Source organism: Mucilaginibacter sp. P2_A5, assembly GCF_056404995.1.
This window is the reverse complement of sequence record NZ_JBFUCY010000018.1, coordinates 1-57,541: the sequence shown is the minus strand read 5'-3', so window position 1 is coordinate 57,541 and position 57,541 is coordinate 1. Positions and strand designations below refer to the sequence as shown.

The following is a 57,541-nucleotide window of genomic DNA, read 5'->3' as shown; positions in this document are numbered from 1 at the left end:
GGAAACAGCAAAATCAACTGCCAAAGCTGCCGCAGAAAAGGCACAACACGTAGCCGAAGATGTGGTTGAAGAAGCTAAAGCAAAAGTTAAAACTACAGCCAACAATTGGAACAATACTATACAAAATGCATAATTTTTAGTACTACACACCAAAACAAAAAACCCGGCCAATAATGTGGCCGGGTTTTTTATTTCATATATATTTTTTTATTGTTTATTTAACAACAAATATATTATTACCCTCAGTAGCATCCATAAATACGCCGCCGTCAAGGGTCACAGTCTTAATTACTTTGGAAGTTTTAATACCTACCGAAATCTGTTTTTGATTTTTTTCCCATACGGCGGGCGATTGGTGTTTGGTTTCGGTTGTTCCATCGGCGTAGGTTATCTTCACATCAAACGGGATGGCAAAACCGCCCACGTTTTTAATATCGGCAACATAGCCATCTTTGGCTTTACCAACCTTTTGCAAGTCAAGGTCGATGTAGTAATTGCTAAAAAACCAGTTATTAAAAAACCAATTGAGGTTACTGCCCGATATATTGCTCATGCAGTTGAAGTAATCCCATGGGATAGGGTGTTTGCCGTGCCAGCGGTCCATATAGCCATGCAGCGCCTTTTTAAACAAATCGTCGCCAAGCATATCTTTCAAAGCAAAATAACTTAACGATGGTTTACCATACGAGTTGTTACCATAGCCAGCCCTCAATTCGCTCGACATGGTGATAACAGGTTGATCTTCGCCAGTTGACGCATCATGAATCCAATCGTTTATCCTGAAATTTTTGTAAAGCGCATCGGCCTTTTCGGCGCCAATTTCATCGGTGCCTATTAAACGTTCAAAAGTTGTGGCCCAGCCCTCGTCCATAAAGGCATAGCGGCTTTCGTTAATGCCCATATAAAACGGGAAATAAGTATGGGCAATTTCATGGTCCTGAACAAAGGCAGAAAACTGAATATCGTCTGTATGGCTGTCATTAACCATCATCGGGTATTCCATATCCGCAAAACCCTGGAAAGCGGTCATCTTAGGGAAGGGATAAGGTACGCCCGGCCAGTTGCGTGAAAGCCAGCTTAACGAATGGCGGCCGGCCTGTACAGCATGATGAAAATCCTCTGATTTATCTAAAAACGCGGCCTGCATACTTGCCCTGCGGTGCGTGGCATCATCAACTATGGCGCTTGCAGCATCCCATACATAATGATCGCTGATGCCAACAGCCATATCACTGATGTCGTTTGCTTTCCAGATCCAGCTATTTTGGTCTTTTTGCGCTGTAATGTCCTTTTTGGCAAGGTCGGCGGCAGTTGCCACATGTATTGTCGAATCGCTGGTCATTGACGCTGCAAGGCGTTTAGCGTATTCAGGCTGCAAAACCTGGTTGGGGTTTTGCAATGTGCCTGTTGCCCAAACAATATAGTTTTTTGGAACATTTACCGTGAGCGTGTAATCGTTAAAGTCGTTATAAAACTCCTGCGCATCTAAAAAAGGCAACCTATCCCAACCGTTGTAATCATCATAAACAGCTACACGCGGGTAAAAATAGGCCAGGTAGTAGGAGGTAGAATCAATCATGCCCTCGCGGCCGCTTTCTAACGAGATCTGATAATGCCAGTCGATATCCAGCTTCAGCGAATCATGTGGCATTAAAGGTTTTGTTAAAGATACGGCCATATTGGTTGAGGCGCCCTTACTATTAACTTTTTTAGCCTCGCCATTAACTAAAAACTTATCAAACTGAATGCCGCTGGTCAGGTAATCCTCTCCGGCATCGCCAAACCGCGCAACTCCTGGCTTGTGAATGTTCAGGATCAGCTTCATGTTAAGCCTTTTTAAGGTATCGGGGCTGTTATTTACATAGGTTATCGTTTCTGATCCTTTGATGTTCCTATCTGGCGGTAAGGCAGTGATAGTGATGTTGTAGGTGCCGTGATTTTGCCAGTACTTTTGCCCGGGTTTACCATCGGCCTGTCGCGTTCCCTTTGCAAACGCTTTTTGGATATCGCGCGGCATGTACAAGGATTGAGCCTTTACCTGCGTTAACGCGAAACAAGATAATACGCATAACGCGATTGGTTTAATCAGTTTCATAAATGTAAATAAATTCAGTGTGTCAACTTTTGTAAAGATGCTGTTAACGCTAAATAGTTACAAAATAAATGAAAATTTAATACACCTACTTATTCGTCAGTTTTTCGTAACAAAATTGTAACATCCTTTTAATTGAGATTAAATAGTTTGCTAATACGGGAAATATTTTTTTTATTTGTTCAAGTTATTTTAATAGGGGTATTAAATAACTAATATTTAAGCCATCCGAGCAATCGGGTGGCTTTATTTTTTGAAATAACCCCGTTAGTCCTGATAAGGTGTTCTTTCGAAATAATCATATGTCTTTAAAGCGTTCCGTAAACAACTACCCCATCACCTCCACTATCTGACTTGAATTATGCGGGTTCGACGGGCCTAACATTAACATATCTCAAGGAGGGTAATAACGTCCATAAACCGCTCAAAACAGCTACATCCTAATTTTCATCAAGACAAAATTCACCATTCAAAGATTATTTTATTGAATATTTGTTTTTAGCGGATGGCATTTAGCTACATAGGCGTACACTTGGTTTGTGCAAACAATCAGTCTTTTTGATATCGTTTCAAAACTCTTGTATGGCTGGTTGTCAATTATTGTAAGAAGCCCGCACACCAATCCCCCTACAAGTTATTATTTATAGACAACACTTGTTAAAATAAAGCTGGTTTAGGTTGCGAAAATACTTGTCATTTCTACAAATAAACATTTAGATGGCTGGCGGTTACCGCTCATGTTTTAAAACGATTATAATTGATACAGGGTTAACATTCCAGCCGTATAACCAATACAGCACTAATGGCAGTAATTAATTTTACATTTTATTGTGCCTATATAAGCTAACTTTGCCTGCTGATAAGCATAACTATGAAATATAAATTAGGCGATTTTGTTCGGTTTGTTGACGAAAAAATGGAAGGTTTTGTAACCCGCATTATCGACGATCAAATGATAGGCGTTACCGGAGACGACGAATTTGAGATACCCGTACTGGCCAGCAAGGTAACCACCGTACATGGCTATGAGCCTGCCGGCACAAAAAAGACAGCCATTGCTGATGAAAAGCCTGCTGATTTAGGCGCATTTGAAAAGAAAGGCATCTACGTTGGCGTTATAGCCGATGCCAAAGCACCCTCGGTAGTTCATTTCCATTTGGTTAATACTACCTCATTTCAGTTATTGGCAGCTTTTAGCACCGAAAAACAGCAGGTATTTAAAGGAGAATTTTCAGGCATAATAGCGCCAAAATCGGCAGAAAAAATATACTCGGCGCAACTGGCCGACATGCAATTATGGCCGGCATTTACCTTCCATATCATTTATAATACAAAACAAAATATTGAACCACCAACACCTTTGGTGGTAAAAGAAAAATTTAAGGCTAAGGATTTTTCATCAACCAAAAAGCAGGTGCCTTTATTAAACCAGGCCGGGTGGCTTATAAGACTTGATGAACCGGATTTGATAATTGACGCCCAAAAACTAAAGGAAAGCTTTTTTAAACCTGCCGAAGAAAAGGTGGTATTTGAAAAGCCGGTAAGCGAGGTTGACCTGCATATTGAAAAATTACGCGACGATCACCAGTTTTTACAGGCCAGCGAGATGATTCAGATCCAGCTTGCCCATTTTCATAAAGCACTGGATGCGGCAATAGTGCATCAACTGCCGGATATTACATTTATTCATGGGGCGGGTAACGGCATTTTACGGCACGAACTGCATAAACTATTGGGCAAACACCCCAAAGTACAAACCTTTATGGATGCCCGGAAAGAGAAATTTGGGTATGGTGCCACAAAGGTGATCTTGAAATAAAGTAGTATTAAGTACTAAGTCTTGAGTCAAAAGTCAAAAAGGATAAATTTGACTTTTGACTCAAGACTTAGTACTTAGAACGATGCTTCATTACGCGATTAATATAACAATAGTGATAAAACCAGTAGTAGCATAAATAATATTGCGGCCCTTATTTACTTGAATACATTTTCTTTTACCAGGAACAAAGGCAGCGATCCATGGTCCAACACGCGCGAATGGAAATCCCTGATATTAAACTCCTTGCCTTGTTTTTTCTGTAATTCCTCTTTCCAATGCAGTATTTGTAGCGCGCCGTATTTGTAGGTTACTACCTGGGCCGGCCAGCGACGCATGCGGGCTATTTCGCGTAAGGCAATATCGTCCTGGTTGCGGATATTCTTTTTCCAGAATGCAAGGGCCTGTTCATCCGTCCAGCCATAATAGTTTAGCCCAACATCCAGCGGCACACGTACCGAGCGTACAACGTCCCACTCCCACTTACCCAGTTCGTCATAAGGTGTTTGGTATACGCCCAACTGCTTGCCCAGTTCCTCGGTATAAGCGGCCCAACCCTCGGCAAAGCCCATGTAATAAAAAAGCTGCTGCACGGCAGATGTTTTGGTTTTGCTTTCAACACTGGCCTGGTAGTGGTGCCCCGGCACAGCTTCATGTATAAAAAGCCAATCGTATTGGCGCTTGTTGTACGGCTTGTCAAAAAGGTTATAGTAAAAAGTGTTGTTATCATAATAGCCCGGTGTTTGCGCCAGCTGCCTGCTTTCGCCTGCCTTAATTTTCAAAGGGTTAGGCTGTGTATCGTTAAACAAGTTTGATAAACTGGCATAAATAACAGCCCTGGTATGTTCAAAACTTTGCTGTACCACTTTGGGGTCGCTTTCAAAAAAATCCGCGTCGTTTAAATGTGTATAAAAAGCATCTTCGGATAAACCTGTTTGCCGCCGCACAGTTTCAATATGTTGCTGTACACGGGCCACTTCGGTAAGGCCAAATTTGTAAATCTCGTCTGGCGTTACATCTGCGCTTACCCATCGTTTTAGTAAATAGGCATACCATGCCTTACCGTTGGGGATAGTTATGATGCCTCCTGCCGGTATTTTCTCCGGGCGATGTTTTATCCACTCCTGTTCCAACGCCAGGCGCTCCAGGTTTAGGCCGGTTTCATAAGTAATCAGGTTATAGTCCAGCTTTTGCGATGGAGTCAGCATATCGGCCTTATAATTTAAAAGGCCCTGCTTTGCCCAGGTAAAAAAAGCAAATTGCTTTTGAATGCTTTCTGCCGTACCAATGTGTTCCAGGCCGCTTACATAGCTCAGCTCAAGTTGCGGCAGGTTAAGGGCCTTGTACTCGCTTACAAACTTATCCGAAAAAGCATCTAACTTTTCCTGGGCACCGGCATTAAACAAGCACAGCATAAAAAAGCAAAAACAACATAAACTTATTTTCATTAGCCGGTATTTGAATGATTGTTATATTCGATGATAAATTGGCACCGATGTTACAAAACATGCGCATAATGACGTAAATTGTAGCCACCATGCATAAACTAAGCTTTATTATTTTCCTGCTGATCATCGGCAATAAAACCATTGCCCAGGTAACATATCCTGATGCCACATTGCCCGCCGATACCCCAGGGCTTTTTGCCAGGGGAGTGTTAACAGACGGCCTAAGCAACCGCGATTTTGCGATATCGCCTAAAGGCGACGAAATCTTTTACACTTTACAGCAACCCCGTTTTGTAACCAGCACCATTTTACACCTAATTAAAAAGAATGGCAAATGGGGCAAGCCACAAGTTGCACCGTTTTCGGGCCGGTATAAAGATCTGGAAGCAGCATTCTCTCCGGATGGACAAACGGTTTATTTCTCGTCAGACAGGCCTGCGGTAAGCAATCCCACAAAAAAAGACTTTGATATTTGGCGGGTTAAGCATAAGCCAAATGGCACATGGACCGAACCGGAGAACTTAGGCCCGGTAGTAAATTCGGACAAAAATGAATTTTACCCTAGCATAACCCGCAGCGGCAACCTGTATTTTACTGTAGAGGCCGATTATGGCAAAGGCAGCGAAGATATTGTAATTTGCAAACCCAATATAAATGGCGGGTTTAATAAACCCGAAAGCCTGCCACAGGATATCAATACCAAATACGATGAGTTTAACGCTTTTGTTGATCCCGACGAGCAGTTCATCCTCTTCAGTTCGGATGGCCGGCCGGATAACCTGGGCCGTGGTGATTTGTATATAAGCCGCAAAGATAAAGCCGGTGACTGGCTGCCCGTAAAACATTTGCCGGTACCCATTAATTCCGGCGCTACGGATTACTGCCCATTTGTAAGCTGGGATAAAAAGTACCTGATATTCACCAGTAATCGTTTAAACAAAGCTTTAACAAACAGCAAAACCAAAACTTACCTGCAGTTAAAGCAAATGTTAAGTAGCCCGGGCAATGGCTGGGATGATATTTATTGGTTAAAGTTCAACCACGATTGGTAACGATGGAATGTATGGAGCGAGAGATTTACGAAGAGGCGAGAGACTTACGAAGTTTTAAAAACTTCGTAAGTCTGATTTAGTCGGGTAAGAATAGAACTATTTCTTTTCTTCTGCCCTTTTTAACACGGCGTGATTTTTTGAGCCGTTAATTTCAAGGTCGATAGCAGTTGAATCGCCATAAAATTTGCCTGTATGGGCAATATCCATTCCGCCGGTGCTTACGCTGAATGAAAAAGTGGTACCATCAGTTTTGCCACCGGTTAAAGGCACATCGCCATCGGGTGTTAAAGCCGTGCCCGTTAATTTATCGCCTTCAATTTTAAAATTGTAAAGCAAAGGGTACTCGGTGCCGCCAATGTCAATTTTTCCGGCCCATTTTCCGTTAAGGTCGGCAATGGCAGCAAGGCATACCATAAAACAGCCAACTAATAATGCTGTAGTAAAAAATTTTCTTTTCATAGTTTAATTTTGTTGATATCTAAGATAAGACGTTTTTTAGTTATTTAAGTTACCAGAATATTATAAAAAAATAATGTTCAGTGTTTTAAAGCAAGGCACCTAATTAAATCATCCTGATACGAGTTAACTACGATATTTGGCTTTAACTCCGATATTATGTAAATTTGATTTAACAAAAATCAATTATGGAAACGATAGTAATGTTACCCGAAAATAAAGAGCAGCTAAGTGCCATAAAAGCTTTTGCCAAGGCTATAAATGTAAAATTTAAAACAGAGAAAAACCATTATAATCCGGAGGCCGTATCCAAGGTACGCCAAGGAGAAGAAGATTACGAAAAAGGGAAGGGCGTTAAGATAGCCATCGAAGATCTGTGGAAATAGTTTACATGGTTCAAGCTGTTGAAGACTTGAAATACTGGAAAAAATCAGGAAATAAAGTCGTACAGAAAAAATCCAGCAATTATTAATCTCAATTCAGGAAAACCCATTCGAAGGAATTGTCAAGCCCGAAGCTTTAAAACATGAGCTTTCTGGCAAGTGGTCGAGACGAATTAGTGGAGAACATCGTATCGTCTACGACGTCATAGACGACAAAATTAGGGTGTTTTTTTAAGAGGTCATTATAAAAAGGATAAGTAAATCGTCTGATTAAATTTAGATCTTCTCCCGACACTATATTCAAACATCGAATACCGTCTTATTTTCAAATTTTCAAATCCTCAAATTTTCAAATTCATTCTTCATCCTCACATCCGCATTATTTATTTGCTTAATTTTACCGCCGATGAAAAAAGTGGAAGTATTAAAGCTGATTGATCTGATTGAAGAGATTAAGAAACTGGATGAATTGATTACCCAAAGCCGCAAAACAAAGACTTCTGACTTTGTGCTTAACCAGTATGAAGCTAAAAAATTAAAAATGATTGGTTCTATCATCAATGAACTGGCCAACCCGCCTATCCAGTCGATGGAAAGCTACCTGCTTATTCAAAAGATCCTCAACAAATATTACCCCAACATTGATAACGGCGACCTGCTAAACGACAGCGACATAGCAAAAATCACTGCTGTCATTTAGTTTTGCCAACCTACAAGCCCCAAATAACGGCTAAAGGTTCCTCTCGCTCGCCTTCCTTCCAGAATATGGTTTTGGGGTGAAAATGTTTCCACGAATGCCAGTATTCCTGGTAGGCCTGCACTTTGATAAGCCGCTGTCCTTTTTGCGCCCCAGAAGTACATAAACCATCCCAATCCCAAACAGAGGCTGTTTCCTTGTCGGTTAGCTGACCATTCTTATCCAGGTCAAAATGTAGTGTTTTACCATTAATAGCTGCATTCCATACGTGATAGCTAAGGCTATCCTTCTCAATGCCTATCAGTAACGAATTATTGTTCAGCTCGTCATTCAGGATGCGCTTGCGGAACATGTGCCGCCAGTCGTAAGCCTTAGCCTGGCCGTTTATGATTACCCCTATAACCCAACTTTTACGAATCAGCGAATCCTTGTTTTTCAGGGTGCTATCTTTATCTATATATTGCAGGCGATCGTAATTTTTAAGATCGGCATAATCAGGCGCATACAACTTATCTGGCTGCATAATGAGCGATGTTGGGTGCTTTTGCAGCCAGGCGCCCAGGGTTAATTGCTCATAAGGCAACTCCTGTAAATGCTGACCTTTCAGTTTACCAACCGCGGCTTTGCCGGTAGCCTGGTACCACCAGGTTTTGGTGCTTTCATCCTCAATAATGGCATTATAATGCCTTGCCCCCACCAGCCTGAAATTTTGACGTTTGCCGTTTACAATGGGATTATAAACCCTGCCCGTGCGGCACATGGTGCAATAGGTAACCAAAACAGGCTGCTGCCCCACATTATCCTGTACTTTATGATGATAGCCCAAATAAATAACCGGGTAAGCCTTGGCAACGCCATTGTTTACCACACCTACAACCAAATAATTTAAAGGCACTTTATTGGATAAACCATTGGCAAATTTAGCTGCACCGGTTTCCTTAAACATAGTTTCGGCTTTGTACATATAATCGGTAATGTAAAAGCTGCCCAGGCAAAGCAACAATACCACGGCTTTAACTATTTGACCCCTTTGTGTGTTTTTTGAGTAGAACTTAAACAGGTACCAGGCAATAAAAATTATGCCTATTAAGCGTAACGGGTTTACAATTTTTTCCAGGTAATAACATATTGTAATAGCGTTTAAATCCTGGCTGCCGGGAAAAGGCATCAGCAGGTAGGCGTGTACCAGGCCTGGTACCACCAACAAAATAATCCCTATCCAAAATATCCCTGGCCTGTGTATATATTTCTTCATTTATCTGAACACCTGAAAGTCATGTCAAATTACTTTGGCATAACAAACCGTAGTAAATCCTCATTAAGTTGAAAACTGGTTTTATAATCGACCCTAATTTATCTAAAAAATTAAATAAACAACAACCTATTGCAAAATTATTATTGAGGGGCGGGGTTCGGGTGGCAGGGTTCGGGGTTTAGGTTAAAAAGAACAAATTGAATTTCGGATCTTCGCCCCCGAACCACGTCCCTCGAACCCCGCCACCCGAACGCTTACTTTACTGTTTCTTACCGTTTTCTACGCTTTTTATCTCTTCCTTCCTATCTTTTTTAAAGTCGAAGTTATTAAAATCGGGAGTTTGCGGTAAGTCCATGGTGTAGCTGGTAAGGGTATCAATCTCTATCGTGATATCTTTCGCGTCCAGATCTATCAGGTGGCCGCCGGCTGTTTTATCTATCGACAGAAAATGGAAATGGTAACCGCTGATGTGCGCCCCCTCCATAAATGCAGGAATGCGGAAGCCTACAAGATCACCCTGTAAATTGGAATGCTCAAAAAACTGCTGCTTGTTTAGCATGGCGGCAAGCGGCACGTAAGGTTTTTCGACCGGCGGAAAAGCGCGTGTTTTAACCAGCTTAAATTTACCGCTGATGTGGATGGCATAAATACCGTTCTGGTTGGTTAGCAGGCTATCCAGGTATGCATAAAGCGCTGTTTTATTTAATGCCCCGGTGTGTTTAAAGGTTTTTTTAGCCTTAAAAAAGCAAACTACGGCATAAGGCAGTTTGCCTGTATCGGCAACCAGGGTTGTTTGGCCGGTTGATCTTGTCTGGTAAATTTTTCCGTTTAGCATCAGTAATTCACCGTCGAGCTGGCCGGGGGCGCCGAGGCCGAAATCACCATGTTTTTCCAGTTGTTTGTAAGGATACCAGTTATCATACAGGCCTCCTATAAATCCCGATGCAAAACCGGCGCTGAACAGGTTATCGCGGGTATCGGCGGTTTTTGTTTTTTGCTGGGCGATGACCGGGTTATTGCATAAAGCAAGCAATAATAATAAACAAACAAAAGAAGCGCATTTTTGCATGGCAAGGGTATTTATTGAAGTTTACAAAGCAATTGTTTTTACATTACTTATMCAAGCGGTTAAAATGAATAAGTTTTGTAGCTTTTATGAAAAGGGGTCGCTTTGTTTTGCCGGAACCGAAATTCGTCAGATTAAAGAAATTACAGGATTTTTGAAAAATCAAAACAATCTGATCAATCTGCTTAGAGTCTAAAAACGAGATCTATTCATTGCCGTTGACTTTAGTCAACGGTAAACGAAAGCCCTATTGCTGGCTTTAGCCAAATTATTCAGTGGAATTTGGCTAAAGCCATTCGCCTTTTAGTCATTATTCCGTTGACTAAAGTCAACGGCAATGATTTTTATATGATACATAAAGAATCTAAAACAAATTTAGACAGGTCCTTAGGTTCAGACAAGAATCTGCACATCTGAAATCTGCACATCTGCACATCATCCTACCCCAACCTCACATAATGGCTTAACCGAAGTTGAAGGTATTGTGCTTTTACCAGCAATGTTTTTGTTTGTATAAAGCGCTCAATATCACGGGCGGCGCTCATTAAACCATTTTTATAAACCTGGCTAAAATCAAAATAGTTTAAATCAAACTTCCATTTGTCCTTTAAAAAATCAATAACCTGCTCGTCTTTCTCCAGCAATAGCTGGTAATTAATAACCAGGTAATCATCTGCGGGCAGCTTTTTTAAGGTCTTTAATATCTCTTCGTTATAATTTATCCACACCTTTAAATAGGTTTCGGCGTGCTCTGCATAAAATTTCTCTTCGCGGCGGCTCCTTCGCCAATGTTTCCATGCCATCCGCTGCAGGTAGTTACGGCCCATGTATTTTTTATCAACATGTGCAAACTCCCTGTTTATCAGCGAACTGATAACAGCCTGAAAATCGCGCATGATCACCAGGTATTTGGCCTGGGGCAGTAACTTACTATAGGTATCCAAGAAAAGGCAGGTGCGCGGGTCTTTCCACCCCCATTGCTCATACAATTGTTGTTTTATGTTGATGATGCTTTGCAGTTTGCCTAACTGGTAGGGCGATAATTCAATCTTTTTGGCATCTACCAGGCCCGAAATATGCAGGCTGTTGTTATTCAAAATCTCCTCATGCAGCTTCAAAAACTCAACATCCTCAAAATGCCCGTCAATGTTGCCATTGCCGCCGGCTGCCAGGTTTTCGCCAATCTGCAATCCGCAGCGGCTAAGCCAGTTTGTTATTAACGATGTGCCGGAACGGTGCATCCCGGCTATAATTAAAGTTTGATGTTGCATAGGGTGTCGATTTAGCTTTGATTGATTTTGAAAATACTTAGCAGGCAATAACCTGCCGGTTTAACAAATGATACTCCTGTTGTATAAAAGCCAGCAGCATGCCGGCGCATTCGGTAACATCATGGGTATAGGTGTTGATATACAGGTGGGGCGATGCCGGCGCTTCAAACGGATCATTCACACCTGTTAAATTGCTAACCCGTTCCGGGTGACCTGCCGGTAACTGCGCTTTTTGGTAAAGCCCTTTGGTATCCCTTGCCTTTAAAATGGGTAAAGGGCAATCCACATAAACTACCTTAACATCATCGTAATTGTTAACCAGCTGGCTACGCATAGCCTCATAGGGCATTATAGCGCTAATGACGGTAACAATGCCCTGGTTACTAAACTTGTTGGCTATAAAGCCCAGCCGCCTGATGTTTTCAAACCTATCTTCCTTTGAATATTTAAGATCGGGGAATAGCTGCTGCCTGTATTCGTCGGCATCAATTACCTCTGTTGGGATTTCTATCCGGCTGAGGCTTACTTTAACTTTTTGAGCGAGGGTGGTTTTCCCGGCGCCAGACAGGCCGCAAAGCAGTATGATCATAAAATTAATAGTTTTGGTTAACGTAAAAACAGGCTGATTAAACCTTTAACTTAATTATGTGCTTAACGGCAAATTTTCAGCTTAAATTGTAGTTAACATAGTGTGCATCGACAGAGAGTGGTTTTGTATCGACGAACCTATAAATAACGCAGACCAAAAGTTTTTGTTGAAGGAAATTTTATAAACTTTAAAAATATTTTTATGTTTTTAACTACTAAATAGATAGACATTATAGAATTAATTATATATTTGCAGCTGATAGTTTATAAAAGGGTGCTTTTAATAACTATAACGCAGGCGCTGGCCGGCAGCAAGCGGATGGTTCGATCCCGTCCCCTGCATCTCTTCTCTTCTCATATTTATGTTTTATAATTGGTTAGAATCTGAGCTCCTGCCCATCAGGAGCTCTTTTCTTGTTTTATATTAACTTACAGTCAACATAAAAATAACTTATTAAAATAATTTAAAAAGTTCTTTTTATTGAAAATAAGTTTTATTATGTTTGTACCAGTAATGCACAACTTGTTATTAGATAGAATTCTTTTTAGCCTTATGTCGGTGAGGTTAAAACAGTTTTTGTTAATTGGTTTGATAAATCCTCGTTTCGGCGGGGATTTTTTTTAATACGCTTTTTTTAATTCAACATATATATAACAAAGGTTCTTTAGAAAATTATGGCCCGATTAAATTTATTGGAAGAGACCCGGTACGAGAAGCTGCCGGTAAGCGTTTATGGCAACCAGCAGGAGGCATCTATTGCCGTAGCAGGCAGGATAGCCAAACTGATCCGCGATAAGCAGGCAAAAGGCGAGCAGGCCGTGCTTGGCCTGGCAACCGGTGTTACCCCCATCCGTGTTTATGCCGAACTGGTTCGCTTGCACAAGGAAGAAGGTTTATCATTTAAAGATGTCATCACCTTTAACCTGGACGAGTACTATCCCATGAAGCCCGATGCAGCCCAAAGCTATGTTACTTTCATGTATGAGAACCTTTTCAGCCATGTAGATATCGAACCAGCCAATGTGCACATACCCGATGGTACTTTGGATAAAGAAGACGTAGTAGCCTTCTGTTTGGATTATGAAAAGCAGATTGAAGAATTGGGCGGCCTGGATTTACAAATATTAGGTATCGGCCGTACCGGCCACATCGGTTTCAACGAACCGGGTTCGGCGCCAAATTCGGGCACCCGTTTGGTTACCCTGGATGACCTTACCCGCAGCGATGCCGCCCGCGATTTTGGCGGTAAGGCCAACGTGCCTACCAAGGCCATCACCATGGGTATTGGCACTATTTTTAAAGCTCGCGAAATTATCCTGATGGCCTGGAGCGCCAAGAAGGCCCCTATTGTAAAAAAAGCCGTGGAAGGCGAGATATCCGGCGAAGTACCGGCTACTTACCTTCAGCTATCAGATCATGTGGAGTTTGTACTCGACGAAGCAGCCGCATCAGAGTTAACCCGTTTTGATACCCCATGGCTGGTTAAAGATTGTTCATGGGATGATAACATCCTGAAAAAGAAAGCAGTGATCTGGCTGGCTGATACCATAGGTAAACCAGTATTAAAACTTACCGAAGAAGATTATAACAACCACGGCATGGCGCAATTGGCCGTTGAGCAAGGCCCGGTTTATAACATCAATATTGATATTTTTAACCAGATACAGCATACCATTACCGGCTGGCCGGGTGGCAAACCCAATGCGGACGACTCACAACGGCCAGAAAGGGCTTTGCCGGCAAAAAAACGCTCGGTTATCTTCTCCCCGCACCCGGATGATGATGTGATCTCGATGGGCGGTACGTTTATCCGCCTGGTTGACCAGGGGCATGATGTGCATGTAGCTTACCAGACATCGGGCAATACCGCGGTTTGGGACGATGATGTACTGCGTTACATGGAATTCGCTATCGATTTTACCAACAGTATTGGCGAAGACAGTGCACACCTGACTTCCTTATACGAAGAAATGCGTGCCTTCTTCCCGCAAAAACAACCCAACCAAATTGATACCCGCGAGATCCGCAATGTAAAAGGCTTTATCCGTAAAACAGAAGCAATCTCGGGTGCCCGTTACGCCGGCTTGCAAGACGATCATATCCACTTTATGGCCCTGCCTTTTTATGAAACTGGCAAGATCAAAAAGAACACCGTTGGCGAGGAAGATATCCTGTTAACTATCGAACTGTTACAAAAAATAAAGCCGCACCAGATTTTTGCCGCCGGTGATTTTGCTGATCCTAACGGCACCCACCTGGTTTGCTTTAACATTATTCTTGCCGCGCTCGACCGTTTAAAAGCGACCGAAGAATGGGTAAAAGACTGCTGGCTGTGGATGTACCGCGGTGCATGGCACGAGTTTGAAACCCATGAAATTGAAATGGCCGTGCCGCTTTCGCCGCAGGAGGTAATCCGCAAGCGTAATGCTATTTTCAAACACCAATCGCAAAAAGACAGGCCTGTTTTCCCTGGTGATGATGCGCGCGAGTTTTGGGTGCGTGCAGAAGACAGGACAAGTGATACCGCTAAAAAATACGACAGATTAGGTTTAGCTGAATACGAAGCTATGGAAGCTTTTGTGAGGTATAGGTTTTAGTTTTTTTGTTCATGGATCATAGTTGATGGTTCATGGCTGCAAAGGATATTAAAAGGCGATAGGTGTAAAACTTATCGCCTTTTTAATTTCGGTCTTTATTATTTCAGTTAATCTAATTATATTTGATCATAACGCAATAACCATGAGTGATAAAGACATAGAAATGCTAATTGAATTTGCCAAAATAAAACTGGAAGAGGCAAAGCATATGTCAAAAAAAGAAGCCATTCTTTCCCTTAATAAAGCGGGTATTTTGACCAAAAAGGGCAAATTCATGAAAGTATACAGCAAACTTGAGGAGGCAGAAAGCTAACCGGAGTTTATGTATGATGTAAGGCCAAACATTCTTATCGGGTTTCACGGTTGCGATATAGCTGTCGCCAATAAACTGATCAATCAGCCTGATGAGATCAAAATCAGCACGGAAGATTATGATTGGCTTGGTCACGGCTTGTATTTTTGGGAGAACAATGCAGTGAGAGCGATGGAATGGGCGGAACAGAAAAGGTCAAGGGGAAAGATAAATGCGCCGACAGTTATAGGTGCCGTTATTCAACTTGGTCAATGTTGCGACTTTCTGGATTCCAAATTTATACGGATGATCCAACACTATTATTCGATTATGGAAGAAGAATATAAAAATGCAGGTATGAATCTTCCAGAAAACATTGATCACGCCAAAGACCCCAATAAAGACAAACTACTCCGAATTTTAGACTGCAAAACCATTGAGTTTATGCATAGTAAGATCGAAACCCAGATAGAAGAAGATCTGGTTCACAAAGGTTACAGTGAATTTAAAAAGTTCGACTCTACAAGAGGGGTGTTTACAGAGGGCGGGCCAGCTTTTCCCGGAGCGGGTATTATGGAGAAAAGCCATATACAAATTTGTGCTCGAAATTTTAATTGAATAAAAGGCTTTTTTTACCCCAGAAAAGAAATTGATTTTTAAGCTAATAAAACGCTCACAATGGCCATAATAGAAACTGAAGAGGAATATACTCAGGCTCTTGAACGCTATGAAAAAGTTAAACGTTCAAAAAAAGGCTCTGAGGAGCATAAAGAAAAGCAACTGCTTGTTCTCCTTATTTCAGCGTATGAAAAAGCAAACAGTGATCTGCCCGAAGTAGACCCAATCCAATTAATAAAAATCCGCATGGAGGATTTCGGTTATAAATCTGCAGACCTCGCAAAGGAATATGGTGATAAGGGCACCGTTAGTAAAGTTTTAAACTACAAACAGGCCCTGTCTTTAACCATGATCAGGAAGTTTAGCGAATTACTGCACATTCCTGCTTCGGCATTGATCAAAGAATACCAGCTGGCAGAATAATTTCATCCATATAAAGTACCTTTCTCCGTTTTTTTTACCAATATCTAAATATGATAAGTATTTGGTTATCAACACAAATAGTGTTCCACACCTCATTTTCGATAAAACATAAAACCCTGATTATCAAAACCAAGGCGTTCCAAAGCGCTCCGCATGTTCCGGGCGTTCCGGTGGAACGCTATATAGCGTCCTGCTAACAGTTTACACTTTTACAATCCTATCTTCCCATTAACCATTTCAATAATCCCGGCTTCCAAAGCAATAGCCTGCCGTTCAATCTCGTTGCCACGATAAATGATATCCAACACATAATCTTTATCCTTATAACCCGAGGCGTTGATCTTCACATTCATAAACGCCCCTAAAACAGCGGTACGGGCGCAAAGGGCTGCCACACCGGCATCTGTTACCGAATTGGGGTTGCCAATCTCCACCATCGCCTTAATCACTTCCATACTGTTCAAAGCGGCCTGCATAACCTTAAAAGGGATTTCAATGGCATATTTGGTAGCATCCTGTATAGCCTGATCCCTTGCAGCCTTTTCTTCGTTGGTAGATTTGGGCAGGCTGAAAGACTCCATGATCTTATTAAAAGCCGTAGTATCTAAATCGACCAATGCCAACAATTCATTTTTATATTGCTGCGCCTGCTCGGCCCAATCGCTAAACTCCAGCCAGCGGCTGTCCCAGCCTTTTTTGTGCGAACTGAGGTTGGCAACCATACCAGCCAAAGAAGCGCCTAAAGAGCCCACATAAGCCGAGATAGAACCACCGCCGGGCGCAGGGCTTTCACTGGCCGTTTCGTCGGCAAAATCGGCCAGGCTCATGCTGATGAGTTCACTACCGGCCTTATCTTTCAGTAAATATTCAATAATCCGTTCTTCGGGAACAAACGGACCAAGCTCATCCAGCCCCATCGATTTGATGGCTATCTTGATCAGTTCCTTTTCACTTACCCCAACCGAACGCTGTTGTTTACGCAGAAAATATTTACCGGCATCCAGCATCGCTTTTAAGGGGATCAAACCCACCAGTTCGCTGCCGGTTACCCGGATACCGCGCTCATTGGCTTTGGTGCATACTTCATCGAAAGCCACATGAACCGGTGTAATCTCAATATTGGTCAGGTTCATAGAAATCTGGGCTATGCCATATTCTTCAATGTACCAGCCGATTGCTTTAACCGCTTTTAATGAACCGGGGATTGATTTTGGTTTACCATTGTCGCCGGTTATAATTTTGCCGGTTATCGGGTCGCCCTCACGCAAAGTACGACCGGCCTCGCGCACGTCAAAAGCAATAGCATTTGCCCTCCGGGTTGATGTGGTATTAAGGTTCACATTGTAAGCTACCAGGAAATCGCGGGCACCAATCACGGTTGCCCCCCGCTTAATATCATTTTCGGCCGGGCCGAAATCGGGTGCCCATTCGGGCAGTTTTATCTTCTTAAAAAAGCCTTCGTATTCGCCCGCACGGATCACCGAAAGGTTGCTCCTGCTCTTGTTGGGCTGCGCGTTCTCGTACAAATAAACCGGTACCTGCAACTCCTCACCTACCCGCCTCGCCAGCTGCCGGGCATACTCAGCGGTTTCTTCCATACTGATATTGCTAATGGGTATCAGCGGGCAAACATCCGTTGCGCCCATCCTTGGGTGTTCGCCTTTCTGTTTGCTCATATCAATCAGTTCCCCCGCTTTTTTAATGGCGAGGAACGCCGCTTCAATCACCCGTGAAGGTTCGCCCACAAAAGTTACTACGGTGCGGTTGGTAGCCTTGCCGGGATCGACATTCAGTAACCTTACCCCCTCAACCGATTCCACCTCGTTGGTTATTTGTTTAATGATATCAAGGTTTACACCTTCGCTAAAATTGGGTACGCATTCAATTAGTTTGTTCATTGGTTTGGTTCATTGGTTCTCTGGTTCATTAGTTCATTGGTTATGGCGGCGAGGCTTGCCTCTTTTTAAGTTCCCCTCTTGAGAGGGGGCGGGTTGGGCAGCGTGATAGCAGGGGTGTGTTCGCCTGCGTTCAATTGCCTGCTTTTATAAACACACCCCTCCGCCCCTCTCAAGAGGGGAATCGCACATTCCGCCGCTTTTTAATTTTTCAAGCCTTCCGTCCATACCATTTCAGGTTTCAATTTCCCTTGGTGGTATAATATCTCGCGGTAATCATCACACGGGTAGGCCTGCATATCGGCAAGTTTACCTTTGGCTAAAACACCACGGTCGTTTAGTTTCAGGGCCTGGGCCGCACGGGCTGTCAGGCTGGCAAATACTTCTGCGGCGCTTAACTTTTCTGCGGCCGCCATTACGGCAGCCTGCATCAGCAAGTCACCCATTGGTGCCGAACCGGGGTTCCAGTCGCTGGCTATGGCCAGGCAGGCACCGGCATCCAGCAGCTTTCGGGCGGGAGCGTAAACCATTCCTAAACCTAAGGATGCACCGGGTAAAGTTACAGCTACGGTATCAGAATTAGCCAATAATTTTATTTCATAGTCACCGCTGGCTTCCAGGTGATCAGCCGATGCTGCGCGGGCCTTAATGGCAACCTCACTGCCACCGGTGGTAAACTGATCGGCATGTACGGTTACTTCGAAGCCCATTTGCTTTGCCTTGGCCAGGTAGTTTAAAGCGTCGCTGGTATTGAAGGCACTTTGTTCGATGAAAATATCAACCCGGTTGCTTAGTCCCTTTTGCTTGATAACAGGCAATAAGTTATTTAAAACATGATTAAGATACTCCTGGTGATTGCCATTAAAATCCTTAGGTAATATATGGGCGGCAAGGCAGGTTGATATTAAACTGGCATTCGTTTTATCTGCCGCTGCTTTTATAGCGTTTAACTGTTTTAACTCCCCCTCGGCACTTAAGCCGTAGCCACTTTTTATTTCGATAGTAGTGACGCCTTCGCTTACATGGCGTTGTATGCGTTTCAAAAGCAGGCTGGTGAGCGTCGCCTCGTCCGCAGCGCGGGTTTGGGTAACAGAATCCCAGATGCCTCCGCCGGATTGCGCTATTTCCAAATAAGTTTTACCACCATTGCGCATGGCGTAGTCCTTTGCACGGCTGCCTGCAAAGCAAATGTGGGTATGGCAATCTACAAAACCAGGCAATATTACATGATTGCTGTTGATTTCTTCGATTTGTACCGATGGATAATTTGACCGGAGTTTTTCAAAGTCATCAACTGCAACAATCAGCCCGTCCTCAACCAATACGCCTCCGTTAGGGATGATGTGTAACTGCTCGTCCTTTAGCGCGCCCTTTATTGGCAGCCCTGTTAAAGGAAGGATTTGCGTGAATGGACCGATTAGTTTTTTCATTTAGTTTGTAAATATGTCATTGCGAGCGATAGCGCGGCAATCTCGTCGCCACGCATATCGGATTTGCGTATCGGTCATGCATAGTTATGAGATTGCTTCGTTCCTCGCAATGACATAGTTTGATTTTGTATCTCAAATTTCATGTTGTATTATTGCTTTCGGCTGTATGCCTTAAGCTTTCAGCCCGCTTACCACACCTTCAACCCAAACTTCTCCGCCCACTCTTCAGCCTTATCATATCCGGCATCGGTGTGCCTGAAAATACCCATCGCCGGGTCGTTATATAAAACACGTTTGAGGCAGATAGCGGCGCGTTCGGTGCCATCGGCCAGTACTACCATGCCGGCATGCTGAGAGTACCCCATGCCTACCCCGCCGCCGTGGTGAAACGAGATCCAGGTGGCGCCGCCTGATGCGTTGGCCATCAGGTTGAGCAGCGGCCAGTCTGACACGGCATCTGAGCCATCTTTCATCGATTCGGTTTCGCGATTAGGCGATGCTACCGAGCCACAATCCAGGTGGTCGCGGCCTATCACTATCGGGCCTTTTACTTTACCGGATTTTACCAGCTCATTAAACAGCAACCCGGCTTTCTCCCTGTCGCCCATGCCCAGCCAGCAAATACGGGCAGGCAGTCCCTGGAAGGATATCTTTTCTCTTGCATTGGTCAGCCATTTGGCCAGGGGTTTATCGTCAGGGAACAGTTCCATCAATGCCCTATCAGTAGTATAAATATCCTCCGGATCGCCGGATAAAGCTACCCACCTGAACGGCCCTTTACCCTCGCAAAACAAAGGGCGGATATAAGCCGGTGTAAATCCGGGGAAATTGAATGCATCCGGTTCGCCCCCCTGCCGGGCAAACTCGCGGAGATTGTTGCCGTAATCGAAAGTTATGGCACCGCGGTTTTGTAATTCCAGCATCAGGCCTACATGCCGGGCCATACTTTTTAACGATAGGCGCTTATATTCTACCGGAGCGCTTTTGCGTAAATCCAACGCTTCCGTTAACGACAGACCATTCGGGATATACCCGTTCAAGGGATCATGTGCCGATGTCTGGTCGGTTAAAATATCAGGGATAAAGTTGTCAATCAGCAATCTTTCCAATAGGTCGCCCGCATCGCTTACCAAGCCTACAGACAGGGTTTCTTTTTTGTGGATAGCTTCTTTTACCCAGCCGATGGCTTCTTCGTAAGAGTGGGTCATCCTGTCGATATATTGAGAATCCAACCTTTTTTGTATACGCGTTGCATCCACATCGGCACCTAAAAATACGCCTCCTGCCATGGTTGCCGCCAATGGCTGAGCACCACCCATACCGCCTAAACCGGCGCTTACAATCAGCTTGCCGGCCAAATCGCCATTAAAATGCTGGTTGCCGCACTCTACAAAGGTTTCGTAGGTGCCTTGCAAAATACCTTGTGTACCTATATATATCCAGCTGCCGGCGGTCATCTGGCCGTACATCATCAGGCCTTTGGCGCGCAGATCATTAAAATGCTCCCAGTTGGCCCAGGCGGGAACCAGGTTGCTGTTGGCTATTAAAACACGCGGTGCTTCGGGATGGCTTCGGATAATACCTACCGGCTTGCCCGATTGTACCAGTAAAGAGTGATACTCATCGAGCTCCAGCAACAACTCAATAATTTTCCTGAGCGATTCGGGGTTGCGGGCAGCCTGGCCAATGCCACCGTACACCACCAGCTCGGCAGGGTTTTCGGCAACCTCGTCATCAAGGTTATTGAGGAGCATCCGCAAAGGAGCTTCGGTTTGCCAGCTTTTGGCGTGCAGCTGCATACCACGGGGCGCTTTGTACACCGGGTGGCTGGCGTAGGTATTAATAAATTCCGAACTCGTCATGGCTGAGGGTTATGTGGTGATGAATAGCAGCGTTATCGGCAGTTGCCAAAAAAGAGCCATCGGTAATAATTTGATGTAAACGGTTAATATCATCCGCAAAAACGCGGTCGTTATTTATGAACGGAACATATTGGCGCACACATTCATGCATCGCCTCTACCACCGGTGTTGATTTTAATGGCCTGCGAAAATCCATTGCCTGCGCCGCATAAAGCAACTCGATGGCCTGGATGTATTCGATATTATCTAATACCATGTGCAGCTTGCGCCCGCTGATGGACCCCATGGATACATGATCTTCCTGCCCTAATGAAGTAGGCACGCTATCGGCGCTGGCCGGGAAACACAGGGTTTTATTTTCGGTAACCAAAGCCGCAGTGGTGTATTGCGGTATCATCAGGCCCGAGTTTAAGCCTGCATCACGGGTGAGCAGTTTGGGTAAACCATAACGGCCTTCGCTCATGAGGTAGCAGCGCCTGTCGGCTATATTGCCCAGTTCGGCAGCGGCCACGGTGGCGTAATCTAACGGCAAGGCCAATGGCTGCCCGTGAAAGTTGCCGCCGCTAATGGTATCATCGGCACTAAAAATAACGGGGTTATCGGTAACCGAGTTTAGCTCTATTTCGGTAAGTTCTTTTAAATGCAGCCAGGCGTTACGCGATGCGCCGTGTACCTGCGGCATACAACGTAATGAATAAGGATCTTGCACCCTATCGCAATTAATGTGTGACGAATTGATCTCTGATCCGTTTAATAGTGTAAACAGCCGGTCGGCAACCATTTTAGTGCCTTTAAATGGGCGTAAAGCATGGATACGGGCATCAAAAGGCCTTACCGAGCCCATCAGCCCTTCTAAAGACATGGCGCCAATCAGGTCGGCCCGGTTCAGCGCATCGTCCAAACGCTGAACGGCTTTTATCGCGAAAGCTAATATAAATTGAGTGCCATTGATTAGGGCAAGCCCCTCTTTAGGGCCCAACACCAATGGTTGCAGGTTATGGCTTTGTAACACCTGGCCCGCTGGTTTGCGTTCGCCATTTTCATAAACCTCGCCCAAACCTATCAGCGGCAAAAACAAATGCGATAACGGGGCCAAATCGCCGGATGCGCCTACAGAGCCTTTTTCGGGAACGATGGGCACAATATCGTTGTTGATATGCCAGATGATGCGTGTTAAAGTATCCGGTGCAACGCCCGAGAACCCTTGCGCCAAGGCATGCACTTTGGTTATCAGCATCAGTTTGGCTATCTCCTGCGGGATAGGTTTGCCCACTCCTACGCTATGGCTTTTAAGGATATTGCTTTGCAGCAAACTGGTATCGGCCTCGGATATATGTGTATCGCATAGCGGGCCAAAACCTGTATTAATGCCATAAACCGGCTTTTGCGCATGAACAATTTTTGCAACCTCGCCCCACGACGTACGGATGGCTTCATCGGCATCCGCATTAATTATGCCCCTGGTTTTGCCTGCGGCAATATCGAGGCAAGTGCCGATGGTTAAATGATCTGTGCCGTAGTTGAAAATATTATTCATGACCGGCGATTTTTAAGTTGGATGTTAATTTTTCGCCGATAGCGGCAGACAGGTTGCTTGAGCGGAAAGTATTTTCGACAGCTGTAATAGCCGGCAACAATTGTTTTGATATGGCATCGTTATCTACAAGCTGTACCATGGCCTGGCCTATGGCGTCCCACACCGGCAATATCTGTTTCAGCAACGCGCGGCCGCTATCGGTTAAAGTAACCAGTTGCCTGCGGCCATCATCGGCACAAGTAGCGCTGGTAACCAGGCCGCGGTTTTTTAAATTGGTAATCAGCTGGCTTGCCGCCGGGTGCGAAACTTCTATCTGTTCGCTCAGTTCCTTGATAGAAAGCGCGTCGTTTTTTGATAACAAATAAAATACCGGGAACCAGCTGGCATCAAAATCTATCCCCTCATTTTGGTAAACACGGTTAATCTCGGCCAAAAAAGCTTCGCTTAACCGCCTTAACCTGCTACCCAATACCAAATAACCCAGGCTTTGATATAAATTCATAGTGCAATTTATATAAGTGCTTATATAAATGCAAATGTTTTGGGAAAGAATTTTTTGGAGTTATTAATAAAACCCGAACTGGAAGCCTGGAGCAAGCGTTACTGCTAATTTAGATATGATAATTAAGGTTTGCCGTTATGATATCAAAAGCGGCGCTGCTCAATCGCTCATTTTTAAAAGAATAATGTGCAAATTTTTGTGGATACAGTAAGCTATTAGCAAGATAACGAGTAAGTATAGACTTCTGAAAACTCATTATCGAAATATTTTTGTTGGTAATTCCGGTATATATAAATTCTGAGTGGTCAAAATAAAAAAAGTAGGTGGCTGCATTTTTAAAGCTTTCATTAAAGTTTATTTTAATATTGCCTCCGCTTATCTCCAACCCGCCTTGTTCTATACTGCGAAACGCCACCCGTGCCACAGATTGTTGAGGATTATCTAAAAACAAAACTACTAATGAAGTATAATAACCAGCATCTCGTGCCAAATCTACCAGGTCTTTAAAGCTTGAGTCGTTAAAGACCGTCTCCTTATTCGCGTACGGATAAAACTTGACTTACCAGCAGCGTTACAACCAGCCACAAATACAAACTTAGGTTGCTTCATTGAGAACTTAGCTCCTTGATGACCGTATCTTTTACTTGAACTGGCATGTCATTTTCGTCTACAATAATTTCAACGCTAACCAGATACCGTTCGCCGGTGGGTAATTCCTTGGTGTAGTACTCGCCATCGCCTTCGTATTTTGCATAAAATGGGTTACCAAGTTCAAAGGCGCGTTGCCTTCCCAGTTCGTGAATGTTATCAATGTTAGATAACAATTTTTCCAAAAAAACAGGTCTTTCCATGGGGCATCATTTGATCTTCTAATTACAAATCATATCGAATTTACGCAATGTTTAAGGATATTGGACGAATACATTCATTGAATTTAAAAAATGCCGACCATTTAGGATTCAAAACCATCGCTATATTTCATATCTAAACTATGGTTAACCCAGCTGCGTTATCCTGCCCCTATTCATCTTTGGGTTCCCAAAGCTCAATAATGTTGCCTTCGGGATCCAGCACATGGACGAATTTGCCATAGTCATACTCAGCAATTTCATCAACAATAGTCACGTTTTCTTTTTTTAGCTCGTCAACCAGCGCAGCCAGGTTTTCTACCCGGTAATTAATCATAAAAGGCTTTGTGGAGGGATTGAAATATTTGGTATCCTGCGGAAACGTACACCAGGATGTTGATCCTGTTTTCGAGGGATCATCTGCCTCGCGCCATTCAAAGGTTGTTCCGTATTCACCGGAAGGCAATCCAAGGTTTTTGGCATACCATTCGTTCATACTTTGCGGGTTCTCGCATTTAAAAAATACGCCGCCTATGCCCGTTACTTTTTTCATATTTAAACGTGTTGTAAGATTAAAAAATTGATATAAAACCGGAAGAAAAAGTTATGTATTGCGTTATCAACCAATATATTCAAAGAATATTTATCAATAATTAAATATTTCTTTATGCACAACCTTCCGGGCAATTTCCTTCTATTTTCGGATATTACCAAATCTGTTTTTAAATCTTCAACGCTGCTGGCAATTTTTATTTATCCGCCCACAGCAAAAATACCTGATTGTTAAATAATGTACGGTTGGTCAGCATTGAACCTATCGGTATTGATCCCGAGCCCCACCTTTTTGGTAAGCTTAAAAAGAATTACGATAACGATTTTACTAACCTGATTCCCCAGTCAAATTGCCAGCGGTTCATCAATATAATAACCCGCAAAACCATCTTAAACATCCATTAGCTTTTTATTTACACAACATGCTATTATATAATAATTTACCTAAATTTATACAACCAAACCTATGCTACTATGGAAAAGATACCAGCTCCCGAACCTCTTTCAGAAAACAAGCTCGAGGTTGCCGTAATTAAACCGTTTGACAGCATCGCCCTCGCATTTTCGGGTGGAGGCTTCCGTGCAGCCGCGTTTTCATTAGGTGTACTGTCGTACCTTGATAAGGTAAAATTTGATGATACCGCCGACGAGCTTTTTGGCCTCAGCATGCTGCAAAGGGTTAGCTATATGTCGTCGGCATCGGGCGGCACCATAGCAACCACGCTGTATGCCTTGTATAACGGCAAGGGCAAAAGCTTCGGCGATTTCTATAGCAAACTTTTAACGGCGCTAACCGGCGACGAGCTGTTAAAAAACGCGATGGAAATGCTGGCCGATAAAAAATACTGGAAAACCCGGGAGCTTAAGAGCCGCAATATTATTAACGCGTTTTCGTTGGCTTACGATAAATATTTATTTGATCACGCCGATCTTGAATCGCTTTGTCATGACGGGGCGCCCGGTAAACACTTACAGGAAGTTTGCTTTAACGCCACCGAGTTTTTTACAGGCCAATCCTTTAGGCAGGATATCAAACTGGTGCCCGATGCCGGTAAAGACCCCTATTTTACCTACGGCAATATGGTGATATACCTTAATGAAAAAATAGCGGGCAAACTTAAACTGGGCGATATACTGGCGGCTTCGTCGTGCTTTCCAGCGGGTTTTGAGCCCATAATATTTCCTGATGATTTTACATACCCAGGCCTGTACCCGGCCGAATTGAAAAACGCCCTTACCATGCTGCCGCAAACCGGCGATAAACAGGAAAAGGAATTTATAAGCAAAAAACACTTTGGGCTGATGGATGGCGGCATTACCGACAACCAGGGCCTTCAAAGCATGATGTATGCCGATGGCCGCCGAACCCGGCACGAAACCGACCTGCGGCATTTTGATTTCCTGATGGTTAATGATGTGGGCAGCCATTTTATTACGCCTTACGTAATGCCCGAAATAAAAAAAGGCTGGGAACTGTCCATTAGGGGGCTCATGTTTATAGCCGCCGCTGTTATCGCCGTATTATCGGCAGGTGCCTGGTATGGTATAAAGCACAATTACGCTTTATTAACCGTAGGCTGCTCCTTGCTTATTACCCTGCCATTAATTTTCTTGGTGTTTACGCTCTATTTAAGAAGCCAGCTACTGGGTGCCGCGAACTCGGCATTGATAGTAAACTTTAAAAAGAACTTTACCGAGCGGATAATTACGTTGCTGGTTGGCTATTTTGCAAAAACACCATTAAGCGTTATTAAACAAATGATAATAGCCCGGGCAAACTCGGTGCTGATGCTTAACCTGAGCATATTTTTAAAACGGATAAGGCAACTGCTTTACAATAAATTTTATTTTTCGCCGCAGTGGAAAAACCGGGGCAAGGGCAATCATATTTACGACCTTTCGTTTTCAAACGATATTAACCGTAAAGCCGATAACGGCTACCGGTCGCCAACACCACCAGTACTCAATCCAAGCCGCGATATGCAGATTGTAGCCCAGGTGGCCTTTAATATGGGCACTACATTGTGGTTTGATAAACAATCCACTGAGCAAGAGCATAGCGAGGCCTGTATAATAGCCTGCGGACAATTTACCACCTGCTATAACCTGTTGCAGCATATTACAAGGCTACTGGCTATAAAGCCGGGAGAAGCCCCTTTTGACAGCAAATACCGTAACCGCTTAATAAAATTAGAACAACAAATGCTGGCAGATTACGAGGCCTTTAAAACCAATCCTTTTTTCTATTACAACCAATTGGGATTGGATTTTAAGGTGCCGGGCTTTAAAGAGGTTACGATGAAAGAAATTCCGTTTCCGGATGATTGGAAGATGGATGATATGAAAGCAACCAGCGTTGATTAAGGGAAAAAGCCTGATCAAATGCCGGGCATTCACCTAATACCTAATTTGGCTTTCGCGGCATCCATCAGGTTAACTCCGTCCGAAGCGACAAAAGCAACAATTAGCCTGGTGTTTTTTGACGAATCTATCACATAGCCGATTCCGTTTTCTGTGGCTATGTCTTTGATTATGGCTATTGCTTTGTCCAATATAGGCTTCGTCAATTCTTTCTTTTTTTCTTCTATCTGCACGATGGCGTTATCTTGAAAATCTTGCATTTCTTTTTGAATCATCTGCAACTTTTTACTTTCTACAGCCCGGATAGAATCTGTCATGGTGCGATCAACATAAGCAGGCAAATAACTTGTATAATCATCGTTCATTTTTGTTAAATGATCAATAAATGGTTTTGTAAAAGCATCCATTTGCTTCTTCACATCTTTAGTTTCGGGCATTTGAGCCATTAAAGTATCGAGATCAATGTAGCCTATTTTTACCTGGGCTGTGGCTTTATTGCTTGCCAACGCAATGCATAACAACGTTAATAAGATCAGAAACGGCCTTTTCATATAAAACAAAGATATATTCCATTTCCGCCGCGAGCCGCATTTGATATTGTTAAAATCTGTTAATTCGATCTGAAATAAAATTCGCCCCCTTAATGTAACTTCGCCCCCTTATGATTTTAGAAGTAGAAGAAGAATTTATTGTTGGCGAGGATACATTCCTGGATAGCGTTGTACCTGATTCATCGCACGGCGTTGTTTTTGAAGATGACTTAACAACAGGATATTTTTACGCAATAGGAAAAATGCCGGGCCAGACAATCCTGGATGCCGTACATATTTATAATGTAGCCGACGTAACAGACAAAGCCATACCCTGCAACATCAAAATAGCATGGACCGACGACTGGCAATTAGCCTCGTTATTAATCAATAACTACTGCCACGCCATATTTGATTTTAAAAACAAAGTTGGATATTCCCGCAATGCCTTCCCGCCCAGCAATGGCAAATGGAGAACTGATAATGAACGAACTGTATTGACAGACGAGTTGATAGATAAGTTATTGATGGGGAAATAGTTTGGGCTACTCCCTCATTTTTTTCAATTCCCGCAGCATCATTCCGTAATCCATTCGCCTTACCATGGCGTTTATGGTGCTGGCTATCCGGTTGGCGCGGGTGGCGTCGGTTTTGGCGCTATCTATCCATTTTATAAAATAGCCGCGGTGACTTTCGGCAAGGCTGTAAAAAAAGGACTCGCCTTCGGGTTCGTATTCAAAACATTCCAGCAGGTCGGCCGGGATGGCGAATTTAAAATCGTCGTCGGGTTCAAGCTGCGCGCGCAGCATGGCGCCGCGGCTTTTATGCAGTGCCTTGCAAACATCTTTTTTCAGCGCCATAATAAAGTTGCCCTCGCCCATGGGCATCAGGGCCATGCCGCGCACGCCAAGGTTATCGAGTTTGCCCCTCACCCGGAAAGATTTTTTATTCCCCGGCTTCATTTCCTGGGCAACGTCCGCCGGAATTTCGATATAAGTCCACCCGGTTTTTTCGCCCTGTTCAGCAAATTGCAAAATAATGGTAGTAAAATCGACCATAGCACGGTATATATTATATTTCTGTTGCTAAATATTTAATAAAAAATACCAATTGTTAAATGTTTGTTAAATCGTACAAATCTATTGATTTAGGTGTAACGAATGGAATAGTACCGCTGTCTTATAGATATAAATTAAAAAACAAATAACCTCAAAACAACAACAATATGAAAACCCTAAAATCAATAATCGCAGCAGTAGCTTTAGTAATAGTATGTGGCGCAGCCAAAGCAAACGTAATAGCCGAAGGCGACAACCTGACCCGCAATTTCGCAATTAACACTTACGTAGATGCCATGACCCGCGGCAAAATCCAGGGCCTTGGCGATGTGGTTGACCAATCGGCTAAATTTAATATGTTACGTGGTAAAAACGTATTAAGCTTTACCAAAAACGAAATGATCGAGTCGGTAAAATCAAACAAAAATATCGAGCAAAATTGTACCACTAGCACCACCATTATGGAAAGTAACTCCGACATGGCCGTTGTAAAAGTAGACATGCAGTTTGACGGCTTTGTGCGCACCAACTACGTAACCGTTGCCAATACCGGCAAAGGCTGGAAAATTACCAACGTATACAGCGTTTTTAAATAAAAAAGAGAGTTTTAGTTTAGTGTTTATAATGTAAGTAAGTATAGGCCCCGCCAGGCGGGGCCTTTTTTTTGCACACGAATTTATAAACACGAATTGCACGAATTTATTCGAATTGCACGAATTAAGGTTAATCAGGTTTGCCATTTAACTGGCGGTTCTAAAAAGTTCGCATCAATATACCGCATTCTATTCTATAAAATTCGTATCAATTCATGAAATTCGTATGCAATCCATTCGTGTCAATGCGATCCAATTCGTGCAATTCGTGTGCATTAATTCACCAGCGGCTTCAGCACCTTTTCCCATTTATCATAGCCTTTCGGGTTCAAATGCAGGTAGTCGGCTTTAAACAGGCTGCTATCCGGTTGGGTTGTGCCGGGTTTATAGATGGCCGGTACTAAATCTACATAATGACTCTTAGGCTTATTCTTCAGGTAGGCTTTTATCAAACTATTAGCTTTATACACTTCGGCATAATATTTGGCGCGCGATGGGCTTGGCTTTACCGACATATAATAGACCTCTGTTTTAGGCAGCCTTGCATGAACCATCTCCCACAGCTTAGCAAACTCATCTGCCACAAATTTGGCGGTTTTGCCCGCGGCAATATCATTTTCGCCGGCGTAGATAAATATCTTATGCGGCCGGTAAGGGAACAGGATATAGGGCGTATAATAATCAACCAATTGCTCAATGGTGCTGCCGCCTACGCCGCGTTTAATGATGGGCTTGCCGGCAAAACGCTGCTCCAGGTCGGCCCACAGGCGGATGGACGAACTGCCTATAAACAATATGCCGTCCTTTTTGGGGAAGCTGATGCTATCCTGGTGTTTAAACGCCCGGATCTCGTCATCAAACGGAAACCCTTGCTGCGCAAACAAATTAGCTGTAAAGGCACAACCTATCAGCAATAAAAACAGTTTTAATTTCATGTTTTATGTAGTCAGGCGCTCTTCAAAAAACAAAAAGGGCAACTGGTTTTCTATACCCTGTATTACCCAAACAGGCCCCTGCTGTGCATATAATATAATTTTGATGGGCCTGTTTTGTTTTTTTTCCACTTCGGCCAATACCTGCAGGCACGATCCGCAGGAGGTTACCGGCCGGCTAAGCTCAAACTCGTCGGTTTGGGCAGTTACGGCCATGGCTTCAACCGGGTCGTTGGGGTGGTTGGCGCCCCAGTAAAACAAGGCAACCCGCTCGGCACATAATCCCGAGGGATAGGCTACGTTTTCCTGGTTGCTGCCGTAAATAATTTTGCCGCTTCGCAACCGCAATGCCGCCCCTACCCTAAACTTTGAATATGGCGAATGAGAGTTTTTTAATGCTTCGGCTGCTTCAAGGCACAGCTTATAATCGGTTTTGTCCAATTGTTCAATAGTATCGTATTCGTCGAAAGCTATTTTAATTTCGTGGTTAGTCATGGCCTCACCCTGCCCGCTCCAAAGGAGGGGATTTTCTTTTTAAAGGTTATATAAAAAACTATCCCCCCATTCATTTAAAGAATAGGGGGATACAAGGTAATGAATATTTGTGATATATGTTTTGTTTGAACAGAAAATTGCATTTACGATCAATTCCATCCATCTCCGCAACGTTTGGCTAAATTCTGCCGCTCTGTGAAAGCTTATTGCCTTTTTAAATGAGTTTCGGTGTAAAGTTCAAACGCTTTGCCTGGCTCTGCAATTTCAAACGTTTCTGTAAAATGATGTTCGTCATGAATAATGTAGGTTTCCCGGGCACGGTATCCCGCCGGGATATTCTCAATAGCTTCAGAAACAAAAACGATTGTTTTTTTATCTGCCGATATATGGTCCAGTTTGTACTGGTTAACAAAGCCCTCCGTGTGGAACTGTCTTAGCATAAAAGATTTTTTGCCACCATCATAACTAATGTATCCTATATCTTCATGAACTTCGCCCTTATTTTTATTGACGGCGGCAGGCGGGTACGTCGATCTGTTGTTTACCTGTATGTACCTTTTATTCATTATCCATTGGTAAGTGCGTTCGTACTTCCCGGCGCCTGGTTCCCCTTTACCTTCGCCTTGCCATTTTCCAACAAAATAATTCATGGGCAGCCATAAACTGTCTCTTTTGGAAGTCTGCGCCAGGCCTATTACCGGCACAAAAAACATTATAAATAATAGCTTCTTCATCAACTGGTGGCTTAATTGGGTAAGGCCTTTTTTGCCGAAAAACTGCAAAAAAGGAAGTTTTGTATTGTTTTAAACGGCGTAACATGATCTTCGGTAATGCACCTGATCTTTTGAAAAGCCCCGGCCAGTTTCTCCTGCAGTTTATCTTCCGAATACTGCTGCACCTCCAGCCCGCTGCATTTCATGGGCCCCTGCTCCGAAAACGTGCCGATGGCCATAAACCCGCTTACTGCTTTTTGGGCAACGGCAAGATACTTTTCAACCTGTGCCTCCGGAGTTAAAAAGTGAAATGCGGCCCGGTCATGCCAGATGTCATACTGCCGTTGGGTTTCAAAGCCGGTAATGTCACATACAATCCATTTTACCAGGTTTTCTTTAGGCCCCAGGCGCGCTTTTGCCCGTTCCAGGGCCTGTTCAGATATATCCAGTACAGTAATGTCGCGGTAGCCATTTTCCAGCAAAAAATCTACCAGCCGGCTATCGCCGCCGCCGATATCAATTATACCGGCAGTTTTGGGCAAATTAAAGCTGGCTATAAAATTCAGCGAAGTTTGGGGGACCTCCTGTGTCCAGCTTACTTCATGCGGCTGCTTATTGGTAAAAACAGCCTCCCAATGCAATTTCCGATCAGACATTTTATGATGTTTTGTGAAATTAACAATACTAAAATAAGAAAAGTATTTTGATGATTACCCTGTTGTTGCAAATATCGGAGTTTATCGTTGTGTGTAGGCTTACCGTTTTAAAAAAAGGCGGGGCCGATGGTGAGGATGGTTAGGCAGGCCGCTGGAGCTGAATAGTTGGGATAATTTGCCTGGCACTCTTTTTCCTGCCTCAAATCTAATTATGGCGATGCCTTTGGCCCGGGCTGTGCACTCATACGCGCACAAGGCATTAGGCGCTGGCCGGTATCCGTTTCCATCCCTATCGCGGGGGAAGTTTGTCTGAACTTGGATTAAGCAGATTTATCAGATTACAGGATTTTGCATATTTCAGAGCTAAAACAATCACAAGTCCCCATCGCTATGCCCTTTACACAAGACTTGGGCTGAGTAAGGGATGATTATTAGATTTAAATGGTTTATGAAAGAATTTAAAAATTTGCGAATACTTAATGGAAAAAATGCCAATCGTATATTAAATAAAAAAAAGATGAATCTAATTGAAATTTTAAAGATAGTAGCCGGTATTTCAGATGCCTACTATCAGCGATTATGGCAAAAAATATGTCTACTTAAACTTTAAAACGAAGAAAAAAACTGTCGCAATAATTATTAAACCCCAAAGTGCAATTTTAATACGACTGTTTCGCTTTTCATCTTTGCTTATGTTCTCAATTAGCAAAGACAACTTTAGAATCTCTTTTTTTACAGTAATCAAATCTCGATTTTGACGGGCAAGGATAATTTCTAAATACGATTGATGACTTTTATACAACTCATTATATTTATTCATCGTAAATTCAAGTGCTTCACCCGAACATTCACTAAATGTATGCTCTAATTCTAACAAAGTTATATTATTTGAGATTATTAGTGACAAGTCATCAGTTAAGATTTCGGTTGTACTTTCAATATCAAAGTATAACTCCGCTAAGTTAAATTTTGATGATTCGGCCATTAATTTTTCAACACTGGATTTACCTAAATTTTGTTGAGCATCTAAGTAAATTTTAGCCTTTGGACTTTCAATTTGCATAAGGTGGTTACCAATTGCAAGCTGCCTTTTTATATTGATAATACTTTCTCGAAAGGTGTGGAAAACGTTTTCACCAATATCAATTTTCTTTAAAATTGAAGCTTTTCTTATTTCAAAATTATCTTTTTGTTTTTGAGATAAAAGATTGTAAACGATATTCAAACTTTGTGACAATACTACGGCACTTCCCGTTATAATTGCTGCAGTTCCGTAATCTAACATAATATGAGAATTTAAATCAAATATAAATATTTCCCCTTTTTGGGTACAAGTCTTGGGAAAATGGATTAAGCGAGGTAGCCTTATGATTTTGGAAATATTATGCTTATTCATCACAAGCGCTCTTTCGCTCTGCCATTTATGTAAGCATTGCGCTAAGACCAGTAAATATTAAAAATTCGACGGAACAGCGGTCATATGTGGCTACGAGATTGCCACGCTGTCGCTCGCAATGACAAAGATTTCAATTTCGCTAAATCGTTCCCGTTGTACTATCATCTTAAAGTAAGATCCATGAAGCAAAACCTAAAATAAGCTCACACAATTTGTCAATATATTGGCATAAAACAAAACCATAGGCATATAACGTATAAGCAAAAACAACAATAAGCGTTATGTACAATGGTTAAGGGTTATATTTAAACAGTCGTTGGATACCGTTTGTAATTTTTTTACCTTCGCCAACTTTTTTATATTTTATTTGTTATAATTGCACGTAAGTTCACATATACTTTAAGAACCACCGATATAAAGTATTTGCTTTTATTGCCAGCATTTAACAAAAAGTTTTCACTAAAATTAAATGTGTTCACCATGAACAACACAGATCAATTCAATACAGACTTTTTATTCACAACTCCTACCTATCTGACTGGAGCTGCTACCATTTTTAATATAGCGGGTAATTTTTATGAATATAATGAAAGTTCATCAGATGAAGAGGCGGATTACAAAGCTATAAGTAACGACTTTAACATAATAGGTAATGATTTAAAAAATGCAATTATTGAAGTAACAGAAAAAAAGTAACTTTTAATAATGGCAACTGATAATAAACCTAATCCTAAAAAAGATCCCGAAAATAACCTAAGTATAGTTGACGAGGCATTAGTCAAGTCGAACCCTCAATTATTTGGTGATATACCAAAAGAAAAAAGGGCGGAAATGCTAAGGGCCGTAATTAGCATCACCAAAATCCATAGTGGCCCCTTGCCTCCTTTAGAGTTGATACAAGGGTATGAAGAAATATATCCGGGCAGCGCTAAATTGATATTTGAAATTTTTCAAAAACAATCACAACATAGGATAAAGATGGAAGATACAGTTGTAACTTCTAATCAAAAACAAAGCGGCAGAGGGCAAATATTTGCTTTTATAATAGCGATATTATTTTTAGGTGTTGCTGCCTGGGTTACAATAAGCGGTCATGATGCAGTAGGTGGTTTACTTGGAACCGTTGACTTGCTGGGATTGGTAGCTATTTTTATAACAGGCAAAAGACAACAGGCCACTAACTTACAGCAAAAAAATCCGGATAACACACAATTGCCTGCTGCTAAAAAGACAAACAAGCGATAGTTTAATTTATGCTGTTATTCCCGCCTCCGCTTAACGCAAATCTTGTGTTAAGCAAATGAGCGATGGCTGACTTGTGACTGCTTTAGAACAAAGTTTCTACCTCCATCAATATGCCGCCTTTTTTCCATTAGTTCCCAAAAAAACTCATGACGACTACTACCTGGTAGTTTTTTTTATTTCTACAGCTGGTTTCCTATTCCGGAAAATTTCCTGCTTAATCCTAAAGAAGGCGTAAATCAGCAGGGTTAAACCCAGGATCCAAAACAGGGCATAAAACTTTCTAAGTTTCTCCATTTAATGCAAATATGGGATAGTAAATGTAATATAAGTTTTTGAGCGTTTTGCTAAATCGTTCTTCGAAAAATAAAAAGTTCATTAAACCCCTCCCTGCCTTTGCGCTCAGTTCCACCGCGCCCCTCCCGAGGGAGGAAATTGGGAAAAAGTGGTTTCGGGATACGAAAAGGGTTCGTTTTTCGCAAGTTGTCAGCAGAACAGCTTCGGGTGAAAACGGCCAAAACGATGGTGGGTAGTGCGGCTGCAGGGCATAGGAAGTTTTTGCACGCGCGGGGGATAAAGCGCGCCGGGGCAAAATAATTCCAGCCCAGGTTTTGGCCGTTTTGCAGGGCAAAGGCCCCGAGCGCAAAGAAGCATTTCTGCTGACAGCCATTTTGGTTACTTTTGGGGCTTCAAAAGTAACAAGCCCACCCGCGGCAATTGAGCGAGCCGATGTTGTAGCTTCTACAAAATAATTTCGTAACCCACAAAACATCAGGCATAGTTCAGAGATTGCTTCGTGCCTCGTATTTCCATAGTTTTCGTTCAGCTAAATCGTTCCCCGAAAAGTAAAAAGTTCATTAACCCCTCCCTGCCTTTGCACTCATTTCCACCGCGCCGCTCCCAAGGGAGGGAACTGGAAAAAGTGGTTTCGGGATACGAAAAGGGTTCGTTTTCTCGTAGGTGTCAGCAGAACAGCTTCGGGCGAAAACGGCCAAAACGATGGTGGGTAGTGCGGCTGCAGGGCATAGGAAGTTTTGCCAGAAGGGGCGGCCTGTGCGGGCAAAGCAAAGGGGGCAAATAATTCCAGCCCAGGTTTTGGCAGTCTTGCAGGGCAATGGCCCCGAGCGCAAAGAAGCATTTCTGCTGACTTGAATTTTTGGTTACTTTTGTTTCAAGACAAAAGTAACAGCCCTCCCGCGGCGAATGAGCGGGCCAATGTTGTAGCTTCTACAAAATAATTTCGTAACCACAAAACATCAGGCATAGTTCAGAGATTGGTTCATGCAATGACATAGTTTTTGTTCGGCTAAATCGTTCCCCGAAAAGTAAAAAGTTCATTAACCCCTCCCTGCCTTTGCACTCATTTCCACCGCGCCCCTCCCGAGGGAGGGAACTGGAAAAAGCACTCGTTTTTCTACGGGTATCGGCAGAACTATATGGCCACGAGATTGCCACGCTATCGCTCGCAATGACATAGTTTTTTTGTTGAAATACAAATATAACCATCGTTCAAGCCCCTCTTTCCGGCGCAGCCGAAGAGAGGGTGCCGCGCGTAGCGCTGGCGGGTGAGTCTTCGCCGACATGCGATTGACTACTTTACAATCCCCATTGCATAACGGCTCAGCATAGCCACGAGATTGCCACGCCATCGCTCGCAATGACATTTTTTTTGTCTTGATACTTGATACTAACTACCTGATACTAAAACACTAGCTACTTCATACTATATACGAACTCACATTACTATAATCAATATTAGTTACCACGCTATAATCGGGTAAAAAAGTATTCTCGCTGCTCAGGGCCATGTCCAGCTCAAAACTGGCGGGGTATGGGGTTTTCAGGAGGCTGCCTTTGGGGATATAGGGAAATAGCTCGGCATAAGTTTGAATCTGGCTGTGGTTGATGCGGCGGTAGATGAACATGCGGTGCAAATCGCAGGGCTTGGTGAGGCCGGCGGCGCCTATCATCTGGATGGCACTACCTACCGTAGCTTTGTGAAAATTGGCTACCCGCACCTTTTTATCGTCGACCACCAGGCCGCGCATGAGGCTTTTATCCTGGGTGGCTACGCCGGTTGGGCAGGTATTCATGTTACACTCCAGCGCCTGGATACAGCCCAGCGCAAACATCATACCGCGGGCGCTGTTGCACATATCGGCGCCGATGGCAAAATTCTTCACCAGATCAAACCCGGTAGCTACCTTGCCCGATGCGATGAGCTTGATATGCCTTTTAATATCGAACCCGGTGAGGGCATCGTACACAAAAGCCAAAGCCTCGCGCAGCGGCATACCTACCGAGTTGGAAAACTCCAGCGGCGCTGCCCCAGTACCGCCCTCTCCCCCATCAACGGTAATAAAATCGGGGTAAATGCCGGTTTTCACCATGGCTTTACAAATGGCCAAAAATTCGCTTTTATGGCCTACGCACAGTTTAAAACCGATGGGTTTACCACCGGATAAGTCGCGCAGTTTTTTTATAAAGGTGGTTAGCCCTATCGGATCGGTAAACGCGGTATGGTATGGCGGCGATACTACATCCTGCCCCATCTCTACCAGTCGGATCCGGGCAATTTCGGGCGTTACCTTGGCTGCCGGTAAAATACCCCCATGACCCGGCTTTGCGCCTTGCGAGAGTTTGATCTCGATCATTTTTACCTGGGGCAATGTGGCGCGTTGGGCAAAGGCGTCGTAATCAATAGTACCATCCTTATGGCGGCAGCTAAAATAGCCGGTGCCTATTTGCCAGATGATGTCGCCGCCGGGCTGCAGGTGATGATCGCTCAGGCCGCCTTCGCCGGTATTGTGTGCGAAGTTATCCAATTTGGCGCCCCCGTTAAGGGCCAGTATGGCGTTCTCGCTCAGCGAGCCGAAGCTCATGGCCGAGATGTTGAATACGCTGGCCATATAGGGTTGTTTACAATTGGGACCGCCAACTTTTACCCGTGGGGCCATGTTCAACTTGTGATGATCAATGGCCGCAATGCTGTGGTTAAGCCATTCGTAGCCGTTTTCGTAAACATCAAGCTCGGTACCAAATGGGCGGGTATCATCAACCATTTTGGCGCGCTGGTACACTACGCTGCGGTTTTGGCGGTTGAAGGGTGTACCGTTGGTATCACTCTCTACAAAGTACTGGTATATTTTGGGGCGCAGGTCCTCCATCAAAAATCGCAGGTGGCCAAACACCGGGAAGTTGCGCACGATGCTGTGCCGTTTTTGCACCAGGTCGTAAAAACCAACGGCATAAATAGGCACCATGATCACGAACGACCACGCGGCGGGTTTCCAGATGATAGTCCACCCGGCAAGGGCGGCAAATATGATAAAGAATGAAACTATGAAAAGCTTTCTCATTGGGTTGTTAAATTGATATAAAACTGGTGTTATATTATATAAAAGTAGATTTTAATTTAAACAATGGCGCAATTGTATGGTTAAACCTGTAATTCAACGTCGGCAAATTGTCATTCAATGTCTGCGAATTGTAAATTAGCAATAATAGATGTTTAAACATCTATTATTGTATTATCTTTGTATCAACAAAAAAAACAAATATCATGTCAACACAAACAGCAACAAAATGGGTTATCGACCCAATGCATTCCGAAGTACAATTTAAAGTAAAACACTTAGTTATATCAACCGTGAGCGGCTTTTTCAAAAGCTTTGCAGGCGAATTAGTTACCGATGGCGATGACTTTGAAAATGCCGAGATCGACTTTACGTTAGATATCGACAGCATCGACACCAACCAGACACAACGCGACGAGCATTTGAAATCGGCTGAGTTTTTTGATGCAGCAACCTATCCAAAAATCAGCTTCAAATCAACTTCATTCACCAAAACAGGTGATGACGAATATGCCTTAAAAGGCGATTTAACTATCAAAGATGTAACCAAACCAGTTTCGTTAGATGTAGAATTTGGCGGTTCGGCTGCTGATTTTTATGGCAATACCAAAGCCGGTTTCGAAATCAGCGGTAAAATTAACCGTAAAGAATTTGGCCTTACCTGGGATGGCGTTACCGAAGCCGGTTCAATTGTAGTAGGCGAAGACATCAAACTGTTAATTAACGTTCAGTTTGCCAAACAAGCTTAATTGTTTGAATGCTGTTGCTGTGTTTTAATAATTAAAATGCCGCTGTTGTTAAGTATACGTAACAACACGGCATTATTGAAAACAGCAAAGCAATACAAACTTTAAATAAAAAGCCATCCCCAAAAAGGATGGCTTTTTTTGTGTTTAATGCGCCTTTTTTAATTCCCCTCTCGAGAGGGGGCGGGGTGGAAAGTGCAGTGGCAGGGGTGTGTTAACCAGCGTTCATCCGCGCCTCTAAAGAGCAATATCGTCACAAATTACCCAAAATCCACAAAACACCAACCACCTGATTATCAACACAAATAGTGTTCCACACCCCATTTTTATTAAAACACAAAACCCTGATTATCAATACCAAGGCGTTCCAGAGCGCTCCGCATGTTCCGGTCGTTCCGGCGGAACGCTTTTACTGATTTATTTGCTCCCTGTTGTATCCCGCTCCACCAGTTCCATCCCGCATTTGGAGCAAACGCCCGGCTTGTCGAAACTCAAATCGGGGTGCATGGTGCAGGTGTATTTACTCTTCGTTTTTACTACGGTTTTAGTATCGGGGCTGCTGCACGAGGTAATGCTGCCTAAACCAAATGCGGCCAGTGCCAATATGATGATTAATTTTTTCATGGTTGTTTGTTGTTTATAAATGATGCAAAGCCAAACAAAGATACCACCAGCACGCCTAAGGCAGCAAGCATACTCACGATGTCGCGAATATTTTTGCCGGCCCAGGTCATGCCGAAATATTTATGCAGGAAGATAAAGGATAAGCCCTCGGCCCTGTCTATACCCGTTACTTTGGTGGCCAGTTTGGATGTGGCGGTTTCGATGTACCAGTTATCGCCGTTGGGATAGCTCACCCGCTCAACGGGTAAGCGCTTGTTAATGAAGCCATATTCGTTATCAAACTGCCTCAGCTGGTGCACCGTAACCCGGCCGTAAAACTTCCCGGCGTCTAACCGGGGCTGATAATAGGTACTCAGGAAGCGGGCATAATCCTCGTCGGCATTAAGCTGCTCCTTGCCGGTTATGGTATTAAAATAGGCTATCTCCTTTTGATCATCAGTTACCTGGTAATAGGTATTGCCGCCGAAGCTAACCAGCCCCACCTTGCGCATCAGGCTATCGGCGCAGGGCAATGTTAAATTGGATACTGCTAACTGCTCTCGTTTAATCACCTGCCCGTAATCAGCCTTTACAGGCCCATTGTCGTGCAATTTCACCACCAGATGGAATGCGCCGCTGATAACAAAAGTGAACATCACAAAAGATACAATGAGCCCAATTTGCCTATGAGAGCGATGCAGGAAGCGCTTGTCCTCCACTCCTTTGGCCTTCCGGTTTTGGGTAATGGTTTTAAACTTTTTCCACATCAACCCATAAACCGTTAACCCACTGACAAGCGCGAACAGCATGATACCCATGATGGTGAGTAACACCACGTTACGAAAAGTATCACCACCCCATCGGGCCAAAAACTGCCAGGTATGAAACTCCTCAAACAAGGATAAAAACGCCTTGCGGGTGTTGTTATTAAATGTAGCCATGCGGCTTTGCCCGGTCTCTACATAAACGTCCATCCCGTCGGGCCTGTCGAAAGACACTTTCAGCACGGGGAGCAAATGGTTGATAGCCTGGTACTCACTATCAAAACCACGCTGAAGGCTAATCTGGATGGCCGATGTGCTATCCTGCGTAAAATAGCGGGCAAGGTATTCGGCATAGTCACTGTCGCCATGTGGCAGCAGCACACCATCTGTTGCCGAATAGTAATTGTACACACTATCTACCCCAAGTACCTGGTAAAAGGTGCCTTTTTTAAAGTTAATGAGGTTGAAATTGCGCAGCGCTGTAATATGGTTGCGGTCCAGCACCTGCTGAATAGTAAGCACCGGCTTCATTTTGCTTTGCGGCAAAGGTTTAAAGATCTCCCGCGCAATTGATGGCCTGAACCAATTGGACATGAACGGGTGCGACAATCCGCTCAACGTCCAGAAGATAACCGGGACGAGGGCTGTTAAACCCAGCACCCGGTGCCATTTATAAAAGTTACTTTTTACTGCTGCTGATGCCATTGATCAATACTTTGAAAATGAATAACTGATACCCAGGGTATAAGTACGCGGCGCGGCGGCATTATAGGTATCGCCATACCGGTTGCTGGTTACCGTAGTGGCGTACAGTTTATCGGTTAAATTTAATATATTAAACCAGATGCTGGCCCCTTTTAATACACTGCTTTTAACATCGTAACCTAAACGCAGGTTGTAAATGTTATAGCCGCTATAAGTTTTGGTATTAGCCGGGTTGGTATAGTACTGGTTAATGTGCTGCCACTCACCTGCTATCCTGAAACCCTGCAGATAGGCGGGCTTGTAGGTAAGTTCGGAATTGGCCATCCAGGCAGGCGCGTTACCCATCCGATTGCCATCGTATTTAATAACCGTATTGGCGCCGGTACTGTAATCGATGCCTGGCTCGCTGTAATTTACGTAAGTATGCCTGGCATTGGTACCGCTAAACCTGAAAGTTAGTTCCTTTACCGGTGCGAATGTCAGGGAATATTCGATGCCCCGGTGGCGGGTAGCGCCCGCGTTTTGGTTTTGGGTGGTATTATCGGGCATTAACTGGCTGATGATTTCGTTACGGCCCTCCAGGTCAAACAGGCTTGCCTCAAAATATAGCTTCTTATCAAACGCTGAAAACCAGCCGCCTAACTCATAATTATCAAACGTGGCTTGCTTTAAGGGAGTTAGCTGTCTGGAACTATACAAATCGCCGGTTTCCGGTGGCTGGAAACCTACGCTATAATTGGCATAAAAACCTTTGTTGCTGCCCAGATCATACGTCACCCCCAATTTAGGAGCCACAATGTTAAAGTTATTGGTTTCCTGCTGTTTGTATTTGGTGCTGCCAACAGGCAGGTTATTGCTAAAATCGTAATGCACCCTGTCGTACCGCAAACCTGCTACAATACGCATGGCCTCGATGGGCTTTATTTCATATTGCATATAAGCTGCGGTATTGAATAATTTGATACGGTAATCATCGATGTATTTGCCGGTGTTTGTAAAGCCGGTGTAGTAGTTATTCTGCACATCCTTATCAATATCAAGATATTGAGCATAGTACGAACTCGGGCTATCATCAACATAAACCCCTCCTATGAACCTGGAGTGTAGAAAATTAAAATTAACCCTATGCTGCGCCAGCAATCCATAACTTTGAAAACGCTGATCATTCACCTGTCCGTTACTGGTCAGGTAGTTGCCGGCATTATCCCTAACGTCGGAGATAAAATAGCTTGGCAGTTGGGCAGTTGAATTATGGCGAAAGAACAAAGTGACAAATGTACTATTCTTCTCATTCCACTGATGATCCAGCCGCGCACTTGCCCTGAAAGACTCAACCTTACGGTAGGTAAAACGCTGGTTAGCACCATAACTCCTGTTGTAAAAGTGAGTGCTGTCCAAACTGCCGGGCGTTTGGGTGTTTAGATAATTGTAAGCTGCAGAAGTTGTTAATCGTGTACCCGCATTAAAATCATACGTGGTTTTAAAGTTGGCCGAGTACCTATCAAAATCAGAATAATCCTGCCAGCTATCTTTTTGGTGACCGATGTACCCGCCCACATACAGGCCAAATTTACCTTGCGTAAAGCCACCATCTGCATCAACCCGGTGGTAGTGGTAGTTATCACCACGGATGGAAACATTGCCTGCATAGCCCGATGGCGGTCCCTGGGTGACGAAATTTACCGCCCCGCCAATAGCGTTACTGCCATAAAGCGATGATGCAGGACCTTTAATCACTTCAATATCCTTTACGCCCGACATGTTGATCTCATACAGCGAGTTATGGTTAAAAATACCTGTAGGGCGTATCGGCAAACCATCTTCCATGTACAAATAAAGTGCATTGTAAGTAATGGGCTGGCGGATGGCCATGGTATGTTGCTCGTTCCCCAGGTCGACCATATAAACGCCGGCTACTTTATTGAGCAGTTGGTATAGGGCAGTTGCCCTGGTATCTTTTATTTGGGTAGAGTTTATTTTACTGATGGCAATAGGCGCATCCTGCCTGGCCTGGCCCTCGCGGCTGGCGGTTACTACCACAGGCGCCAGATCTAAAGTTGAGGGGGACAAAGCAACGTCGAGCTTATTTTTAGTAACGCTAACTACTTGTGTAGTATAGCCTACCATGGTTATCTTGATTTCGAAAGTTCCGGGCGACGTAATAACATACTGGCCTTTGGCATCTGTAGCGCCCAGCTTCTCGCCGCTGGTATTGGCAACAACGGCGCCAGCCATGGCTTCGTGGGTATTGGCATCGGTTACGATAACCTGGATATTGACCTGACTGTAAGCCAGGTTGTTGAGTATTAAAAACAATATAGATAGAATGAAAAATCTCTTCATGTATTAGCTATGGGGAGTTACCTCCGGTGGATAAATAAATTGTATCCGGATGAGTGATTTTAATTATGTCATTGCGAGCGTAGCGCGGCAACCTCGTCCCAAGCAAATCGAATGGGTAAGGCTACGAGGTTGCTTCGTCGTTCCTCCTCGCAATGACAATGCAGGAGAATATAACAACGCTTGCTCAAAAGCTCGCAGCAAGCCATATCAATCAAAAAACATCCGGAAAAAAATGAGTGGGATTTATCCTAACTGCGGGGGCTGGAAGATCACTGCGGCCGGGGTAGGTGGCAGACAGTCATCATACGGGGTATCAATTACTTGCAACAGGCTGGAGTGGAATTTAACATCAGTGTTACTGACAACAAACACTTCCTGGAAGAGGCTTTTTTGCGACTGCCTTTCGTCGCTGGCCTGCTTGTCCTCAGCCTGTTTTATCTTTTTCATGAAGTAGCATTTGCCATCGCAATGCATCCAGGGCCTGGCCCGGTTTTCGCAAAGTTTGGTGGCAATGTAATTCCGGTTCAGCTCAAATCCAGCGTATGCAAAAAAACGCGAGAAGTTGATTGCTACCAGCGAAAAGATCAATAAATAGGCTGTTACACGTTGCAGCATAATGCGGCAAAGGTAAACCCAATCCGGTTAACAAACAACCAGGGTATTCTATTTTTGCAGAGAAACAGGTAGGTCCGGATACAAACACTATTAACTATCTATATAACAACAATTTAAGTGTCAGGATAAATATCGTTTCAATATCAAAATTATTCATCGTCGTCATCATCACCTACCAGTCTGGCGCAACGCTTATTGGCTTCTTCAAGGTCGAAGGCATTTATATCCCATTTACCGCCTTCGGGTATGCCCATCCATTCCAGCATTTCTTCGTGGTCGTTATGGCTGGGGTCGTTCGTAATATCTACCATGCGGTAGTAACCGTACACGCCACCGCAGTCTTCGGGCGGGCAGGCACCCTCGCCACCAAGACAATATGGGGCAAACACCGGCTCTCCGGTTGTTTTTTCCAGCAAAATCTCATGCTTCCAATCATCGCCGAAATCGTAAATGTAGGTATACTTTTGCCTGGCCCGTTTAAATACTTCGCTAATCAGGTAATCTTCACTGTCGCGCTCATCATCGTCATTGCTGTAATGGTCAAGCAGCTGGTAATAAGGCTTCGATCCCCATCCTTTTGCCGAAAACTGGTACAAATGGCTGCCGTCCCAGCCAAATACAGCCTGTATCGCCATATGAAATTCATCAAAACTAATATCTTCCGGCACCAGCAGCCGCCGCCAAACTACAGGGTTGTCCGTATAAGTAAGTGTTATTTTAAACTGGAAAGCTTTCATGGTTTATCGTATTAAAGATGTCAAAAAATCTACAAAAAAAATTAAACCCGGCACAACAACTTTAACATTATCAGAACGTTTTTTTGCAAAAAGGCATAAAAAATTAACAAATCAAGTTTTTGCAGTTCAGATGCCACAGGCCGACATAGGACAAACATAATAACATAAAACTACTTAACCCAAAACACACTATGTTCACCCAGGCTTTTTTGTATCTGGATCAACTAAAAAAGTTGATTGATTTTAACAGAATCATTGTAGCTTTATGCAAGTATTATAACTATGTTGGACTGAGCGAATTTATCAACAATAACCTCTTAAACAAAAACATCACATCCTATTAAAATACCCACAACCACCCACCTAAACCCAATGATAGAAAATTTCAAAGATAACTTTTTAGTGATGAGCTTGCTTCGATATGGATTTCATATCACCGTTTTCCTGGTTTTTTACTTCATCGTCGACCGTTCGTATTTCCCTGTACAGCAGTATTTTGTGCAATCGTTATCCAGCCTCCGGTACGACACCCCAATATCAGTGTCACAGTATGTCTTTAACGCTTTATTGTTTTTTTCGATATTATGTTACTGGGCCGATTACAGGATCATCCGGCAATGTATGCTCAAAGAATATAAGATTCTATATCTTTTAGTTTTGGATGCGTTTTGTTTATTGCTGGCTACATTGGTTATGGTTTGTTTTAACAATCTTGTTTACAACCGGAAGCAAATCGTTGATGCGTTATCTCTGAATAGCATTCCAACCGTTTTGGTGTTGATATATCTTAAGAATTGGATTTTTATCAGGATGCATAGTAAAAAGGCCGGGGCTATCCCAAATATCAGCAAATAGAGGGCGTTATTTGAATTGGTCCAATCCGTACATACACTCGCACACCAACCCCGGGATACTATTCTCCGGGTATTGCCGCCAAACTATCTGGCGCACCTTTTCCCCGGCTGTTTGCAACATCAAAAATCCCGCCACCCGCACCCCGGCATTTAAAATGCTCATTTGTTTCATAAGCGAACGCAACTGTACGCTTATGAACGTTTAAGGCTGCAACTATACACACAAGCACCTGAATTTAAGTTAGTTATAAAACTGGCATGATTTTGTTACCCCACAGATTCAATTACATTGTGGCTATGCTGAAAAACTATTTTAAAACCGCCTGGCGAAATTTGTTTCGCAACAAGTTCTATTCGTTAATTAACATAACCGGCCTTACTGCCGGGCTGGCCATTGGCATATTGATATTGCTTTGGGTGCAGGACGAGTTAAGTTTTGATAGCTTTCACAGCAATGCCGATAACATTTACCGTGTAGAACTTTTTGGCGGCACCGGTGCCAGTAAACAAATCTGGCAAACCACAGTAGCGCCCATCGGCCCATTGGCCAAACAGGAGCTCACCGATGTACAGGAGCAGGTACGCACCATCCCCAACTGGTTTTTCTCGTTATATAAATACAAGGAAAAAGCTTTTGGCGAACAAAACGTAGCCTTTGCCGATCCTTCCCTGTTCAGTGTGTTTGATTTTCCGCTGATTGAAGGCAATACCGCCAGGCCATTCCTTAATGACAACTCGGTTGTCATCACCAAAAAAACCGCGCAAAAATATTTTGGCACCGAGGATGCTTTAGGCAAAGTGATTGTGGCAGAAGGTAAGGAAAACTTTACCGTGAGCGGGGTTATCAACAATTTTCCGCTTAACTCCAGCATCAACTTTGATATGATTATGCCCATGAGTTACCACGTTAAATATATACTGGAACACGGCAAGCAGGATGCCAACACCGATTTTAATAATTATTCTTATCAAACCTATTTTAAATTAAAGCCCGGCGCATCGTTAAAAAAGCTCTCGGCCGATTTGTTTAAGATCCACATTAAGCACCGCGCCGAAGATACCGATGCCGACTACCTGCTGCTGCCCATCAATAAAATGCACCTGTACAATGCCGATGGCACCGACCACGGCATCCAAACAGTACGCATTTTTGTCATCATCGCTTTGGTGATCCTGCTCATAGCCTGTATCAACTACGTCAACCTTTCTACCGCCCGCTCGCTTTTGCGCGCCAAAGAGATCAGCATGCGCAAAATTATAGGGGCTGCCAAAGTGCAGCTGTTCATGCAGTTCCTGGTCGAGACCGCCCTGCTGTTCTCCATCGCCACACTATTTGCCTTGTTCGCCATATACCTGCTGATGCCGGTATTTAACCAGCTTGCCGGCAAACAACTGGTACTTAACCTGCTCAATCCGCATATCTGGCTCATTATCGGCATAACTGTAATAGCAACCCTGGCTTTATCCAGTATTTACCCGGCCATGCTGTTATCGTCTTTCGAGCCTTTAAAAGCCCTGAAGGGAAAAATAAACGGCAGCATTGGCGATGCCCTGTTCCGCAAAATATTAGTGGTGGTACAGTTTACGTTTTCGGTAGTGCTTATTGTAAGCACTTTGGTTATTACCCAGCAATTAAAATACATCCAATCAAAAAACCTGGGGTACGATAAAAGCCATGTTTTTGGGGTTTGGATGCGCGATGCGTCAGGGCATTACGATGCCGTGCGGGCCGAGCTTTTAAAGCAGCCCGGTGTAGAAGGTGTAACCCGTGCTACCGGCAGCATCATCAGCAGCGAGAATATCTCGGGCGATAACTCCTGGGATGGTAAAGCGCCGGGGCAAACCTTTATCCTGCACCCCATGGGTATCGATAAGGATTTCATCTCATTTTTTAAGCTAAAAATGCAGCAAGGCAACACTTTCAGCGGTGCTGTAGCCGATTCGACCCACTTTATCCTCAATGAAGCAGCCGTAAAACAGATCGGCCTTAAAAACCCCATCGGCAAGCGCTTCCGTTTCCAACGAACCAACGGCACCATCATTGGCGTAGTAAAAGATTTCCATTTTGCCAGCATGCGCGAAAAAATTGCACCGGCGATATTTTTCTACAGACCTGCCGTTTATCAAACCTTATATATAAAAACTAACACCCAAAATGCCGCTGCAGCTATAGCGGCGGCCGGCGACCAGTTTAAACAATACAATGGCGAATTCCCTTTTAGCTATAACTTCCTGGACGATATATTCAACGACCTTTACCAGGGCGAACAGCGCGAAGGCACCCTGTTTAACTATTTTGCAGGCATGGCCATATTAATATCCTGCCTGGGCCTGCTGGGCCTTGCCGCCTACACAGCCCAGGTGCGCACCCGCGAAATTGGTGTACGCAAAGTATTGGGCGCATCAGTTGCCGGCGTAATAGCCCTGCTGGCTAAAGATTTCATCAAGCTGGTACTCATAGCCATCGTAGTAGCCTTCCCGCTGGCCTGGTATGCCATGAGCAACTGGCTCGATGCCTTTGCCTACCGCATCCCTATCCACTGGACGGTTTTTGTATTGGCCGCGTTTATAGCTATCGTTATCGCTTTTGTTACTATCAGTTTCCAATCCATCAAAGCAGCGCTGGCAAACCCGGTGAAGAGTTTGAGGAGCGAATAAGGAGACTAAATAATGACAAGTTGCCCAACCACAGATCGAATAGCTTCACTGCCGGTTCACACGTGCTATGAGGCGATCTTATCATTTTTTAACAAGCGTTATTTGCGTTCCGGCGCTTGTTGAGGTAATCAATAAATGATAATTAATTTGATCGGCCCTGCTGCGCATATTTTTTAAGCCATAGCCGTCGCCGGTACCCGAAAGATCAAACCCTTTTCCATTGTCGCTAATTTCAAGCACGAGACTTTTTTGACGGGTTTTAAACTCGATGTTTATTGCTGTACATCCGGCGTATTTAATACTGTTGTTAACGGCCTCCTTGGCAATAAAGTACAGGTATCGCTTTTCTGTTTTCCGCAATCTATTTTCGGCACAAGCTTCGTCTACATCAATTTTAAGCACTATGTTAATTGCACCTGCTATCGGACACATCAGTTGCCTTAACCTGTTTACCAGGTCGGCTACCGTATCTCTTTCGTCGTCCAAAACCCAAATCAGGTCCCGCAAACCAATTATTGCAGTTTCAAGGTTTATATTTATGTTATCCAGGTATTCGGTTTTTCCGGGTTTTATAATGGCAAGGTGAGTAAAAACTTTTATGCTGTTTAACGAACTTCCAATGTCATCATGCAGGTCTCCGGCAATACTGGCACGTATTTTATGTTCTTTCATTATTTGCCTTAACCTAAGGCGGTACAATGCGTAGGCCAAAAGCATTATGGTTGCCGCTATAAGAGCTTTAAACCACCAGGTTTGGTACCATTTTGGCAAAAACACAAGGCTTATTTCGGTTGGGGCGCTCCAATAATTATCTTCATTGGCGGCCTTTACCTGAATGGTATATTTGCCTGGCAGCAATCCTATAAGGTTAATAAAATTCCGGTTGCCGGTATTTATCCAATTTTCGCCCTGTTGTTTAATGCGATAGGCAAAAACAGTACGGCCCGGGTTAGAATAATTTATACCTGTAAAATACAGCGATGTTTGAAGCACATTACTGGGTATGGTAAGGGTTTTTAAGTTGATGTTGGCGGTATCGGCGCGGTGGCTGCTTGTCTCGACGGATACGCGGCTTATGTATACCCGAGGCGCAATTGTATTAGTGGTAAATTTAGATGGGGTGATAATTGTAAACCCTTTAACGCCTCCGGCATAAATAATCCCATTTTTCATAAACCCGCACGCTTCCTCAAAGCTATTTGAATGAAGGCCGTCTTGCTGGTAATAAGTTTGAAACTTACGTGTGTTTAAATTTAAAACCGAAATGCCGTTATTTGACGTTACCACCAGCGTTGAATCGCCAACAGTAAAAATTTTGTAAACACCGGCATTGCTTAACCCGTCTTTAGTCGCGTAAATTTTCTTTATCTTGTAGTCGGGGCCTAATTGCATTATACCCGTTCCGTAAGCCGCTATCCAATAATCGTTCCTGGCTTCACAAATATCAAAGTATATGTTATAGGCCTGTTTGTTTTGCGAATCGTAGAAGCTTAAAAACTTAGATTTAGACAGGTCGGGATTAAAAACGGTTATCTTTTTATCCGACAAAACCCATACATTATTTTTTTTATCGTGGTAAACCGTATTTACAATGTTTGCCGCGAGTGCTGGTTTTGAAGTTATATTAATTTCCCTGACGGTTCGTTTTTTATAGTTCCAAATCAATATCCCTTTATCATTTTCGGTTCCCATTAAATCCAACGAATCGTTAAGATATAAATGGCTGTTGATAGCGTAATTTGAAAATCTCTTAAATTCGGGGTAAGCACTTGTTACAGTCAACCACTTTTTTTGGGTATAAATATTAATGCCTGCGGGATAGCTTGCCTGCAACCTACCAAAAGGGTCGGTATAATTGTGCTGAAACGATTTAATTTTATTTAGTTGCGCAAACTGGCCGGTGCCTGTTTGCACCTCAACAAAACCATTTCTTAAACCAGCGTAAACTTTCCCCTTTTGCGGCGATGAAAGGCTTAAAACATGTTCCAACTTTAAACCAGACGTGTCATCATTATAAAAAGATTTAAAGGGTGTTTGATTATATTTAATAAACGCCAAACCGTCCTGGCACCCCAACCATAAATTGCTTTGCAGGTCAGAGAACGAACAGAAAACCGCATTTAACCATTCACTTTTTTCGGCCCCGGCCTGATCTTCCATTTTTGTAAAGCCAGTTAACCCGTCATTGAACCGATAAAGCCCAGTGTGACCTGCTATATAAATGTCGCCATTTTTGTTTTTTGACACGTATTGTACATTTTCCGTATTTAATACAGGCAGCATTTTAACCGGCACTTTATTTATGGCTATGCTGTAATTGCCGTTGTAGCTTACCTGCCTTAAACCCACGCTGGTGGCAAAAAGATAGGAACGCTTTTTAAATGGCACCGAGCTCCAATAAATTACATCGGTGTTTGTTTGTTTTATAGCCAGCCCCGCGTTAGGGATAAGCTTTATAAGCTTTTTGCTCTTCCCGTCAAAAATTTTAATTCCAATACCTGTAACGCATACCCAAATATTATGGTTATCGTCGGCAAAAATGGTACGTACCTCGTTCGATGTGTTTTTACCCGCATTGTTGGGTATTACAATGCTTTTCCGGGTTTTGGTATTGTACACCCGCAACCCGGTAAATGTGCCTATCCAAATTTCATCACCCAACATGGCCATTGTAACATTCCATTCCTCGTTTACTTGGTTTCTGGATGAAAACCCTTGTTCAACGTTTGAGGTGATGGTGTTAATACGATCTATTCCCTGGTCTGTAAGTACCCATAAAAAGTTACCGCCCCGGTCTTCTATTAATGCCCTGATGTCGGTTCCGGAAAGCCGCCTGTTTAGACTGAAATTTTTGTTGTAGCTGATAAATGATTGCCCGTCAAAACGGTTTAGTCCGTCTTGCGTGGCTATCCACATGTACCCGAATTTATCCTGAATAATTTCTCTGATATTATAGCTGCTAAGTCCTTGGTTTTGTGTATATTTAGTGAGTGTATTGGTTTCTGCCTGCTGGGCGGCGGCGGCCATATTTATTAATAAACCTAAAACCACAAAAAGTATGATTATCCCAACCCCCAAAAAATGGAATGTTATTTTCCTGGTATATGCCCGGTTATCGTCTATAACCGACGACCTTGATAAAATCATTACTAAAAATAATACAAATTTTCCCCCTCCGCAAGGCGTTACGCCATCATTGCAAATTGAAGAGGAATTAACCTATTTATTTAACGATATAATTGATGCCGGCGAATCAAACGATGTAAGTGTATTTGTTATTTATAACAGGGTTGATATTGACAACCATCGCGACAGGACGGTATTATATCAATTGCAAAATCAAGGTGGGGCAAGTTTAGTACTGCAAAGCATTGACGCAGTTGAAAACAGCAATATTACTAAACCTGAGATCATTATCTCGTTATTTAAAGAAACCGACAAAATAAGCCCAACTGAGCATCATATGCTGTTTACGTGGGACCATGGGTCGATATTTGGAATAGCCCAGGGCGATAACACGGAGGCTGCGTTGGATGCCGATCCCAGGGAGTACCAGGTAATATCAAAAAGCGTGGGTGGTATTGAAAAATTTGTAACGCTAAAGGGAAACCAGGCCTATGACAGATCATGGGACGATACAAATAAACAGCGGGCCCCTTTTATTGCTGATGTATGCAACAGTATGGCAAGGCTACCTTCAAACAGTCTTGTGAATGAGATTTTGACTAACGAAGAACTGGCACAGGCAATTACCGAAGGGTTTGATAGTGATAAAGTAGATGTTTTAGTGATGATGAATTGCTGTATGATGAACGTAAACACTATTTACGCATTGTACAAAAAAAGTGCTGTAAACTATATGGTTGCGCCCCAAGCTGAAATAAATTTCCCGACCTATAACTACTATCAAATTTTGAAGGAAATGTATACCCATCCCGAAATACAGCCGTTCCTGCTTTCAAGGTATGTTATTCAAACAATAGCACACAACAGATATTACCCCAGAGATTTCAATTTCATTTACAACACAAACTTCTGGTCAATTTTATGTGTGGATGTTCAACAATTTGCAAGTGTTATTTACTTGATAGAGGAATTGATAACGGAATTAACAAATTTGCTTTTTACCAGCAAAATTACAAAAATCATTGCTAATTTAAATTCATGCTATCGGTTTGACTCATACCGTGTAGGGCTATCTGATTATATGATAGATCTCAGGACGTTCCTTTTTCTCTGTAAAAACATATCGACTAAATTATACGAATTGCATTGTGCACTTGAGCAGCATTTAAACCTATTGATAGTGGATTCATTTATTGGGCCATCCTTATTCCCGATAAATAACCCTACCGGTGATTTCAAAGACAATTTGAAACCATCGGGCATATGCATCTTTTTCCCCCGGACAAAAGAAGACATACGCGCCGATATTTTTCAATCATTTATTGCAGAAAATGCATCGTCAAGATCATCTTTCTTTTCGGATATAAAATGGTTAAAGTTCATTTGTACGTTTATCAGCCTCATCAATTAGATCAAGAAGCGACTTACCGGCATGATTGGTTTTAGATGCGACAACTTTAACTTTAATATTTAGGTATATATGCGCCATATCTGTAGCTGTAAAATACATTTCCGGTGTGCTAAGCGCCTCAAACATATTAGTATTTGCATCCGACTCTTTAATAAAAATAGTATTGGGATCTTTTACTGTACCTGCGGGGTCATCTATATAGATGCCGCTTAAATTCGTTGAAACTAAAAGATTGTGAAAAACATTGTGGGGGTCGGTAGTATCCAATTTTAGGGTCACTGTGGTGCCGTCAGATTTTATCATACTCCCGTTTTCTTTGAAAAAATTTCTTGCCATAATTTTTGATTTTTAGTATAGGTTTAATTTATTATTAAGTGTAAGCGCGATTAATAAAATGCAGCATCAAATATTGTGATGTTGTTGCCGCACCATTAAGTGTTAATGTAAATTGAATTTATTATTGGGCTTTAAAATAGTTTTACCTGTTGCTCCTGCGGTTAATATATAAGAACATTTTGAGCAGTTTTCACTGTGATAATTACTTAGGTTACAGGCCTTATTATGAGATAAATATAATATTAAGTATCATCAAATTAAAATTTATTTGGTATTCATTCAAAAACGCCAATTGTTGCTTTTTTTAATATAAAACTTATAGTAAGTTTAAACAAAATCCCCTATCACAAAATGGCGAATATCGCTTTAGTTGAAGACCATGTTTTATTACGCCGTGGCCTTGCCGTACTTATTAAAGAACTTGGAAACACTATCTGTTTTGAGGCCGATAACGGCAAAGATTGCATAGCCATGCTGGCCGCCAGCCAAAAACCAGATATTATTTTAATGGACATTAACATGCCTGTTATGGACGGGTACGAAGCCGCGTTATTTATTAAGAACACCTATCCGGCAGTAAAAGTAATCGCATTGTCAATGTACGATGATGAAACTGCCATTATCCGGATGTTAAAGAACGGCGCCAGGGGTTATATATTAAAAAATTGCGACCCTATGCAGTTAACCGATGCCATCCTGGCTGTTATGAACAAAGGCTACTACCATTCAGATCTTGTTTCTTCGAGATTAATTCACGCCATTAATAATTATGACGATGATAAAAGCGGGCTAAAAAAAGTATTCTCGCTAAGTGCCCGCGAGGTGGACTTTTTAAAATTAGCCGCTACCGAACTTACCTATAAGGAAATGGCTTCAAAAATGAATGTCAGTTTCCGTACGGTCGACGGCTATCGCGAGGCCTTGTTTTTAAAACTGAATATTAAAAGCCGCGTGGGCCTTGTAATTTATGCTATTAAAAACGGCATCGTAATTTTATAGTTTTAAGCTACAACTCTTTATAGCAGTTAGGCAATACGACCTCCCCCTCTTGAATATTGATATAATCCCCTATATCAATATCACATTCGGGTTGATGCCGGCTTTTTCTCGCCGGTGCCAAAAAACAGGTTAAATCCAGGTGTAAATACGGCTTTTGCCCCGCCCTGCTTGCTTAGGCCCAAACTAAAATCGACCCACATGCCGCCAAAAAAAGTTGTTTCGATACCCAGGCTGGCTTTGTAAGTAAATTTTTGACCTGTTTGCCACAGGCTATTAGCTTCAACAAAACCTTTAACATCGTTTGAGCCATAATATGCCCGCGACCCAATGTTGAGGCTTTTTACACCGAGGCGGGAATTCACCGTATCCCTTAGCTGGCCGGTTACACCTATAAGTAACTGGCCTTTATCTTTGAACAACGGAAACCCTGCGGTAGTCCACAAACCAAGTTTTGATGCAGGTTTTATATTGCGCAGTAATGAGTCTTTTGAATTGAACAGCGCCGCGATGCCGATATCCCAAATGGTTTTGTTCCATGAAGATTTTTTTATTTCATCTCTTGCTTCACTTACACTATTCTCATTAAATAGCTTTTTAATGTAGTTAGCTACTTCGTGTTTCAAAACGATATCCTTGGAATTTTTGGATGTATCCATATAAGCACTTGTTACTTTTACCAGCCAAGCTTCATAGCCAATTGCTTTACCTTTAATAGTGTCAGGCCTACTATGCTGTAGCGAAACCGTTCTTATCGCCAATGCGTACGCATCCGTTCCCTCCCTTCCAAATGCATCTAATTTGGCGAGTAGTTTAGTATTTAACCTAAGATCCTGATAATCCAAAATACGAAACTTTAAACCTATCCCTATGGCATAACTTTTATCCGCATTTACTTTGGTTCCTAATGAGAGCGCAGACGTATACCAAAATCGATTTTTAATAAAACTATTTAAGCTAACATCGGGCTTAAATAAACTCGGCGATATTTCAACCGCCAAATTTTGCGGAATTGTTCCCCCATTGCTCACAAAATAGTTTCCAACTGAAAATGCAATATCTCTCACCGATGTGGGTTTCATGATATTACTCGGGCTTGTTCCCAATATCTTAAAGGCAGGAGATTCAGGTACTGCATAATTTAAGCTACCCCAGCCGGCTTCATAATCTTCTCCCCATTTGTTTCGAAGGATATCAGCATTCCTTACGGTATCTTTCTGTGCAAAAGCTGAGCCTGAAAACAAAAGAAAGATCGAAATAATTGTAAAATATTTTTTCATGATCATTAGGATTAAACAAATACAGCTGTGGTTAAATCATTTACAAGACTGCCTGTTGAGTTTCCGGCAAATACTTGTACTGCCAGGCAACTAACGCCATTTTGCTTTACAGTGGCTGTAGCATGAAATTTACCTGTGCCACCCGCCGGATCAATTTCTCCCCAGGCAATGTTCAGGCACTTTCCAACCAGGTCGCCACCTTTGCCCAGGTCAAATTCTGTGGTACCATCCCATTGTCCTTTACCTGTTAAAAATTGGTCGCCGGATTGGCAGTCTACAACTTCAAAATTGTAAAAAAACATGTCGGTGGATTGAAATTCAAAAACCAGGATGGCATCATCACCGGGAGATGCGATTTTAATTTGAGTACTCATGATAGTAAGGGTTAAGGTGAATTATATATCGTTAATTTTACCGTGATTATTTAGTTAATAAGGCTATTTTAGGTTAAGAGCGTTTAGCTGCGCCTGTTTTTTTAGCGTTTCCCGCTGGCTCTTTTGGGTATTTACATCTTTTACGGCGCTCACATAGCCTAATAAGTTAGTCCAAAATGCCGATCCGCCACTTGCCATAAGCGCAATAATAACGACATAGATGCCGGTATCATAAGTCCCTATTTTGAACACACCAAAAAAACTGTTGTCACCATTTGAATACTTTGCTGTTACCCAGGCTATAAGAAATGAGACAACCATAACCACCGAACGGCGAATTTTTTCGGCCCTGTCATTTACCGGCGGTACGGTAGGGGTTGGCTCCTGCAACCAGGAAATGTTTGTTTTAATAATGGTAACCAGCCGTTCGCTGGCTAAGCTAACCGCGAGAATAACCGAGATTAGCTTGGTGATAACTGAGATGTCCATGATAATGATTTTTGCTTGATCCAAATTTGGCAAATACATTAAGCTTAGCACATGGGTTATTTCCCCTATTTAATCCGGTTTTTTTCCCGGTATAACCGGGTTTTTTTTTGATGAGTGGAAAATTTTAATTTTAAATAGGGAAGAGTTATATTTTGTAAGCTTTGCTGCCGTTAATGGACATACGCGTGGGCAGCAACTAATGCGTTGCGCGCGCTAAACGCTATCCAGCAATCTTTAAGTGCGGATGCATCAAGTTTCAGCTACCGCAAGCGTTTTTCGGCGCCGCCTCCAGCCTTGTGCGCCCGCTGATAGATAAACGCCATGCTAAGTAATAAATATACAACACCCGGATGTTTAATTTCATCCGGGTGTTTTTGTATACCGGCAGTTCGCGTTAAGGATTGCAGTGAAAAGCCCACAGCGCGGGCTGTCCGGGGCGGCAAAGGCAAGGCGAGGACTTGCAACGAAAAGCCTGACCGCCGCTTCTACCAGCGGGGGGAACGCCCGGGAGGAGAGTCAAGAAATTAGAGTCAAGAATCAAGACCTTTATAACCCTCCCAACAATCACTTCATCACCGACAGCACCTGCGAGACGGGCAAATAGCTGGCAAACAGTTTATGGATTAAATTGCTAAAGAAAATCATCGTTTTTTTTAAAAGCCTGAAGTACGTCATCGGTATTTAAAACGGTGGCAAACTCGTTGTTAATTTGTGCCAGTGCGGTTAAATGGATGGTTTCGGCATCGTAGTGTTCGCCTTTGATGCCGGTTTTGGCAAAGGCGGCAGTAGCATCGGCCACTACAAAGGTGTGGTAGCCAAAGTTGCCGGCCATGCGGGCCGTGGTAGATACGCAATGTTCGGTAGTAAGCCCCACTATAACCACGGTATCGATGCCCGCGGCATCCAACTGTTGTTGCAAATTGGTGCCGATAAAGGAGCTGTTTACCGATTTTTTGATCACCGCCTCGCCGGGCAAAGGCTTTACAATTTCTTTGTGGGCGTTGCCGGGGTTACCTTCGGCCAGCAGCGAGTTGGGGTTAACCGAGCAATGCTGGATGTGGAACAACGGCAGGTTATTTGTCCGCCAGTAATCAAGCAGTTTGCGGGCATTGGCTTCGGCATCCGGGTTATTGCGCTGGCCTCCCCAGTAAGGGATATTATCAAAACCCTGCTGTATATCAACAAGTATTAATGCAGGGTTGGTGTTCTGTAGTGTTTCCATACCCCAAAATTGCAGCATTGGGATCAAGCCGTATTTCTGGGGGAAGATCAGTTTAAGCATATATTTTAGCGAGCCTGAAGAGGAAAAAGGTAGTATCTCTAACACCTCTTGAAGTAGCCCTGAATGCTTTGATCTTGGCGTTGAATGATTCTGCTGAGGCATTGGTACTTCTGTTGTTAAAGAAGTTCAGGATCGATTCATAATGCGTTTGTACAGACCTTGCCACCGTTTTAAAAGCATCTATTCCCGACTCTTCCACATCGTTATAC

General features: G+C 43.2%; 57 protein-coding genes (1 of these 57 cut by a window edge). 21 read left to right on the top strand and 36 right to left on the bottom strand.

Features of this window, described 5'->3' with window-relative positions:
• Positions 1-133 carry the end of a YtxH domain-containing protein gene (locus AC1DXF_RS17085; protein ID WP_477449937.1) on the top strand. Its footprint begins 266 nt before the window's first position, so 133 of the gene's 399 nt are visible here — the last part of the coding sequence; its start codon lies beyond the left edge, outside the window; the stop codon is at positions 131-133.
• A gap of 81 nt (positions 134-214) precedes the next feature.
• Here AC1DXF_RS17085 and AC1DXF_RS17080 read toward each other — a convergent pair whose 3' ends face one another.
• Positions 215-2,095 (bottom strand): M1 family metallopeptidase, encoded by a 1,881-nt coding sequence (locus tag AC1DXF_RS17080; RefSeq protein ID WP_477449936.1) that lies wholly within the window; start codon positions 2,093-2,095, stop codon positions 215-217.
• A gap of 868 nt (positions 2,096-2,963) precedes the next feature.
• Here AC1DXF_RS17080 and AC1DXF_RS17075 point away from each other — a divergent pair.
• Entirely contained in the window at positions 2,964-3,911 is a 948-nt protein-coding gene (locus AC1DXF_RS17075) for a Smr/MutS family protein (RefSeq protein ID WP_477449935.1), read from the top strand.
• Between the two features lie 155 nt (positions 3,912-4,066).
• Here AC1DXF_RS17075 and AC1DXF_RS17070 read toward each other — a convergent pair whose 3' ends face one another.
• Positions 4,067-5,356 (bottom strand): DUF885 domain-containing protein, encoded by a 1,290-nt coding sequence (locus tag AC1DXF_RS17070; protein ID WP_477449934.1) that lies wholly within the window; start codon positions 5,354-5,356, stop codon positions 4,067-4,069.
• A gap of 89 nt (positions 5,357-5,445) precedes the next feature.
• On the opposite strand from AC1DXF_RS17070, the gene AC1DXF_RS17065 reads away from it, so the two are divergent.
• On the top strand, positions 5,446-6,408 hold the full coding sequence (locus AC1DXF_RS17065; RefSeq protein WP_477449933.1) for a hypothetical protein: 963 nt from the start codon (positions 5,446-5,448) through the stop codon (positions 6,406-6,408).
• A gap of 96 nt (positions 6,409-6,504) precedes the next feature.
• Here the strand turns inward: AC1DXF_RS17065 and AC1DXF_RS17060 are convergent, their stop codons facing one another.
• The gene (locus tag AC1DXF_RS17060) at positions 6,505-6,867 is read right to left on the bottom strand and encodes a hypothetical protein (RefSeq protein WP_477449932.1); all 363 of its coding nucleotides are present in this window, start codon (positions 6,865-6,867) and stop codon (positions 6,505-6,507) included.
• Positions 6,868-7,052: 185 nt separating this feature from the next.
• On the opposite strand from AC1DXF_RS17060, the gene AC1DXF_RS17055 reads away from it, so the two are divergent.
• From AC1DXF_RS17055 to AC1DXF_RS17045, 3 genes are all read left to right on the top strand, one after another.
• Positions 7,053-7,250: a DUF2683 family protein gene (locus tag AC1DXF_RS17055; protein ID WP_477449931.1), complete on the top strand. Its 198-nt coding sequence runs from the start codon at positions 7,053-7,055 to the stop codon at positions 7,248-7,250.
• A 70-nt stretch (positions 7,251-7,320) separates the two neighbouring features.
• Positions 7,321-7,482 carry a Txe/YoeB family addiction module toxin gene (locus AC1DXF_RS17050; RefSeq protein ID WP_477450012.1) on the top strand — a complete coding sequence of 54 codons (162 nt, stop codon included), beginning with the start codon at positions 7,321-7,323 and terminating at the stop codon, positions 7,480-7,482.
• Positions 7,483-7,653: 171 nt separating this feature from the next.
• Positions 7,654-7,947: a hypothetical protein gene (locus tag AC1DXF_RS17045; RefSeq protein ID WP_477449930.1), complete on the top strand. Its 294-nt coding sequence runs from the start codon at positions 7,654-7,656 to the stop codon at positions 7,945-7,947.
• 10 nt (positions 7,948-7,957) lie between these two features.
• On the opposite strand, the gene AC1DXF_RS17040 is transcribed toward AC1DXF_RS17045, so the two are convergent.
• The 4 genes from AC1DXF_RS17040 to cysC form a co-directional block, all read right to left on the bottom strand.
• Positions 7,958-9,199, bottom strand: coding sequence for a DUF3179 domain-containing (seleno)protein (locus AC1DXF_RS17040; RefSeq protein WP_477449929.1), 1,242 nt, complete (start codon positions 9,197-9,199; stop codon positions 7,958-7,960).
• 259 nt (positions 9,200-9,458) lie between these two features.
• Entirely contained in the window at positions 9,459-10,268 is an 810-nt protein-coding gene (gene budA, locus AC1DXF_RS17035) for an acetolactate decarboxylase (RefSeq protein WP_477449927.1), read from the bottom strand.
• Between the two features lie 437 nt (positions 10,269-10,705).
• Positions 10,706-11,536 (bottom strand): sulfotransferase, encoded by an 831-nt coding sequence (locus tag AC1DXF_RS17030; RefSeq protein ID WP_477449926.1) that lies wholly within the window; start codon positions 11,534-11,536, stop codon positions 10,706-10,708.
• Between the two features lie 37 nt (positions 11,537-11,573).
• Positions 11,574-12,125, bottom strand: a complete 552-nt coding sequence (cysC, locus tag AC1DXF_RS17025) for an adenylyl-sulfate kinase (protein WP_477449925.1) — start codon at positions 12,123-12,125, stop codon at positions 11,574-11,576.
• A gap of 674 nt (positions 12,126-12,799) precedes the next feature.
• Between cysC and nagB the strand changes: the two genes are divergently transcribed.
• From nagB to AC1DXF_RS17005, 4 genes are all read left to right on the top strand, one after another.
• Positions 12,800-14,722, top strand: a complete 1,923-nt coding sequence (nagB, locus tag AC1DXF_RS17020; protein ID WP_477449924.1) for a glucosamine-6-phosphate deaminase — start codon at positions 12,800-12,802, stop codon at positions 14,720-14,722.
• 142 nt (positions 14,723-14,864) lie between these two features.
• Positions 14,865-15,035, top strand: a complete 171-nt coding sequence (locus AC1DXF_RS17015) for a hypothetical protein (RefSeq protein WP_477449923.1) — start codon at positions 14,865-14,867, stop codon at positions 15,033-15,035.
• A 9-nt stretch (positions 15,036-15,044) separates the two neighbouring features.
• Entirely contained in the window at positions 15,045-15,632 is a 588-nt protein-coding gene (locus AC1DXF_RS17010; protein ID WP_477449922.1) for a hypothetical protein, read from the top strand.
• A gap of 60 nt (positions 15,633-15,692) precedes the next feature.
• A complete protein-coding gene (locus tag AC1DXF_RS17005; protein ID WP_477449921.1) occupies positions 15,693-16,055 on the top strand; it encodes a helix-turn-helix domain-containing protein in 363 nt (120 codons plus the stop codon).
• 209 nt (positions 16,056-16,264) lie between these two features.
• Here AC1DXF_RS17005 and ftcD read toward each other — a convergent pair whose 3' ends face one another.
• The 8 genes from ftcD to AC1DXF_RS16965 form a co-directional block, all read right to left on the bottom strand.
• Positions 16,265-17,953: a glutamate formimidoyltransferase gene (gene ftcD, locus AC1DXF_RS17000; protein ID WP_477449920.1), complete on the bottom strand. Its 1,689-nt coding sequence runs from the start codon at positions 17,951-17,953 to the stop codon at positions 16,265-16,267.
• Positions 17,954-18,153: 200 nt separating this feature from the next.
• Positions 18,154-19,380, bottom strand: a complete 1,227-nt coding sequence (gene hutI, locus AC1DXF_RS16995) for an imidazolonepropionase (RefSeq protein WP_477449919.1) — start codon at positions 19,378-19,380, stop codon at positions 18,154-18,156.
• Positions 19,381-19,568: 188 nt separating this feature from the next.
• The gene (hutU, locus tag AC1DXF_RS16990; protein ID WP_477449918.1) at positions 19,569-21,242 is read right to left on the bottom strand and encodes a urocanate hydratase; all 1,674 of its coding nucleotides are present in this window, start codon (positions 21,240-21,242) and stop codon (positions 19,569-19,571) included.
• Positions 21,220-22,779 carry a histidine ammonia-lyase gene (gene hutH / locus AC1DXF_RS16985; protein ID WP_477449917.1) on the bottom strand — a complete coding sequence of 520 codons (1,560 nt, stop codon included), beginning with the start codon at positions 22,777-22,779 and terminating at the stop codon, positions 21,220-21,222. The genes hutU and hutH overlap by 23 nt, the downstream gene beginning before the upstream one ends.
• Positions 22,772-23,281 carry a MarR family winged helix-turn-helix transcriptional regulator gene (locus tag AC1DXF_RS16980; protein WP_477449916.1) on the bottom strand — a complete coding sequence of 170 codons (510 nt, stop codon included), beginning with the start codon at positions 23,279-23,281 and terminating at the stop codon, positions 22,772-22,774. The genes hutH and AC1DXF_RS16980 overlap by 8 nt, the downstream gene beginning before the upstream one ends.
• A gap of 109 nt (positions 23,282-23,390) precedes the next feature.
• The gene (locus AC1DXF_RS16975; protein ID WP_477449915.1) at positions 23,391-23,771 is read right to left on the bottom strand and encodes a hypothetical protein; all 381 of its coding nucleotides are present in this window, start codon (positions 23,769-23,771) and stop codon (positions 23,391-23,393) included.
• Positions 23,772-23,886: 115 nt separating this feature from the next.
• The gene (locus AC1DXF_RS16970; RefSeq protein WP_477449914.1) at positions 23,887-24,132 is read right to left on the bottom strand and encodes a hypothetical protein; all 246 of its coding nucleotides are present in this window, start codon (positions 24,130-24,132) and stop codon (positions 23,887-23,889) included.
• 169 nt (positions 24,133-24,301) lie between these two features.
• Positions 24,302-24,682, bottom strand: a complete 381-nt coding sequence (locus AC1DXF_RS16965; protein ID WP_477449913.1) for a VOC family protein — start codon at positions 24,680-24,682, stop codon at positions 24,302-24,304.
• A 473-nt stretch (positions 24,683-25,155) separates the two neighbouring features.
• On the opposite strand from AC1DXF_RS16965, the gene AC1DXF_RS16960 reads away from it, so the two are divergent.
• On the top strand, positions 25,156-27,045 hold the full coding sequence (locus AC1DXF_RS16960) for a patatin-like phospholipase family protein (protein WP_477449912.1): 1,890 nt from the start codon (positions 25,156-25,158) through the stop codon (positions 27,043-27,045).
• 29 nt (positions 27,046-27,074) lie between these two features.
• Here the strand turns inward: AC1DXF_RS16960 and AC1DXF_RS16955 are convergent, their stop codons facing one another.
• On the bottom strand, positions 27,075-27,593 hold the full coding sequence (locus AC1DXF_RS16955; RefSeq protein WP_477449911.1) for an OmpH/Skp family outer membrane protein: 519 nt from the start codon (positions 27,591-27,593) through the stop codon (positions 27,075-27,077).
• A 110-nt stretch (positions 27,594-27,703) separates the two neighbouring features.
• On the opposite strand from AC1DXF_RS16955, the gene AC1DXF_RS16950 reads away from it, so the two are divergent.
• The gene (locus tag AC1DXF_RS16950) at positions 27,704-28,111 is read left to right on the top strand and encodes a DUF2251 domain-containing protein (protein ID WP_477449910.1); all 408 of its coding nucleotides are present in this window, start codon (positions 27,704-27,706) and stop codon (positions 28,109-28,111) included.
• Positions 28,112-28,117: 6 nt separating this feature from the next.
• Here the strand turns inward: AC1DXF_RS16950 and AC1DXF_RS16945 are convergent, their stop codons facing one another.
• Positions 28,118-28,630 (bottom strand): YdeI/OmpD-associated family protein, encoded by a 513-nt coding sequence (locus AC1DXF_RS16945; protein WP_477449909.1) that lies wholly within the window; start codon positions 28,628-28,630, stop codon positions 28,118-28,120.
• A gap of 167 nt (positions 28,631-28,797) precedes the next feature.
• Here AC1DXF_RS16945 and AC1DXF_RS16940 point away from each other — a divergent pair, with 167 nt between their 5' ends.
• Positions 28,798-29,226: a nuclear transport factor 2 family protein gene (locus tag AC1DXF_RS16940; RefSeq protein ID WP_477449908.1), complete on the top strand. Its 429-nt coding sequence runs from the start codon at positions 28,798-28,800 to the stop codon at positions 29,224-29,226.
• 272 nt (positions 29,227-29,498) lie between these two features.
• Here the strand turns inward: AC1DXF_RS16940 and AC1DXF_RS16935 are convergent, their stop codons facing one another.
• The 4 genes from AC1DXF_RS16935 to AC1DXF_RS16920 form a co-directional block, all read right to left on the bottom strand.
• Positions 29,499-30,158 (bottom strand): GDSL-type esterase/lipase family protein, encoded by a 660-nt coding sequence (locus AC1DXF_RS16935; protein WP_477449907.1) that lies wholly within the window; start codon positions 30,156-30,158, stop codon positions 29,499-29,501.
• A 3-nt stretch (positions 30,159-30,161) separates the two neighbouring features.
• Positions 30,162-30,650 carry a cytidine deaminase gene (locus AC1DXF_RS16930; protein ID WP_477449906.1) on the bottom strand — a complete coding sequence of 163 codons (489 nt, stop codon included), beginning with the start codon at positions 30,648-30,650 and terminating at the stop codon, positions 30,162-30,164.
• Positions 30,651-30,853: 203 nt separating this feature from the next.
• Positions 30,854-31,384, bottom strand: a complete 531-nt coding sequence (locus AC1DXF_RS16925; protein WP_477449905.1) for a heme-binding beta-barrel domain-containing protein — start codon at positions 31,382-31,384, stop codon at positions 30,854-30,856.
• A gap of 11 nt (positions 31,385-31,395) precedes the next feature.
• Positions 31,396-32,019: a class I SAM-dependent methyltransferase gene (locus AC1DXF_RS16920; RefSeq protein WP_477449904.1), complete on the bottom strand. Its 624-nt coding sequence runs from the start codon at positions 32,017-32,019 to the stop codon at positions 31,396-31,398.
• Positions 32,020-32,467: 448 nt separating this feature from the next.
• Here AC1DXF_RS16920 and AC1DXF_RS16915 point away from each other — a divergent pair, with 448 nt between their 5' ends.
• Entirely contained in the window at positions 32,468-32,629 is a 162-nt protein-coding gene (locus AC1DXF_RS16915) for a hypothetical protein (protein ID WP_477449903.1), read from the top strand.
• Here AC1DXF_RS16915 and AC1DXF_RS16910 read toward each other — a convergent pair.
• The gene (locus AC1DXF_RS16910) at positions 32,615-33,304 is read right to left on the bottom strand and encodes a hypothetical protein (RefSeq protein WP_477449902.1); all 690 of its coding nucleotides are present in this window, start codon (positions 33,302-33,304) and stop codon (positions 32,615-32,617) included. The genes AC1DXF_RS16915 and AC1DXF_RS16910 overlap by 15 nt on opposite strands.
• 591 nt (positions 33,305-33,895) lie before the next feature.
• On the opposite strand from AC1DXF_RS16910, the gene AC1DXF_RS16905 reads away from it, so the two are divergent.
• Positions 33,896-34,111 (top strand): hypothetical protein, encoded by a 216-nt coding sequence (locus tag AC1DXF_RS16905; RefSeq protein WP_477449901.1) that lies wholly within the window; start codon positions 33,896-33,898, stop codon positions 34,109-34,111.
• Positions 34,112-34,120: 9 nt separating this feature from the next.
• Positions 34,121-34,660 (top strand): DUF2335 domain-containing protein, encoded by a 540-nt coding sequence (locus AC1DXF_RS16900; protein WP_477449900.1) that lies wholly within the window; start codon positions 34,121-34,123, stop codon positions 34,658-34,660.
• A gap of 156 nt (positions 34,661-34,816) precedes the next feature.
• Here AC1DXF_RS16900 and AC1DXF_RS16895 read toward each other — a convergent pair whose 3' ends face one another.
• Complete coding sequence (locus AC1DXF_RS16895) at positions 34,817-34,954, bottom strand: hypothetical protein (protein WP_477449899.1); 138 nt, start codon at positions 34,952-34,954, stop codon at positions 34,817-34,819.
• A 1,421-nt stretch (positions 34,955-36,375) separates the two neighbouring features.
• A complete protein-coding gene (locus tag AC1DXF_RS16890; protein ID WP_477449898.1) occupies positions 36,376-38,016 on the bottom strand; it encodes an FMN-binding glutamate synthase family protein in 1,641 nt (546 codons plus the stop codon).
• A 203-nt stretch (positions 38,017-38,219) separates the two neighbouring features.
• On the opposite strand from AC1DXF_RS16890, the gene AC1DXF_RS16885 reads away from it, so the two are divergent.
• Positions 38,220-38,762 (top strand): YceI family protein, encoded by a 543-nt coding sequence (locus AC1DXF_RS16885; RefSeq protein WP_477449897.1) that lies wholly within the window; start codon positions 38,220-38,222, stop codon positions 38,760-38,762.
• A 414-nt stretch (positions 38,763-39,176) separates the two neighbouring features.
• Here AC1DXF_RS16885 and AC1DXF_RS16880 read toward each other — a convergent pair whose 3' ends face one another.
• The 5 genes from AC1DXF_RS16880 to AC1DXF_RS16860 all read right to left on the bottom strand — a co-directional run bounded on the left by AC1DXF_RS16880 (position 39,177) and on the right by AC1DXF_RS16860 (position 44,526).
• On the bottom strand, positions 39,177-39,383 hold the full coding sequence (locus AC1DXF_RS16880) for a heavy metal-binding domain-containing protein (RefSeq protein WP_477449896.1): 207 nt from the start codon (positions 39,381-39,383) through the stop codon (positions 39,177-39,179).
• Positions 39,380-40,831, bottom strand: coding sequence for a hypothetical protein (locus tag AC1DXF_RS16875; RefSeq protein ID WP_477449895.1), 1,452 nt, complete (start codon positions 40,829-40,831; stop codon positions 39,380-39,382). Before AC1DXF_RS16875 ends, AC1DXF_RS16880 begins: the two co-directional genes overlap by 4 nt.
• Positions 40,832-40,834: 3 nt before the next feature.
• On the bottom strand, positions 40,835-43,174 hold the full coding sequence (locus AC1DXF_RS16870) for a TonB-dependent receptor domain-containing protein (RefSeq protein WP_477449894.1): 2,340 nt from the start codon (positions 43,172-43,174) through the stop codon (positions 40,835-40,837).
• Between the two features lie 243 nt (positions 43,175-43,417).
• Positions 43,418-43,789 carry a hypothetical protein gene (locus tag AC1DXF_RS16865; protein WP_477449893.1) on the bottom strand — a complete coding sequence of 124 codons (372 nt, stop codon included), beginning with the start codon at positions 43,787-43,789 and terminating at the stop codon, positions 43,418-43,420.
• A 149-nt stretch (positions 43,790-43,938) separates the two neighbouring features.
• Entirely contained in the window at positions 43,939-44,526 is a 588-nt protein-coding gene (locus AC1DXF_RS16860; protein WP_477449892.1) for a plasmid pRiA4b ORF-3 family protein, read from the bottom strand.
• Between the two features lie 372 nt (positions 44,527-44,898).
• On the opposite strand from AC1DXF_RS16860, the gene AC1DXF_RS16855 reads away from it, so the two are divergent.
• Complete coding sequence (locus tag AC1DXF_RS16855; RefSeq protein ID WP_477449891.1) at positions 44,899-45,381, top strand: hypothetical protein; 483 nt, start codon at positions 44,899-44,901, stop codon at positions 45,379-45,381.
• Between the two features lie 296 nt (positions 45,382-45,677).
• On the top strand, positions 45,678-48,038 hold the full coding sequence (locus AC1DXF_RS16850) for an ABC transporter permease (RefSeq protein WP_477449890.1): 2,361 nt from the start codon (positions 45,678-45,680) through the stop codon (positions 48,036-48,038).
• Positions 48,039-48,119: 81 nt separating this feature from the next.
• Here AC1DXF_RS16850 and AC1DXF_RS16845 read toward each other — a convergent pair whose 3' ends face one another.
• Positions 48,120-51,065, bottom strand: coding sequence for a sensor histidine kinase (locus AC1DXF_RS16845; protein ID WP_477449889.1), 2,946 nt, complete (start codon positions 51,063-51,065; stop codon positions 48,120-48,122).
• Positions 51,066-51,096: 31 nt separating this feature from the next.
• Here AC1DXF_RS16845 and AC1DXF_RS16840 point away from each other — a divergent pair, with 31 nt between their 5' ends.
• Positions 51,097-52,575, top strand: coding sequence for a clostripain-related cysteine peptidase (locus tag AC1DXF_RS16840; protein ID WP_477449888.1), 1,479 nt, complete (start codon positions 51,097-51,099; stop codon positions 52,573-52,575).
• Here the strand turns inward: AC1DXF_RS16840 and AC1DXF_RS16835 are convergent.
• Entirely contained in the window at positions 52,537-52,911 is a 375-nt protein-coding gene (locus AC1DXF_RS16835; RefSeq protein ID WP_477449887.1) for a hypothetical protein, read from the bottom strand. The two genes, AC1DXF_RS16840 and AC1DXF_RS16835, sit on opposite strands and share 39 nt — an antisense overlap.
• A 351-nt stretch (positions 52,912-53,262) precedes the next feature.
• Here AC1DXF_RS16835 and AC1DXF_RS16830 point away from each other — a divergent pair, with 351 nt between their 5' ends.
• Positions 53,263-53,910 (top strand): response regulator, encoded by a 648-nt coding sequence (locus AC1DXF_RS16830; RefSeq protein WP_477449886.1) that lies wholly within the window; start codon positions 53,263-53,265, stop codon positions 53,908-53,910.
• An 80-nt stretch (positions 53,911-53,990) separates the two neighbouring features.
• Here the strand turns inward: AC1DXF_RS16830 and AC1DXF_RS16825 are convergent, their stop codons facing one another.
• From AC1DXF_RS16825 to AC1DXF_RS16805, 5 genes are all read right to left on the bottom strand, one after another.
• Positions 53,991-55,187 carry a tautomerase family protein gene (locus AC1DXF_RS16825; RefSeq protein WP_477449885.1) on the bottom strand — a complete coding sequence of 399 codons (1,197 nt, stop codon included), beginning with the start codon at positions 55,185-55,187 and terminating at the stop codon, positions 53,991-53,993.
• An 11-nt stretch (positions 55,188-55,198) separates the two neighbouring features.
• On the bottom strand, positions 55,199-55,561 hold the full coding sequence (locus tag AC1DXF_RS16820; protein ID WP_477449884.1) for a hypothetical protein: 363 nt from the start codon (positions 55,559-55,561) through the stop codon (positions 55,199-55,201).
• Positions 55,562-55,624: 63 nt separating this feature from the next.
• Positions 55,625-56,050 (bottom strand): hypothetical protein, encoded by a 426-nt coding sequence (locus AC1DXF_RS16815; RefSeq protein WP_477449883.1) that lies wholly within the window; start codon positions 56,048-56,050, stop codon positions 55,625-55,627.
• A gap of 631 nt (positions 56,051-56,681) precedes the next feature.
• The gene (locus AC1DXF_RS16810; RefSeq protein WP_477449882.1) at positions 56,682-57,332 is read right to left on the bottom strand and encodes a cysteine hydrolase family protein; all 651 of its coding nucleotides are present in this window, start codon (positions 57,330-57,332) and stop codon (positions 56,682-56,684) included.
• Positions 57,325-57,541 (bottom strand): transposase (locus tag AC1DXF_RS16805; RefSeq protein WP_477449268.1); only part of this gene is annotated, 217 nt, incomplete at its 5' end. The genes AC1DXF_RS16805 and AC1DXF_RS16810, both read right to left, overlap by 8 nt.

Coding starts and splice junctions, on each gene's coding strand:
- AC1DXF_RS17080 (WP_477449936.1), bottom strand. CDS start 2,095: ATGAAACTGATTAAACCAATCGCGTTATGCGTATTATCTTGTTTCGCG.
- AC1DXF_RS17075 (WP_477449935.1), top strand. CDS start 2,964: ATGAAATATAAATTAGGCGATTTTGTTCGGTTTGTTGACGAAAAAATG.
- AC1DXF_RS17070 (WP_477449934.1), bottom strand. CDS start 5,356: ATGAAAATAAGTTTATGTTGTTTTTGCTTTTTTATGCTGTGCTTGTTT.
- AC1DXF_RS17065 (WP_477449933.1), top strand. CDS start 5,446: ATGCATAAACTAAGCTTTATTATTTTCCTGCTGATCATCGGCAATAAA.
- AC1DXF_RS17060 (WP_477449932.1), bottom strand. CDS start 6,867: ATGAAAAGAAAATTTTTTACTACAGCATTATTAGTTGGCTGTTTTATG.
- AC1DXF_RS17055 (WP_477449931.1), top strand. CDS start 7,053: ATGGAAACGATAGTAATGTTACCCGAAAATAAAGAGCAGCTAAGTGCC.
- AC1DXF_RS17045 (WP_477449930.1), top strand. CDS start 7,654: ATGAAAAAAGTGGAAGTATTAAAGCTGATTGATCTGATTGAAGAGATT.
- AC1DXF_RS17040 (WP_477449929.1), bottom strand. CDS start 9,199: ATGAAGAAATATATACACAGGCCAGGGATATTTTGGATAGGGATTATT.
- budA (WP_477449927.1), bottom strand. CDS start 10,268: ATGCAAAAATGCGCTTCTTTTGTTTGTTTATTATTATTGCTTGCTTTA.
- AC1DXF_RS17030 (WP_477449926.1), bottom strand. CDS start 11,536: ATGCAACATCAAACTTTAATTATAGCCGGGATGCACCGTTCCGGCACA.
- cysC (WP_477449925.1), bottom strand. CDS start 12,125: ATGATCATACTGCTTTGCGGCCTGTCTGGCGCCGGGAAAACCACCCTC.
- nagB (WP_477449924.1), top strand. CDS start 12,800: ATGGCCCGATTAAATTTATTGGAAGAGACCCGGTACGAGAAGCTGCCG.
- AC1DXF_RS17015 (WP_477449923.1), top strand. CDS start 14,865: ATGAGTGATAAAGACATAGAAATGCTAATTGAATTTGCCAAAATAAAA.
- AC1DXF_RS17010 (WP_477449922.1), top strand. CDS start 15,045: ATGTATGATGTAAGGCCAAACATTCTTATCGGGTTTCACGGTTGCGAT.
- AC1DXF_RS17005 (WP_477449921.1), top strand. CDS start 15,693: ATGGCCATAATAGAAACTGAAGAGGAATATACTCAGGCTCTTGAACGC.
- ftcD (WP_477449920.1), bottom strand. CDS start 17,953: ATGAACAAACTAATTGAATGCGTACCCAATTTTAGCGAAGGTGTAAAC.
- hutI (WP_477449919.1), bottom strand. CDS start 19,380: ATGAAAAAACTAATCGGTCCATTCACGCAAATCCTTCCTTTAACAGGG.
- hutU (WP_477449918.1), bottom strand. CDS start 21,242: ATGACGAGTTCGGAATTTATTAATACCTACGCCAGCCACCCGGTGTAC.
- hutH (WP_477449917.1), bottom strand. CDS start 22,779: ATGAATAATATTTTCAACTACGGCACAGATCATTTAACCATCGGCACT.
- AC1DXF_RS16980 (WP_477449916.1), bottom strand. CDS start 23,281: ATGAATTTATATCAAAGCCTGGGTTATTTGGTATTGGGTAGCAGGTTA.
- AC1DXF_RS16970 (WP_477449914.1), bottom strand. CDS start 24,132: ATGGAAAGACCTGTTTTTTTGGAAAAATTGTTATCTAACATTGATAAC.
- AC1DXF_RS16965 (WP_477449913.1), bottom strand. CDS start 24,682: ATGAAAAAAGTAACGGGCATAGGCGGCGTATTTTTTAAATGCGAGAAC.
- AC1DXF_RS16960 (WP_477449912.1), top strand. CDS start 25,156: ATGGAAAAGATACCAGCTCCCGAACCTCTTTCAGAAAACAAGCTCGAG.
- AC1DXF_RS16955 (WP_477449911.1), bottom strand. CDS start 27,593: ATGAAAAGGCCGTTTCTGATCTTATTAACGTTGTTATGCATTGCGTTG.
- AC1DXF_RS16950 (WP_477449910.1), top strand. CDS start 27,704: ATGATTTTAGAAGTAGAAGAAGAATTTATTGTTGGCGAGGATACATTC.
- AC1DXF_RS16945 (WP_477449909.1), bottom strand. CDS start 28,630: ATGGTCGATTTTACTACCATTATTTTGCAATTTGCTGAACAGGGCGAA.
- AC1DXF_RS16940 (WP_477449908.1), top strand. CDS start 28,798: ATGAAAACCCTAAAATCAATAATCGCAGCAGTAGCTTTAGTAATAGTA.
- AC1DXF_RS16935 (WP_477449907.1), bottom strand. CDS start 30,158: ATGAAATTAAAACTGTTTTTATTGCTGATAGGTTGTGCCTTTACAGCT.
- AC1DXF_RS16930 (WP_477449906.1), bottom strand. CDS start 30,650: ATGACTAACCACGAAATTAAAATAGCTTTCGACGAATACGATACTATT.
- AC1DXF_RS16925 (WP_477449905.1), bottom strand. CDS start 31,384: ATGAAGAAGCTATTATTTATAATGTTTTTTGTGCCGGTAATAGGCCTG.
- AC1DXF_RS16920 (WP_477449904.1), bottom strand. CDS start 32,019: ATGTCTGATCGGAAATTGCATTGGGAGGCTGTTTTTACCAATAAGCAG.
- AC1DXF_RS16915 (WP_477449903.1), top strand. CDS start 32,468: ATGAAAGAATTTAAAAATTTGCGAATACTTAATGGAAAAAATGCCAAT.
- AC1DXF_RS16910 (WP_477449902.1), bottom strand. CDS start 33,304: ATGTTAGATTACGGAACTGCAGCAATTATAACGGGAAGTGCCGTAGTA.
- AC1DXF_RS16905 (WP_477449901.1), top strand. CDS start 33,896: ATGAACAACACAGATCAATTCAATACAGACTTTTTATTCACAACTCCT.
- AC1DXF_RS16900 (WP_477449900.1), top strand. CDS start 34,121: ATGGCAACTGATAATAAACCTAATCCTAAAAAAGATCCCGAAAATAAC.
- AC1DXF_RS16895 (WP_477449899.1), bottom strand. CDS start 34,954: ATGGAGAAACTTAGAAAGTTTTATGCCCTGTTTTGGATCCTGGGTTTA.
- AC1DXF_RS16890 (WP_477449898.1), bottom strand. CDS start 38,016: ATGAGAAAGCTTTTCATAGTTTCATTCTTTATCATATTTGCCGCCCTT.
- AC1DXF_RS16885 (WP_477449897.1), top strand. CDS start 38,220: ATGTCAACACAAACAGCAACAAAATGGGTTATCGACCCAATGCATTCC.
- AC1DXF_RS16880 (WP_477449896.1), bottom strand. CDS start 39,383: ATGAAAAAATTAATCATCATATTGGCACTGGCCGCATTTGGTTTAGGC.
- AC1DXF_RS16875 (WP_477449895.1), bottom strand. CDS start 40,831: ATGGCATCAGCAGCAGTAAAAAGTAACTTTTATAAATGGCACCGGGTG.
- AC1DXF_RS16870 (WP_477449894.1), bottom strand. CDS start 43,174: ATGAAGAGATTTTTCATTCTATCTATATTGTTTTTAATACTCAACAAC.
- AC1DXF_RS16865 (WP_477449893.1), bottom strand. CDS start 43,789: ATGCTGCAACGTGTAACAGCCTATTTATTGATCTTTTCGCTGGTAGCA.
- AC1DXF_RS16860 (WP_477449892.1), bottom strand. CDS start 44,526: ATGAAAGCTTTCCAGTTTAAAATAACACTTACTTATACGGACAACCCT.
- AC1DXF_RS16855 (WP_477449891.1), top strand. CDS start 44,899: ATGATAGAAAATTTCAAAGATAACTTTTTAGTGATGAGCTTGCTTCGA.
- AC1DXF_RS16850 (WP_477449890.1), top strand. CDS start 45,678: ATGCTGAAAAACTATTTTAAAACCGCCTGGCGAAATTTGTTTCGCAAC.
- AC1DXF_RS16845 (WP_477449889.1), bottom strand. CDS start 51,065: ATGGCCGCCGCCGCCCAGCAGGCAGAAACCAATACACTCACTAAATAT.
- AC1DXF_RS16840 (WP_477449888.1), top strand. CDS start 51,097: ATGATTATCCCAACCCCCAAAAAATGGAATGTTATTTTCCTGGTATAT.
- AC1DXF_RS16835 (WP_477449887.1), bottom strand. CDS start 52,911: ATGGCAAGAAATTTTTTCAAAGAAAACGGGAGTATGATAAAATCTGAC.
- AC1DXF_RS16830 (WP_477449886.1), top strand. CDS start 53,263: ATGGCGAATATCGCTTTAGTTGAAGACCATGTTTTATTACGCCGTGGC.
- AC1DXF_RS16825 (WP_477449885.1), bottom strand. CDS start 55,187: ATGAAAAAATATTTTACAATTATTTCGATCTTTCTTTTGTTTTCAGGC.
- AC1DXF_RS16820 (WP_477449884.1), bottom strand. CDS start 55,561: ATGAGTACTCAAATTAAAATCGCATCTCCCGGTGATGATGCCATCCTG.
- AC1DXF_RS16815 (WP_477449883.1), bottom strand. CDS start 56,050: ATGGACATCTCAGTTATCACCAAGCTAATCTCGGTTATTCTCGCGGTT.
- AC1DXF_RS16810 (WP_477449882.1), bottom strand. CDS start 57,332: ATGCTTAAACTGATCTTCCCCCAGAAATACGGCTTGATCCCAATGCTG.